This window comes from Streptomyces sp. NBC_00647 (assembly GCF_045207245.1).
GTDB lineage: Bacteria > Actinomycetota > Actinomycetes > Streptomycetales > Streptomycetaceae > Streptomyces.
In genome coordinates this window covers 1,312,853-1,370,523 of record NZ_CP109040.1, presented here as the reverse complement: position 1 = coordinate 1,370,523, position 57,671 = coordinate 1,312,853, and the positions used below count along the sequence as shown (strand labels likewise).

At 70.5% G+C, this 57,671-nt stretch carries 44 protein-coding genes and 2 pseudogenes (2 of these 46 running past the window's edge); 29 read left to right on the top strand and 17 right to left on the bottom strand.

The genetic code is table 11. The features are described from left to right. From OG788_RS06065 to OG788_RS06055, 3 genes are all read left to right on the top strand, one after another. On the top strand, positions 1–2,708 hold the 3' portion of the coding sequence (locus OG788_RS06065) for a putative bifunctional diguanylate cyclase/phosphodiesterase (RefSeq protein ID WP_406369425.1). The gene continues 472 nt to the left of window position 1, outside the view; the window shows 2,708 of its 3,180 coding nt (coding positions 473–3,180); its start codon lies beyond the left edge, outside the window; the stop codon is at positions 2,706–2,708. A gap of 72 nt (positions 2,709–2,780) precedes the next feature. Then, positions 2,781–6,059, top strand: a complete 3,279-nt coding sequence (locus OG788_RS06060; RefSeq protein ID WP_406369424.1) for an amino acid adenylation domain-containing protein — start codon at positions 2,781–2,783, stop codon at positions 6,057–6,059. Beyond that, positions 6,050–6,844, top strand: coding sequence for a leucyl/phenylalanyl-tRNA--protein transferase (locus tag OG788_RS06055; protein WP_356756662.1), 795 nt, complete (start codon positions 6,050–6,052; stop codon positions 6,842–6,844). Before OG788_RS06060 ends, OG788_RS06055 begins: the two co-directional genes overlap by 10 nt. A 241-nt stretch (positions 6,845–7,085) precedes the next feature. Here OG788_RS06055 and OG788_RS06050 read toward each other — a convergent pair whose 3' ends face one another. Next, positions 7,086–7,841: a TetR/AcrR family transcriptional regulator gene (locus OG788_RS06050; protein WP_406369423.1), complete on the bottom strand. Its 756-nt coding sequence runs from the start codon at positions 7,839–7,841 to the stop codon at positions 7,086–7,088. A gap of 161 nt (positions 7,842–8,002) precedes the next feature. On the opposite strand from OG788_RS06050, the gene OG788_RS06045 reads away from it, so the two are divergent. Next, positions 8,003–9,268 (top strand): DegT/DnrJ/EryC1/StrS family aminotransferase, encoded by a 1,266-nt coding sequence (locus tag OG788_RS06045; protein WP_406369422.1) that lies wholly within the window; start codon positions 8,003–8,005, stop codon positions 9,266–9,268. A 232-nt stretch (positions 9,269–9,500) separates the two neighbouring features. After that, complete coding sequence (locus tag OG788_RS06040; RefSeq protein ID WP_406369421.1) at positions 9,501–11,309, top strand: glycoside hydrolase family 15 protein; 1,809 nt, start codon at positions 9,501–9,503, stop codon at positions 11,307–11,309. Positions 11,310–11,452: 143 nt separating this feature from the next. On the opposite strand, the gene galE is transcribed toward OG788_RS06040, so the two are convergent. Then, positions 11,453–12,508, bottom strand: a complete 1,056-nt coding sequence (galE, locus tag OG788_RS06035) for a UDP-glucose 4-epimerase GalE (protein ID WP_406369420.1) — start codon at positions 12,506–12,508, stop codon at positions 11,453–11,455. Between the two features lie 375 nt (positions 12,509–12,883). Next, entirely contained in the window at positions 12,884–13,633 is a 750-nt protein-coding gene (locus OG788_RS06030; protein ID WP_406369419.1) for an MBL fold metallo-hydrolase, read from the bottom strand. 312 nt (positions 13,634–13,945) lie between these two features. On the opposite strand from OG788_RS06030, the gene OG788_RS06025 reads away from it, so the two are divergent. Continuing rightward, complete coding sequence (locus OG788_RS06025; RefSeq protein WP_406369418.1) at positions 13,946–15,955, top strand: lectin; 2,010 nt, start codon at positions 13,946–13,948, stop codon at positions 15,953–15,955. A gap of 393 nt (positions 15,956–16,348) precedes the next feature. After that, the gene (gene fusA, locus OG788_RS06020) at positions 16,349–18,439 is read left to right on the top strand and encodes an elongation factor G (RefSeq protein ID WP_406369417.1); all 2,091 of its coding nucleotides are present in this window, start codon (positions 16,349–16,351) and stop codon (positions 18,437–18,439) included. Positions 18,440–18,548: 109 nt separating this feature from the next. On the opposite strand, the gene OG788_RS06015 is transcribed toward fusA, so the two are convergent. Together OG788_RS06015 and OG788_RS06010 are read right to left on the bottom strand one after the other, a co-directional pair. Then, entirely contained in the window at positions 18,549–18,983 is a 435-nt protein-coding gene (locus tag OG788_RS06015; protein WP_406369416.1) for a (2Fe-2S) ferredoxin domain-containing protein, read from the bottom strand. Positions 18,984–19,136: 153 nt separating this feature from the next. Next, the gene (locus tag OG788_RS06010; RefSeq protein ID WP_406369415.1) at positions 19,137–19,301 is read right to left on the bottom strand and encodes a hypothetical protein; all 165 of its coding nucleotides are present in this window, start codon (positions 19,299–19,301) and stop codon (positions 19,137–19,139) included. A gap of 48 nt (positions 19,302–19,349) precedes the next feature. Here OG788_RS06010 and OG788_RS06005 point away from each other — a divergent pair, with 48 nt between their 5' ends. Further along, positions 19,350–19,883 carry a heme-binding protein gene (locus OG788_RS06005; protein ID WP_406369414.1) on the top strand — a complete coding sequence of 178 codons (534 nt, stop codon included), beginning with the start codon at positions 19,350–19,352 and terminating at the stop codon, positions 19,881–19,883. Positions 19,884–19,886: 3 nt separating this feature from the next. Then, the gene (locus OG788_RS06000; RefSeq protein WP_406369413.1) at positions 19,887–20,909 is read left to right on the top strand and encodes a methionine synthase II (cobalamin-independent)-like protein; all 1,023 of its coding nucleotides are present in this window, start codon (positions 19,887–19,889) and stop codon (positions 20,907–20,909) included. A 187-nt stretch (positions 20,910–21,096) separates the two neighbouring features. On the opposite strand, the gene OG788_RS05995 is transcribed toward OG788_RS06000, so the two are convergent. Continuing rightward, a complete protein-coding gene (locus OG788_RS05995) occupies positions 21,097–21,384 on the bottom strand; it encodes an antibiotic biosynthesis monooxygenase (protein ID WP_351541982.1) in 288 nt (95 codons plus the stop codon). Between the two features lie 208 nt (positions 21,385–21,592). Here OG788_RS05995 and OG788_RS05990 point away from each other — a divergent pair, with 208 nt between their 5' ends. The 3 genes from OG788_RS05990 to OG788_RS05980 all read left to right on the top strand — a co-directional run bounded on the left by OG788_RS05990 (position 21,593) and on the right by OG788_RS05980 (position 25,216). After that, positions 21,593–23,041, top strand: coding sequence for an aldehyde dehydrogenase family protein (locus OG788_RS05990; protein ID WP_406369412.1), 1,449 nt, complete (start codon positions 21,593–21,595; stop codon positions 23,039–23,041). A 32-nt stretch (positions 23,042–23,073) separates the two neighbouring features. Further along, the gene (gene lhgO / locus OG788_RS05985; protein ID WP_406369411.1) at positions 23,074–24,285 is read left to right on the top strand and encodes an L-2-hydroxyglutarate oxidase; all 1,212 of its coding nucleotides are present in this window, start codon (positions 23,074–23,076) and stop codon (positions 24,283–24,285) included. A gap of 442 nt (positions 24,286–24,727) precedes the next feature. Continuing rightward, entirely contained in the window at positions 24,728–25,216 is a 489-nt protein-coding gene (locus OG788_RS05980) for an Ldh family oxidoreductase (protein WP_406376681.1), read from the top strand. Here OG788_RS05980 and OG788_RS05975 read toward each other — a convergent pair. Further along, positions 25,206–25,730, bottom strand: a complete 525-nt coding sequence (locus OG788_RS05975; protein WP_406369410.1) for an alpha/beta hydrolase fold domain-containing protein — start codon at positions 25,728–25,730, stop codon at positions 25,206–25,208. The genes OG788_RS05980 and OG788_RS05975 overlap by 11 nt on opposite strands. A 54-nt stretch (positions 25,731–25,784) precedes the next feature. Further along, entirely contained in the window at positions 25,785–26,219 is a 435-nt protein-coding gene (locus OG788_RS05970) for a cupin domain-containing protein (RefSeq protein ID WP_406369409.1), read from the bottom strand. A gap of 431 nt (positions 26,220–26,650) precedes the next feature. Between OG788_RS05970 and OG788_RS05965 the strand changes: the two genes are divergently transcribed. The 8 genes from OG788_RS05965 to OG788_RS05930 all read left to right on the top strand — a co-directional run bounded on the left by OG788_RS05965 (position 26,651) and on the right by OG788_RS05930 (position 34,625). Beyond that, a complete protein-coding gene (locus OG788_RS05965) occupies positions 26,651–27,301 on the top strand; it encodes a GntR family transcriptional regulator (RefSeq protein ID WP_351541974.1) in 651 nt (216 codons plus the stop codon). A 75-nt stretch (positions 27,302–27,376) separates the two neighbouring features. Then, complete coding sequence (locus tag OG788_RS05960; protein ID WP_406369408.1) at positions 27,377–28,165, top strand: PIG-L deacetylase family protein; 789 nt, start codon at positions 27,377–27,379, stop codon at positions 28,163–28,165. Next, complete coding sequence (locus OG788_RS05955) at positions 28,162–28,872, top strand: 4-carboxy-4-hydroxy-2-oxoadipate aldolase/oxaloacetate decarboxylase (protein ID WP_351541972.1); 711 nt, start codon at positions 28,162–28,164, stop codon at positions 28,870–28,872. Before OG788_RS05960 ends, OG788_RS05955 begins: the two co-directional genes overlap by 4 nt. Then, complete coding sequence (locus OG788_RS05950; protein WP_406369407.1) at positions 28,869–29,957, top strand: 4-oxalomesaconate tautomerase; 1,089 nt, start codon at positions 28,869–28,871, stop codon at positions 29,955–29,957. Before OG788_RS05955 ends, OG788_RS05950 begins: the two co-directional genes overlap by 4 nt. An 11-nt stretch (positions 29,958–29,968) precedes the next feature. Further along, positions 29,969–30,919 (top strand): catechol 2,3-dioxygenase, encoded by a 951-nt coding sequence (locus tag OG788_RS05945; RefSeq protein WP_266755330.1) that lies wholly within the window; start codon positions 29,969–29,971, stop codon positions 30,917–30,919. A 423-nt stretch (positions 30,920–31,342) separates the two neighbouring features. Next, complete coding sequence (locus OG788_RS05940; protein WP_406369406.1) at positions 31,343–32,671, top strand: MFS transporter; 1,329 nt, start codon at positions 31,343–31,345, stop codon at positions 32,669–32,671. Positions 32,672–32,870: 199 nt separating this feature from the next. Then, positions 32,871–33,641 carry a GNAT family N-acetyltransferase gene (locus OG788_RS05935; protein WP_406369405.1) on the top strand — a complete coding sequence of 257 codons (771 nt, stop codon included), beginning with the start codon at positions 32,871–32,873 and terminating at the stop codon, positions 33,639–33,641. A gap of 72 nt (positions 33,642–33,713) precedes the next feature. Further along, positions 33,714–34,625 (top strand): NAD-dependent epimerase/dehydratase family protein, encoded by a 912-nt coding sequence (locus tag OG788_RS05930; protein WP_406369404.1) that lies wholly within the window; start codon positions 33,714–33,716, stop codon positions 34,623–34,625. 136 nt (positions 34,626–34,761) lie between these two features. Here OG788_RS05930 and OG788_RS05925 read toward each other — a convergent pair whose 3' ends face one another. Together OG788_RS05925 and OG788_RS05920 are read right to left on the bottom strand one after the other, a co-directional pair. Further along, positions 34,762–35,643, bottom strand: coding sequence for a GNAT family N-acetyltransferase (locus OG788_RS05925; protein WP_406369403.1), 882 nt, complete (start codon positions 35,641–35,643; stop codon positions 34,762–34,764). Between the two features lie 196 nt (positions 35,644–35,839). Further along, positions 35,840–36,103 carry a GlsB/YeaQ/YmgE family stress response membrane protein gene (locus tag OG788_RS05920; protein WP_351541966.1) on the bottom strand — a complete coding sequence of 88 codons (264 nt, stop codon included), beginning with the start codon at positions 36,101–36,103 and terminating at the stop codon, positions 35,840–35,842. An 87-nt stretch (positions 36,104–36,190) separates the two neighbouring features. Here OG788_RS05920 and OG788_RS05915 point away from each other — a divergent pair. Next, a pseudogene (locus OG788_RS05915) lies at positions 36,191–36,346 on the top strand (hydrolase); the annotation flags it as partial. Here OG788_RS05915 and OG788_RS05910 read toward each other — a convergent pair. Further along, positions 36,327–38,261 carry a recombinase family protein gene (locus OG788_RS05910; protein ID WP_406369402.1) on the bottom strand — a complete coding sequence of 645 codons (1,935 nt, stop codon included), beginning with the start codon at positions 38,259–38,261 and terminating at the stop codon, positions 36,327–36,329. The pseudogene OG788_RS05915 and the gene OG788_RS05910 sit on opposite strands and share 20 nt — an antisense overlap. Positions 38,262–38,376: 115 nt before the next feature. Here OG788_RS05910 and OG788_RS05905 point away from each other — a divergent pair. After that, positions 38,377–39,116: pseudogene (locus OG788_RS05905) on the top strand (hydrolase); the annotation flags it as partial. 63 nt (positions 39,117–39,179) lie between these two features. Here the strand turns inward: OG788_RS05905 and OG788_RS05900 are convergent. Beyond that, a complete protein-coding gene (locus OG788_RS05900; protein ID WP_406369401.1) occupies positions 39,180–41,906 on the bottom strand; it encodes a glycosyl hydrolase 2 galactose-binding domain-containing protein in 2,727 nt (908 codons plus the stop codon). A gap of 190 nt (positions 41,907–42,096) precedes the next feature. Continuing rightward, entirely contained in the window at positions 42,097–43,278 is a 1,182-nt protein-coding gene (locus tag OG788_RS05895) for an ROK family protein (protein WP_406376680.1), read from the bottom strand. 209 nt (positions 43,279–43,487) lie between these two features. Here OG788_RS05895 and OG788_RS05890 point away from each other — a divergent pair, with 209 nt between their 5' ends. Next, positions 43,488–44,942 (top strand): APC family permease, encoded by a 1,455-nt coding sequence (locus OG788_RS05890; protein WP_406369400.1) that lies wholly within the window; start codon positions 43,488–43,490, stop codon positions 44,940–44,942. Between the two features lie 280 nt (positions 44,943–45,222). Here OG788_RS05890 and OG788_RS05885 read toward each other — a convergent pair whose 3' ends face one another. After that, positions 45,223–45,795 carry a GNAT family N-acetyltransferase gene (locus OG788_RS05885; RefSeq protein ID WP_406369399.1) on the bottom strand — a complete coding sequence of 191 codons (573 nt, stop codon included), beginning with the start codon at positions 45,793–45,795 and terminating at the stop codon, positions 45,223–45,225. Positions 45,796–45,949: 154 nt separating this feature from the next. Between OG788_RS05885 and OG788_RS05880 the strand changes: the two genes are divergently transcribed. The 6 genes from OG788_RS05880 (at position 45,950) to OG788_RS05855 (ending at position 54,376) form a co-directional block, all read left to right on the top strand. After that, positions 45,950–47,485: an AMP-binding protein gene (locus OG788_RS05880; RefSeq protein WP_406369398.1), complete on the top strand. Its 1,536-nt coding sequence runs from the start codon at positions 45,950–45,952 to the stop codon at positions 47,483–47,485. Positions 47,486–47,629: 144 nt separating this feature from the next. Then, positions 47,630–48,397 (top strand): ArsR/SmtB family transcription factor, encoded by a 768-nt coding sequence (locus tag OG788_RS05875; protein WP_406369397.1) that lies wholly within the window; start codon positions 47,630–47,632, stop codon positions 48,395–48,397. Between the two features lie 222 nt (positions 48,398–48,619). Beyond that, positions 48,620–50,443: a glycoside hydrolase family 15 protein gene (locus tag OG788_RS05870; protein WP_406369396.1), complete on the top strand. Its 1,824-nt coding sequence runs from the start codon at positions 48,620–48,622 to the stop codon at positions 50,441–50,443. Further along, a complete protein-coding gene (locus tag OG788_RS05865) occupies positions 50,436–51,422 on the top strand; it encodes a cyclase family protein (RefSeq protein ID WP_406369395.1) in 987 nt (328 codons plus the stop codon). Before OG788_RS05870 ends, OG788_RS05865 begins: the two co-directional genes overlap by 8 nt. A gap of 81 nt (positions 51,423–51,503) precedes the next feature. Continuing rightward, positions 51,504–53,084 (top strand): GMC oxidoreductase, encoded by a 1,581-nt coding sequence (locus tag OG788_RS05860; protein ID WP_406369394.1) that lies wholly within the window; start codon positions 51,504–51,506, stop codon positions 53,082–53,084. Positions 53,085–53,257: 173 nt separating this feature from the next. After that, on the top strand, positions 53,258–54,376 hold the full coding sequence (locus tag OG788_RS05855) for an IS630 family transposase (protein ID WP_406369393.1): 1,119 nt from the start codon (positions 53,258–53,260) through the stop codon (positions 54,374–54,376). Positions 54,377–54,450: 74 nt separating this feature from the next. On the opposite strand, the gene OG788_RS05850 is transcribed toward OG788_RS05855, so the two are convergent. The 3 genes from OG788_RS05850 to OG788_RS05840 form a co-directional block, all read right to left on the bottom strand. Beyond that, positions 54,451–55,098, bottom strand: a complete 648-nt coding sequence (locus tag OG788_RS05850; protein WP_406369392.1) for a LysE family translocator — start codon at positions 55,096–55,098, stop codon at positions 54,451–54,453. 154 nt (positions 55,099–55,252) lie between these two features. Then, positions 55,253–56,569, bottom strand: a complete 1,317-nt coding sequence (locus OG788_RS05845; RefSeq protein WP_406369391.1) for a DUF2254 domain-containing protein — start codon at positions 56,567–56,569, stop codon at positions 55,253–55,255. Beyond that, positions 56,566–57,671, bottom strand: partial view of a cation:proton antiporter gene (locus tag OG788_RS05840; protein WP_406369390.1) — the 3' portion only. Its footprint extends 652 nt past the window's final position; the window shows 1,106 of its 1,758 coding nt (coding positions 653–1,758); its start codon lies off the right edge, out of view — the gene reads right to left on this strand; the stop codon is at positions 56,566–56,568. Before OG788_RS05840 ends, OG788_RS05845 begins: the two co-directional genes overlap by 4 nt.

Below are 57,671 nucleotides of genomic sequence, written 5' to 3'. Positions count from 1 at the left end.
AGAAAGCGTTCTCCATCGCCTATCCGCTCGGCGACATCCTCGTCCTGGCCATGATGCTGCGCCTGCTCGCGGGCCGTGGAGGCAAGAGCCCCTCGCTCATGCTGCTCACCGCGGGCACCCTTGGCCTGCTCACCGCCGACGTGGCTTACGGCCTGATACAACTGCACGGAACGTGGCGTACGGGCACCGCGGTCGATCTCGGCTGGGCCGTCCTTTACGGTGCTTGGGCGGCCGCAGCACTCGATCCGACCATGCGGTCGCTGACCGAGCCGGTGGCATGGCGCCCCGAGACCGGCATGGGCCGGCTGAGCCTGCTCACCCTCGCGTCGCTGATTGCGCCCGTCATCCTCCTGGTGGAGGCAGTACGCGGCGAGAGTTCCAACGTCGGCGTCATCGGAGTGTTCTCCGCGCTGCTCTTCCTCCTCGTGCTCTACCGCCTGGCTGGCGTGGTGGCGACCCACCGGCGGGCGGTCGGCCGAGAGGAGGCGTTGCGCGTCGCTGTGTCGTCGCTGGGCGGAGCGAGCGATCTGCGGGATGCGGCCTCCGCCGTCCATCTCGCGGTGATGGAGCTGACGTCGCACGGCCCGCCGCGTTCCGCGCTGCTCACCGTGCCGGACAACGCGCTATGCGTGACCGGGGCGCACGGCGGCGTACAGGGGCCTCTGCCCTCGAAGGGGACGGCAGCCGTACGGGAATTGGCCGCGTCCGGCGAGAACCGCCTGGTGGCCCTCGACGGTGTAGGGCCCGATCTCGCCGCCCACCTCGCGGGCCCGGACGAGGAGTCGACCCGCACCGGCCACGCGCTGGTCTGCCGGCTCATCTCGCAGGATCACCCCGCCGGCGATCCGCTGATCGGGATGCTGATCGTGGCCGGGGACGAGCAGGACCTGCTCATGCTCCGCGAAACGCTGGCGACTCTCGCCGCGCAGACGGCACTTACCGTGACGCGGATTGCCCTCGCCGAGGAGGTCAACCGGCGCAACAGTGAGATGTACTTCCGTACGCTGGTGCAGAACGCCTCCGACGTCATCCTGATACTCGACGACGAGGACCGGGTCCGTTACGCCAGCCCCTCCGCCGACCAGATGCTCGGCGTTCAGGACTTGGAGGGCACCCACCTCATCGATCTGGTGCGGCCGCAGGACAGCCGTGGGGTGGTCGAGACGCTCGGCCGGATAAGGAGCCACGAGTACCAGACCAGGCGCGAGCACTGGCGCATGGTCCGCGCCGACCGGTCGTCCATCGAGGTCGAGGTGAGGTGGAGCGACCTGCGTCAGGAGGCGACCGTCGGTGGGCTGGTACTCACCCTGCGGGACGTGACCGAACAGCGCAAACTCGAACGTGAGCTCACCCACCAGGCGTTCCATGACTCGCTCACCGGCCTGGCCAACCGCGTGCTCTTCCAGGAGCGGGTCAACCACGCCCTGGTGCAGGCTCAGCGCGACGGCACGGTGGTTGGCGTGCTCTTCCTCGATGTGGACGACTTCAAGGTCGTCAACGACATACACGGCCACGGTGTGGGCGACGAACTCTTGGTCGCGCTGTCACTCCGGCTACAGACCACGGTGCGTGCCTCCGACACCGCCGCGCGCATCGGCGGCGACGAGTTCGCACTCCTGGTGGAGGGCTCCGCCACGCCGGAGGGCGTGGAGCGGTTCACCGAACACGTGATGACCGTGTTCGCCGAGCCGTTCCGGCTGAGTGTGGGACCGGTGAGCACGTACGCCAGCATCGGCGTCGCGACGACGGAGGACAGCGTCGACTCGGTCGAACTGCTGACACATGCCGATCTCGCGCTGTACGCGGCGAAGACGGCGGGTAAGCGCCAGTGGCGTCGCTACCACCCGGATCTGCAGAGCGGCATGGAGGAGCGTGCCAAGTTGCAGGAGGGTCTGGACAGTTCGTCGATCGAGACTTCGTTCTTGGTGCTTTACCAGCCCATCGTGGAGCTGGCCAGCGGTCAGATCAACGGTTTCGAGGCGCTCGTTCGCTGGCCCCACTCCTCGCGCGGCATGGTGTTGCCGGAGCGCTTCATCACGCTGGCCGAGGAGAGCGGGCAGATCGTCCCGCTCGGCGCCTGGGTACTTGATCAGGCTGCGGCCGAGGCTGTCCGGTGGGAGGACTCCGTGCGACGCGACCCAACGCTCGACCGCAACGCACCTTACGTCAGCGTGAATGTGTCACCGCGTCAGTTCCGGGACGAGGAGTTCTACAACGTGATCCGGCGAGCCCTGGATCTCTCCGGCATCGAACCGTCATCTCTCGTATTGGAACTGACCGAGAGCGTACTGATGTACAACGACGAACGCATACTGGGTGAGATGAGTTCGCTCACCGACCTCGGGATCCGTTTCGCGATCGACGATTTCGGAACGGGTTATTCGTCGCTGAGCTATCTGCGTGAGTTCCCGATCTCGATACTCAAGATCGACAAGTCGTTCGTCGACGAACTCGGCCGCTCGTCCGAACAGTACGCCCTGGTCGAGGGCATCAACCATCTCGCGGACACACTCGGCCTCACGGTGATCGCCGAAGGGGTGGAGAACGTGAGGCAGCAGGAGTTGCTGATCTCCATGGGCTGCCGGTTCGGCCAGGGATACCTCTTCGCCGAGCCGGTCGGAGCCGAGGAGACGGAACACCTCGTCCTCGCGCCGCCGTTCGGCCGCCTGGCCGGAATGCCTGTGGCGCCCTCGGAAGGGAAGCGGTGATGGTGGCGGCCCTCTCCCGCGAAGGGCGCAGGTCATGCTCCGCAGGGCGCCGCGCGAGGCAGGAGTCCCAAGGTGACGGAACGTGATCATCCGTCGGCAGGATCGGCTGCGCCGTGCGTCGTGCTGAGCAACGACGAGGAGCAGTACGCGATCTGGCCCGCCGATCGCCCCATTCCGGCCGGGTGGCGCCAGATTGGCGGACCTGCGTCCATGAAGCGGTGCCGGAGCAAGGTCGACCGCCTGTGGGCCGACATGCGGCCCGCAAGTACCCGTGCCGAGGGCGGGCCTCCGGGATCCAGGCCGAGCACCGTGCCCGAGCTGGTCCGGGAGCGGGCGCGGCGTGAGCCTTCCGCTCTCGCGGTGATCTCGGACGAGGGTCGGCTCAGCTACGCCGAGCTGACCGGCCAGGCCGACCGGCTCGCCCACGAGTTGCGGGAGTCGGGCGTCGACACCGAGTCCGTTGTCACCGTGTGCCTCGACCGTGTGCCCGAGCTGATCGTCGCGCTGCTGGCGGTGCTGAGCTCCGGCGGCGCGTTGCTGCCCCTGGACCCGGCGACGCCGCGTCAACGGATGGTCGCACTGATCGGGGAGTCCGGTTCACGCCTCATCGTCTCGAGCCGCGAGCACGCCCCGATGTTCGCCGGGTACGAGGTACGGATCGTCGACGCCGGGGATCCGGCCGCGCAGGCCCCGCTGGAGGGATCGCGGCCGGTCCCCGGCCCCCGGCCCGACGATCTCGCCTACATGATCTACACCTCCGGATCCACTGGACCTCCTAAGGGCGTGTTGATCACCCACCGGTCGCTGGCCCACTCCCTCACCGCGGCGGCCCGGGCATACGAACTGACGCCCGACGACCGGGTGCTGCACGCCGGGGCGCTCGGCTTCGACACCTCACTGGAGCAGGTCTTCGCCACGCTGATCAGCGGCGCGACGCTCGTGCTCTCCGGAATCGGGACATGGGCGCCCACTGACCTGCTGCACCGCCTCCCGGAGTACAGGATCACCGTCGCCGACCTGCCCCCCGCCTACTGGCAGCGGATCGTGACCGTCGCGGATCGCGGCGAGAGCTTTGCGTCGCTGAGGCTCGGCATCGTCGGCGGCGAGATCGTCACCGCGAAGGACTGCCGCGCCGTTCTGCGCCGGATCCCCGGCGCGCGGCTCATCAACGCCTACGGACTCACCGAGACCACCATCACCTCCACGTTCTGCGACCTGAACCAGAAAATACTTGCCGCGCCGGACACCGCCGTCGCCCCGATCGGCAGGCCCATGAAGGGGAATCACGTCCACGTGCTCGACGCCGAACTGCGCCCGGTGCCGCCGGGCGAGCGCGGCGAGATCTACGTCGGCGGTCCGGGGCTGGCGCGTGGTATCTGGCGGCAACCCGCCCTGACCGCACAGCAGTTCCTGCCCGACCCGTACGGCTCCGCGCCGGGGGACCGGATGTATCGCACCGGGGATCTGGGCCGTCGGCGCTCGGACGGCAACCTGGAAGTCCTGGGCAGGGTCGACGACCAGATGAAGATCCGCGGGTTTCGGGTCGACCCGGCCGAGATCGAGGCCGCGCTCGTTTCCCAGCCGGAGATCGGCCAGGCGATGGTTGTCGCTCGGGCGCGCGACAACAGCGACCCGCACCTCATCGCGTACTACACGCCGGCCGAGCCGCCGACCGGCGGCGAGGCGGCACTGCGCACCCGGCTGCGGTCGGCACTCGACGAGGTCCTGCCGGGCTACATGATCCCGGCAGCCTTCCACGCGGTGGAGCGGCTGCCCGTCACGCCCGGCGGAAAGATCGACCGCAGGGCCGTGCCGGAACAACCTGTGACCGCGCCGGCATCGGCCGGTGCCGAAGACCGTCCGGTGCCGCAGGGGATGGCCCAGTTGTGGAGTCAGATTCTGGAGGTGGACTCCATCCGTCCGCACGACGACTTCTTCGAACTGGGCGGCAACTCGTTGCTGGCCATGGAGATGCTCGCCCGGACCCGCGTCATCTTCGGCATCGGCATCACGCAGATCCGCGACCTGACCCGTTCACTGCTACGGCATCCGACACTCGCCGCGTTCGCCGAGGCCGTGCGCCGGGCACGCGCCGGCACACTGGCCCACCAGGACGGCGGAGGCGTCGACTTCGCGGCCGAGACCGATCGGCGCGTTCCGGCAGTAGGCCGTGACGGGCCGGCTCCGGACCCGCGGCACCCCGGCGACGTCCTGCTCACCGGGGCGACGGGGTTCTGCGGCGCACACATGATCGACGAGCTGCTGCGCAGGACGACGGGACGGATCCTTTGCCTGGTCAGGGCCTCCGACGAGCAGCACGGCATGGAGCGGATCCGCGCGAGCCGCCAGCGGTACGTCCTCGGTGATCTGTCCAGCGCCCGCGTCCAGCCGGTCGTCGGCGACCTGGGCAAGCCCGGACTGGGTCTGCCCCCAAGCCGGTTCGAGGAGCTGGGATCGACCATCGACGCCGTCTACCACTTCGGCGGCCAGGTCAACTTCATCTACCCGTACCGCGACTTGCGCGCGGCCAACGTCGACGGAACATACGAGATCATCCGCCTTGCCGCCGGCAGGGCCGTCCCTGTCCACTTCGCCTCCAGCATGGCGGTTCTCGCCGGATTCGGCCCGGCTGGGGTGCGCGAGGTGACAGAGAACACGACTCTGCGCTTCCCCGAGTATCTGTCGGTGGGATATGTGGAGACCAAATGGGTCGCCGAGGTGCTGCTGAAGAAGGCGTCCGGCGCGGGCCTGCCGGTCGCCGTCTACCGCCTGATGGACATCACGGGCAGCAGCGGAACCGGCGTGATGAACACCGGCAGCGAGATGGCCGCCCTCATCGACTTCATCGCGCGGACCGGGCTGTGTCCCGACGTCCAGTTGCCGCTGGACCTCCTGCCGGCCGACCATCTCGCCCGCGCCATCGGACACATCTCCACCCACCATCCCGCTGGCGGAGAGGTCTACCACCTCACCAACCCCCTTCCCACGATGCTGGATTCGCTCGGCGAGCGCCTGCGCCGGCGGGGTCACCCGGTCCAGGAGATCCCGTACGCCGAGTGGATCGCCGCTCTGGTGAAGTACGCGGCCGGGCACCCCACCGACCCGATCACCCCGTTCGTCCCGCTCTTCGTCGACCGGTGTGCCCGTGCCGACATGACGGTGAGCGAGATGTACTTCCACGACGTCTTCCCGGAGTTCACCCGCGGCAATGCGGAACGGGCGCTGATGGACGCCGGGATCGACATTCCGCCGGTGGACGCGGAGATGATGGACCGTCACATCGAATTCCTCCAACAGGCCGACTACGTCCGGCCGGTGAAGAGCCCAGGGCAGGGAGCGGCATGGTGGTGAGACGATGCCCTGGCTGGGAGGAGCTGGACGTGCTGGAAGCGGCGCCCGACGGTCCGGTGGCCCTCTGCGCCGACCTCGGTCCCGCCAACCTCCTGGCGGCGTACGGCGCCGGGGTCTATCCGTTCCCGGCATCCGACGAGTACACCCGCGCTCTCAACGAGGTGGTCCTCGCCGATCAGATCCAGGAGGGCCGCATCCGGCTCGTCGGGGAGGAGTCGGCCGATCCCTACGCCGTCACCTGGTGGTCCCCCGACCCCAGGCCGGTGCTGCCGGTCTCGGCCACGCACCTCAGCCGGAGCCTCGCTCGGCGGCTGCGCAACCGGCTGCCGTGGTCGACCAGCCTGGACCGGCGGTTCGAGCAGGTCGTCCGTGAATGTCGCGCCGGCCGCACCCCCCTGTGGCTCACCGAAGAGCTGATCGCAAGCATGGTCCGCCTGCACGATCTGGGTCATGCCCACAGCGTTGAGGTGTGGGAGGAGGGCGATCTGGTCGGCGGCGTCTTCGGCCTCCAGGTCGGATCGGTGTTCAGCATGGACTCGATGTTCTTCCACCGTCCCGGTGCCTCGAAGGTCGCGGTGACCGACCTCGCGGCGCGCTTCGCACAGGCCGGCGGCGTGCTGCTCGACGCGGAGTGGGACAGCCCGCACGTCCGCGACCTGGGCGGCATTCTCGTACCGCGAGAGCAATTCCTGCGACACCTGCGCCGCACCGCGGGCGACAGCCTCCGGATGCCCACCGCCACCTTGCCCGCCCGCCGCCTGGCTCAGCCGAAGGGATCGCGCTGACCGCGTTCGTCGCGCTGCACCGGTCCTGGTTCCATGATCGTCAGGGCCTTCCTGGGGCCCGCTGCCCGGCCAAGTCGGTTCTCACCGGGATGGCCTGACCGATCCTCAGGTGGAGCGCGCCGTCGCCGGCCTCCGGGACGGCTGCCCTGAGGATTCATACCAAGATCCAGCGGCCGTGCAGGGTCCGTACAGCGGCCGCGCCGGAGTCCGGCCGCACCTCCTGATCTGCGCTGCTGGAGTACTAGGGCTGTGTGAAGCGGTCCAGCAGGGCGTCCAGACCGGCGGCCAGGCCCTCCGGCCCGCCCCGGTCGGCGAGGGTCGCGGCGATCTCGCGGAGCCTGGGCAGTTCCTGGGGCGGCATCCGGTGCAGCCCCAGACGGAAGGCGGGGTCCGCCTCCTCGGGGTTGTCCACCATGGCGCGCAGCTCCACGGACAGATAGCCGAGAACCCAGCCGGTGAAAGCGCGGAAGACGGCCGCGGAACGGTCCCGGTCCAGTCCCGCGCCCTCGAGCAGGGCGAGCACCCGCTCGTGCTCCTTGAGCACGGCGAGCGGCCGCCGGGCCAGGGGGACCGCGAGCATGCGGGTGGACAGCAGCGGCACGACCTGGGGATGGGCGAGGCCGACCTCGTACGTCGCACGCGCGATCCGATGGAGATCCGCGCGCCACGCGTCCGGCGCGGACTCCGTGGACCCGGCATCGGGTGCGTGGCCGGCGGAAAGGTGCTCCTCCAGTTCGAGGTAGAGGGCCTCGACCAGTCCGTCCAGCAGGGCGTCCTTGCCCTCCGCGTACCGGTACAGCGCCATGGCCTCGACGCCGAGCCGGGCGCCGAGCCTGCGCATGCTCAGCGCGGAGAGGCCCTCCTGGTCCACCAGGTCGAGGGCGGCGGCGAGCACGCGCTCCCGGCTCAGCCGGCCGTAGTGGCCCCGGTCGCTGGCGCGCCGCGCCGGGGTCGCGGTCGTCTCACTGTCCTTGCCTCGCGCCGGTTCCTTGGCCATGTCCTGCCTCCAGACGGCCGCCCGCTCCACCCATCCTGCTCGTGTTGACTCTATGCACCTACGGGGGCAAGGTGTACATATATGGCGTAAATTTACGTCTTTCGGGCGAGTGCGACGTCGACATTCTTTCCCCAAACGGAGTCGGTACCGGGGAGCACGACATGACAGTCGATCGGATGCGGCCTCGCGAACAGCCGGGGGAGCACGCCCGGCCTGCCCTGAGCGGCGTGTCGCACCAGCGTGCCGGTCCGCGGAATCGCGCGGGGGAACAGGACGTTCCCTTCGCCGTCACCCGTATCAGCCCGGAGGCCCGGAGCGCCGCGACGCGTGTGCTCGCCTCGGGCTGGGTGACCACCGGCTACGAGACCCAGCTCTTCGAGCAGGAGTTCGCGGCGCACGTCGACGCGGAGCACGCGGTCGCCGTCAGCTCCTGCACGGCCGCGCTCGAACTGTCCCTGCGCGCCCTCGGACTGCCGCCCGGCGGGAAGGTGCTGCTCCCGACCATGACGTTCTGCGGCGCGGCGCACGCCGTCCTGCACGCGGGACTCCAGCCCGTGCTGGTGGACGTCGATCCGCGCACCGCGATGCCCGACCCGGACACCGTCGCCCGCGCGTCGAGAGCCTGCGCATGCCCCGACGCCATGATGGTCCTGCACTACGCGGGTGCCCCGGCCCCGGTGGCCGAACTGGCCGAGGCCGCGCAGCTCCCGCTGACACACGTGATCGAGGACGCCGCCCATGCCCTGGGCACATCGGTGGGTGAGCGTTCCGTGGGAAGTCTGTCGCGCGGGACCTGCTTCAGCTTCCACGCCACCACGAACCTCCCCATCGGTGACGGCGGCATGGTCACCACCGACGACCCGTCGTTCGCCGAGCGGATCCGGCGCGCGAGGCTCCACGGGATGTCCGCCGACGCCGCGCGCCGGAACAGGCCGGGCGACAGCTGGCGGTACACCGTCGAGGCAGCGGGCCTGAAGGCCAACATGACGGATGTCCAGGCCGCCGTGGGACGCGCCCAGCTCCGCCACCTCGACGCCTGGCAGCGGCGCCGCCACGCCCTCGCGGAGCACTACGCGCAGTCGCTGGAGGTCGTCCCGGGCATCGAGCCCCTGGAGGCCGCGACCCCCGGGCAACACGCCTGCCATCTGTACGTGGTGCGGGTGTCGGAGGAGTACGGGACGAGCAGGGACGAGCTGATCGAACTGCTCGCCGAGCGGGGCATCGGCACCTCCGTCCACTTCATCCCGCTGCACCGCATGCCGTACTTCAGGAGCACCGCGACGATTCCGCCCGGCGGTCTGCCGGGCGCCGACGCGCTCTTTCACCAACTGCTGTCCCTCCCCCTGCACCTCGACCTCACCGACAGGGCGGTCGACCGTGTCTGCGAGGAACTGGCCCGGCAGGGAGCCGGGAGTCCGGCGGCATGACGGGGGGCGGGCCGGTCACCAGAGCCGACGCCAAGCCGGGGCGGGAACCTGTCTCCCGGCTCACGGTTCACCAGGTCGTCGACGACGGGCGTGAAGCGCCGGCCCGCATGGGCCGGCGCTTCACCGACCGGCTGATTCTGCCGGGGAGTTCGTATCTGGTCGGAATGTGCATTACGTCCCGGTGGTCGTATGCTGGAGAAGCGGCAATGTGCACGACGGCGTAGCTTCGATCATGAACACACCCATCGAGGACTACGCGCTCATCAGCGATCTGGAAACGGCTGCCATGGTTGGCAGGGACGGGTCCATCGATTGGCTGTGCCTGCCCCGATTCGACTCGCCGGCCTGTCTGGCCGCGATGCTGGGCACGGAGGACAACGGCTTCTGGCGGATCGCGCCGGTCTCCCGTTTGGCACGAGCCCCCTGCGCGAGCCGTGCGTACCGCCCGGACACGCTCGTCCTGGAGTCCCGATGGGAGACCCCCACGGGCGCCGTTCGGGTCACCGACTTCATGCCTCCGCGCAGCCAACTGCCCTGCATCGTGCGCGTGGTGGAAGGTCTGTGGGGTGCCGTGTCCATGCGCAGCGAACTGCGGCTGCGCTTTCACCAGGGCAGGGTCGTGCCGTGGATCCAGGCCGGCGAGGACTGCACGGTCGCCGTCGCCGGGCCGGACGCCGTCTGGCTGAACACCGAAGGCCTGGGGCGGGAGCTCGACGGCGGGGATTCCATCGTCCACGACCTCACCGTCCGGGCCGGGCGGAAGATGACTCTGACGCTCGTGTGGGCGCCCTCGTACGTGCCCGAGCCGCCCGCGCCGCTGTCCATTCCGGCGGAGACCGTCCTCAAGGAAACGAGCGACTTCTGGCTGGGCTGGACCGGCCAATGCCGCTACGAGGGGCCGTGGCGTGACGCCGTGGTGCGGTCCCTGATCACTCTGAAGGCGCTCACCTACGCGCCCACCGGAGGCATCGTCGCGGCCCCGACCACCTCCCTGCCCGGCTGCATCGGCGGCGAACGCAACTGGGACTACCGCTTCTGCTGGTTGCGCGACTCCACCCTGACGCTGTCCTGTCTGCTGCACAGCGGCTACCTGGACGAGGCGACCGCGTGGCTGGGCTGGCTGGTACGGGCCATCGCGGGGGAGCCCGCCGATCTCCAGACCGTGTACGGCGTCGGCGGACAGCGACTGCTCCCGGAGACGGAGGCGCCGTGGCTGCCCGGCTACGAGGGGTCGCGGCCGGTTCGCTTCGGGAACTCCGGGGTGAGCCAGTTCCAGCTCGATGTGTACGGCGAGGTTCTCGACACGCTTCTTCTGTCGCTGCGAGCGGGGATCCCCATGCCGGGCCATGTGTGGAGTCTGGTGGAAGCCATGATGGGCCACCTCCGCGAACACTGGCGCGAGCCCGACCAGGGTCTGTGGCAAGTGCGCGGTCCGGCACGCCAGTTCGTGCATTCGAAGGTCATGACGTGGGTGGCGGCGGACCGCGCCCTGCGGATGGGGGAACTGCTCGGCAGGAACGGGTCCTCGGACGTGTGGCGGGCCATGCGGGACGAGGTGCACCAACAGGTGTGCCGTGACGGGTGGGACGCGGGGCGGCGGTCCTTCGTCCAGTCCTACGGTTCGTCCGCGCTGGACGCGTCGGCGCTGCTGATTCCCCGGCTGGGTTTCCTGCCGGCCGGTGACGACAGGGTGCGCGGTACGGTGCAGGCGATGCGGGAGCTGACCCATGGCGGGTTCGTGCGGCGGTACGCGCACAACGGCCAGGGCGTGCACCGCGTGGACGGTCTGCACGGCAGTGAGGGCGCGTTCGTGGCGTGTTCGCTCTGGTACGCCGACGCGCTCGCCGCGACCGGACACAGGGCGGAGGCCCGGGAAGCCTTCGAGCGAGTGCTGGCGATCCGCAACGACGTCGGTCTGCTGTCCGAGCAGTGGGATCCCGAAACGGGCCGCCAACTGGGCAACGCACCGCAGGCGTTCAGCCATATCGCGCTGGTGGAGACCGCGTTCCTGCTGTCGGAGCCGCAGCCGGGTCGCTCATGACACCGAGGCCACCGGCCAGGCAGTTCTTCCGCACCCCCGCGCACTGCGGGCCCTCAGATCATGCGCCCGGCACTCCTCATGCGCCGGCACGCCGCATGCGTATGCGGCGTGCTGGTGATGCGGCGCCCGTCATGCGGCGCCCGTCATCCCTTGCCGTTCGGGCGCCGCGCGGAGCCGGAGTAACCGTGGGGGTTGAGCTGCTGGAACCGCCAGGCGTCCCGGCACATGTCGGCGAGGTCCCGGGAAGGGCGCCAACCCCAGGCACGTGCCACGGCGGAGGCGTCCGCCACGAGTTCGGCGACATCGCCCGGGCGGCGCGGGACGATCCCGTAGGGAATGGTCCTGCCGGACTCCCTGGAGAAGGCGGCGATCACATCGAGGACCGAACTCCCCTTGCCCATACCGAGGTTGTACACACGCATGCCCCGCTCGTCCGCGAGGTGGTCGAGGGCGACGCGGTGGGCCTCGACGGTGTCCATGACGTGCAGATAGTCGCGGATCGCCGTCCCGTCCGCTGTCGGGTAGTCGTCGCCGAAGACGCGGAGGCGTTCCATGCGCCCGACGGCCACCTGGGCCACGTTCGGCAGCAGGTTCTCCGGTGAGTCGCCGGGGTCCTCGCCGAGCAGTCCGCTGGGGTGGGCGCCGGCCGGGTTGAAGTACCGCAGACACAGCACGGTGTACTCGGGGCGGCGCCGGCAGACGTCGGCGAGGATCTGCTCGCAGGCGAGTTTGGAGGCCGCGTACGGATTGGTGGGCTGGGCCGGGGTGGACTCGTCGAGCGGTCCGTGGCCGGCGTCGCCGTAGACGGAGCAGGAGGAGGAGAAGACGAGCTGGTGCACCCCGTGCTCGTGCATCGTGTTCAGCAGCGCGGTCGTTCCGCCCACGTTGACGTCGTAGTACTCGATGGGCATCCGTGTCGACGTGCCGACGGCCTTGTGCGCGGCAAAGTGCACGACGGCGTCCACTGAGTGTCGGTCGAAGACGGCCGACAGGGCACGTCGATCACGGATGTCCAGCTCATAGACGGTGCCGAGAAAGCGGCCCGCGATGCGTTCCACGCGGGCGAACACCTGTGGACTGCTGTTGGAGTAGTCGTCGACCACGATCAACTCGTAGCCGTGGTCGAGGAATTCGACACAGGCATGACTGCCGATGAATCCTGCGCCGCCCGTGACGAGAATGGTTGAGGGGGCACTCATGGGCCCGGCTCCTTCGTGTGCGCGCGGGCGGCGGTCGGGAGGCGAGCGCCGCATGGGCACGGCAGACCTGGTGCCGGAGCCCGGGGGTGGGCCGGACGGTCTGTACGTCCGGGACCCCGGCCGAAGGGGACCCGGCCTCCGGAGGTTCCGCGCGACTCGGCTTGCTGTGCGTCATGGTGACGACGCTCCTGGGTGAGATACGGGAACGGACAGCGTATGTTTACGAGGTATATGTACACCTTGCGCCTGTATGTCCCACGCGTCAAGCGGCACCGCTGTCCCGCCCGCGGGCCGGGTCCGCGGGCGTGACCCAACCGGGTCCGCGGGCGGGACCCGGTTGCGGGCCCGGCCCGCGGGCGGTGCGGCCGAACGTCGTCAGCCGGCCAGCTCCCGGGCGCGCTGAGCCGCCTCGCGCACCGGGGCGCGGTGCACGGGTCCGTGCCCGGGCAGCAGTACATCGGCGGCCAGGGCCTCGATGCGATCGAGCGAGGCGAGTGCCCCGCCGCGCTCGGTGTCGAACATCGCGGGCAGCAACTGCGGACCCCGTATCCGTGACGTGGGGTGGCCGCTCACCAGAGCGTCGCCGGAGATGAGCACTCCGGCGTCCGGCAGGTGGTAGACGCAGTGGCCCGGCGTGTGGCCGGGGGTGTGCACCGGGACCGGCCGGCCGGGCAGGTCGAGCGGCCCCTCGTGCGGGAAGGCCTCGGGCTTCGTCATGCGCACGTCCGCCGTGCCGCCGGAGCGGATGGCGTGCACCGCCCAGGGCAGCACGCCGGGACGCCAGGACTGTCGCATCACCTGCCCGACGCTCACCTGGTGCAGGAACTCGCGGCGCGCGTGCGGCACTTCGGCCGCGTGCAGCTGGACCGGCGTGCCGTAGGTGCTGTTCAGGAACTCGGCGGAGCCGAGGTGGTCGTTGTGCGCGTGCGTGATGAGCACGGCGCTCACGGCCTCGGGCGCGTGCCCGAGGGCCCTCAGTGACGCCAGGAGCTCTTGGCGGTCGCCGGGATAGCCCGTGTCGATCAGGGTGACGGAGTCGCCCTCGGTCAGCACCACCCAGTTCGTGTTGCTGCCGTGCACCAGATGAACTCCGGTGGCTGCCTCGACGATCGCTTCCTCGCGCATGTCCATCCCGATGGTGAAGACCTGCTGGTGGCCCCAGGGGGCTCTGACAGGGCGAAGGTATCGCGAGGGCGCGCCGGTCGGCGTACGGCCGTCGCTCCGCGTCCCGTTCACTCTCCCCCTTCCGCTCCCCTCGGCGTCACGAGCGGGCCGCGCCTCACGCACCCGGCGTCCCTGGGTCGGTCGAGGGCGGTCCGAGAGTGAACGGCCTTTTGTGGCAGGGGACTTGACGTGGCCCGGCCGAGACGCTGCCATATGGCGAGTCGCGTTGACTTTTGTTCGAGTCTGCGAACGAATCCCCCAAGGGAGAGCCGCATGTCCCCGATTTCGAACACGCCGTTTCTCGTGCACCTCCTCAGACGCGCGGGCGTCCACTGCGCCGTCCTGCTGCTCGCCGTCGCCGGACTGACCGGACTCGGCCGCTCGGCCGCGCCGCTCGGGGCCGAGCCCGCCGCGGTCGCCACCAGCCAGATCGGGGTCACCCCGGCGCCGATGGGCTGGGCGTCCTGGAACAGCTTCGCCAGCGCCATCGACTACGGCACCATCAAGGCCCAGGCGGACGCCCTCGTCTCCTCCGGCATGGCCGCCGCCGGATACACGTACGTCAACATCGACGAGGGCTGGTGGCAGGGCGCCCGCGACAGCGGCGGCAACATCAGCGTCGACACCACCCAGTGGCCGGGCGGCATGAAGGCCATCGCCGACTACATCCACGGCAAGGGACTCAAGGCCGGGATCTACACCGACGCGGGGAAGAACGGCTGCGGCTACTACTACCCGACCCCCTCCACCACGCCGCCCGCCCCCGGCACCGGGCTGGAGGGACACAACCAGCAGGACCTCCAGACCTTCCAGAACTGGGGCTTCGACTTCGTCAAGGTCGACTGGTGCGGCGGGGACGCCGAGGGCCTCGACCAGGAGACGACGTACAAGGCGATCCGCGACGCGAACGCCGCCGCCACCGCGGTCACCGGACGCCCGCTCGTCCTGTCGCTGTGCGAATGGGGCACGGGCAATCCGTGGAACTGGGCCGCCGGCACCGGTGACCTGTGGCGCACCAGCACCGACATCGTCTACTGGCCCGACAACCCCTCGATGTCGAGCGTCCTCGCGAACTTCGACAAGTCACTGCACCCCGGCGCCCAGCACACCGGGTTCTACAACGACCCCGACATGATGACCGTCGGCATGACGGGACTGAGCACCGCCCAGAACCGCACCCACATGGGACTGTGGGCCATCTCCGGCGCGCCCCTGCTCGCGGGCAACAACCTGGCCACCATGAGCGCGTCGACCACGTCGGTCCTCACCGACTCCGAGGTCATCGCCATAGACCAGGACCCGCGCGGTCTCCAGGGCGTCAAGGTCGCCGAGGACACGACGGGCCTTCAGGTCTACAGCAAGGTCCTCTCCGGCGCCGGCAAGCGCGCGGTCCTGCTGCTGAACCGGACGTCCGCCGCGGCGAACATCACCGCCCGCTGGGCGGACATGGGCCTGACCACGGCCTCCGCCGCGGTCCGCAATGTGTGGTCGGCCACCAACGCCGGTTCCTACGCGACGAGTTACACCACCGGTGTGCCCGCGGGAGAGGCCGTCCTGCTCACCGTCGCCGGCACCGAGGGCTCCGGGACGACGTACGAGGACACCACCTCCGCCACCACACCGACCTTCACCGGCGTCAGCACGGCCGCCGCCGGCACGAAACTGGTCGACATCAGCTACGCCAACGGCGGCTCCACGGCGCGCAGGGCGACCTTCCGGGTCAACGACCAGTACACACAGACCCTCGCCTTCCCGCCCACCGGGTCGTCGAGCACGTACCGCACCGTCTCCGTCCTCGCCTCCCTGGCCAAGGGCTCCAACACCCTGACCTTCGCGGCGACTTCGGGCACAGCGCCCGATGTCGACGCCGTCGCGGTCCGCGCCCTCCCCGGAACCGACGGGACCGCGATCGTCGGCACCGGCTCCGGACGCTGCCTCGACTTCTTCAAAAGCGCCATCACCAACAACACCCAGGCCGAACTCTGGGACTGCGGCGGAGGACAGAACCAGACGTTCACCGCCACCTCGCGCGGCGAACTCGTCGTCTACGGCAACAAGTGCCTGGACGCCTACAACAGCGGGACCGCCAACGGCACCCGGGTCGTCCTGTGGGACTGCAACGGCGGCACCAACCAGAAGTGGACCGTCAACGCTGCCGGCACCATCACCAACAGAGTCTCCGGTCTGTGCCTCGACGCGTCGGGCAACGGCGCGGCGAACGGCACACCGATCGTCCTGTGGTCGTGCAACGGCGGAACGAACCAGCGGTGGAGCCGCAACTGACGGGCCGATCGGCGGCCTGAGCGGACCTCGGAAAACCCGGTGCGCGGCCCGCGCCCGGTTCCCTACACTCGCCACGGAATCACACGCCGCCCGTTCGGCGCCGCGTGTGTCGTGACGAACGAGGGGAGCCGGGCCGTGCGTTACCGCATCGCTGTCGTCGTTCCCCGGTCACAGTACGAGGTGATCCTCGTGTCTTTGCGGGCCCGGTACCGGCTGCGCGGCCGGAACCGGATGCCCGCGACGACCCTCTGACCTCCCGCCCCGCACGGTGGCGACCGGCACGCCCGGTCGCCGAACACCCTGCCTGCCGGAGGTCCTCCACCGCCTGATCACAGGCGTGTCGTCCGGGAATCGCGCCGACCCGTTTCCGGATCGTCCGAAAGGCCCTGGGCCGTGCGTACCGACCTGCACCTCCACCTCACCGACTCCCTCGCCGCCGTCCGCAACCTGGGCATCCTCGCCCATGTCGACGCCGGGAAGACCACCGTCACCGAACGGATCCTCTATCTCACCGGGACCACCCACAAACGGGGCGAGGTCCATGACGGCACCACCGTCACCGACTTCGACTCCCAGGAGCGCGACCGTGGCATCACCATCTTCGCGGCGGCCGTCAGCTGTGCCTGGGACGGCCACCGGATCAACCTGATCGACACCCCGGGCCACGTCGACTTCTCCGACGAGGTGGAACGCTCGCTCCGTGTTCTCGACGGCGCCGTCGCGGTGTTCGACGCCGTGGCGGGCGTCGAGCCGCAGAGCGAGTCGGTGTGGCGGCGGGCCGACCGGCACGGCGTTCCGCGGATCGCCTTCGTGAACAAGATGGACCGTGCCGGTGCCGACCTCGACAGCGCGGTCGCGTCGATCCGGGAACGGCTGCATCCGGCGCCGCTGGTCGTCCAGTTGCCGATCGGAACGGAGGACGCCTTCACAGGGGTGGTCGACCTGCTCCGGATGCGCGCGTCGGTGTGGGCCGACGGCGCCGAGTCGGCCGAGGAGGGCCCGGTGCCGCAGGCGTTGCTGGAGGAGGCCCGACGGCGACGCCGGCTGCTGGAGGAAGCGGTGGCGGAACTCCACCCGGTGGCCCTGGAGGAGTTCTGCGCCCGCTCCACCGTCTCCGCGGCGACCCTCTCGGCCGCACTGCGCGACCTGACCCGTACTGGTGAGGGAGTGGTGGTGCTGTGCGGTTCGGCCTACCGCAACCGTGGCATCGAACCGCTGCTGGAGGCCGTGGTGGCCTATCTGCCCTCGCCGCTCGACGTGCCGGCCGTGCGCGGCACGCACCGCGGCGCGGAACAGGAAAGGGCGGCGGACCCGGCGGCGCCGTTCGCCGGGCTGGTGTTCAAGGTGAACGCCACTGCCACCGGACGGATGACGTATGTGCGGGTCTACGCGGGCACGGTGGAGAAGGGACAGGCGGTGGTGGACGTGGGCACGGGACGCACCGAGCGGATCGCGCGGATCCTGCGGGTCCGCGCCGACCGCCACGCGGAGCTGGAGCGCGCGGTGGCCGGTGACATCGTCGCCGTGATCGGGCCGAAGTCCGCCCGGGCCGGGGCGACCCTGTGCGCCCCTGCGGCGCCGTTGCTCCTCGAACCGCCGGCGGTCGCCGATCCGGTGGTGTCCGTGGCGGTCGAGGCACGCAGGAGCACCGAGACCGACCGCTTGGTGTCGGCGCTGACGCGTCTGGCGGAGGAGGACCCCTCGCTGGTCGTCCGCACCGACCCCGAGACCGGGCAGACGCTGCTGTCGGGCATGGGAGAACTGCATCTGGAGGTGGCGGTGGAGAAGATCCGGCGCGCCCACGGACTCGACGTCGCCGTCGGGCGGCCGAGGGTGGCCTATCGCGAGACGGTGGCCCGCGGGGTGTCGGGCCTGGTGTACCGGCATGTCAAACAGGACGGCGGTGCCGGGCAGTTCGCCCATGTGGTCCTCGACGTGGAGCCGCTGGGGTCCGCCCCGGGCGGCGCCGACGGGAGTCCGGCGGGCTTCGTGTTCCGTTCGACCGTCGTCGGCGGCCGGGTACCGCAGGAGTACGTCCGTGCCGTGGAGGCCGGCTGCCGGGACGCGCTCGCCGAGGGTCCCCTCGGCGGTCATCCGGTGACCGGGGTGAGCGTCACCCTCACCGACGGTGCGACCCACGCCAAGGACTCCTCGGAGATGGCGTTCCGCACGGCCGGCCGGTTCGGGCTGCGTGAGGCGCTGCGCGCCAGTGCCATGCTCCTGCTGGAACCGGTGGTCGAGGTCACCGTCACCGTGCCCGAGGACGCGGTGGGCGGGGTGCTCGGCGACCTCGCGGCCCGGCGCGGCCGGGTCTCGGGCTCGCTCACCCGGGTGGGTACGACGGTGATCACCGCCACCGTGCCGCTGGCCGAACTCTTCGGCTACGCGACCCGGTTGCGCAGCCGGACGCAGGGACGGGGTGTCTTCACCACCCGGCCCACCGGCCTCGCACCGGCGCCCTCGCAAGGGGCACCGACCCGGTAGCCGCGTGCGGACCCGCTCCTGAAGACGGCCCCGCCCTCATGGGCGGGGCCGTCGTCATTCTCGCCCGCGGCGGGGGCCTCGCCGAGGGGGGAAGCCGCCGTCCGTGACCTCAACGCCGCCGGCGGGCCCGGGCCTCGCGGGGCGGACGGACGAACTGGAGCTCCAGCGCGACCGGTGGCGCGGCGACGCCCGGCCCCCCGGCGGCGGCCCACGCCAGCAGCTCGTCCGTGCAGTCGTCATCCATGGCGAAACCGATCCAGGTCGGCCGGCCGCCGCCGCGCCTGCCCTCGCCCGACGGCTGCACCACGATCACGTTCGCCTGGTCGCAGGGCCCGAGGCAATCCGTCGTCCGTACGGCGAAGCGTCCCCCGGACGCCTCGGCGCCGGCCCGCAACCGCTCCAGCTGCCAGGCGTGATCGCTGTCCGGGAACTTCCGGGGATCGCCGCAACAGCAGCCTCGGCAGACGACGAGGGTGCACGGCCGCGAACGGGCGGCACCGATCGCCGCCGTACGGACACGGTCGCGCGGGGCGTCGACGGGCACTGGACGAGACCTTTCACGAGGGGATCGAGCGGTCCCGCACGCGATTCCTCCCGGGCGGGGTGACCGGCGCACGGGGACGCGATGCCCCGGACGCCGATGATCACCGTACGAGACGCGCCCCGCGCGCCGGCCGCCGCCCCGTGCGTGGAACGCTCAGCCCATCTGGTCCTCGTCCGAGAGGTGTTCGACCGTCCTGCCGGTCCCCGTGAACGTCCGGGTCACATGGCCCGAGGAGTACACCCACAGGATGCGCAGCGGGCCGTCGCCGATGTTCCTGAAGAGATGGGGGACGGGGGAGGGGACGTAGGTGGTGTACAACCACGCCGTCGCGCACCTGCGCCGCACTCTCGGACAGAAGGAAGCAGCATGAGCAGCCTCACCCTCGACGCCGCCGAAGAGATCGTCGGCGCCGCTCTGAAGCGCGCCCAGGCGCTCGGGAAGGCGGTGAGCGTCGCCGTGGTGGACGCGGGCGGGTTCGTCATCAGCGTCCGCCGTTCCGACGGCGCGCGTCCCCTCACCCCGGACATCGCCCGCGCCAAGGCGTACACCGCGGCCGTGATGCAGCGCCCCGGCAAGATGCTGAAGAAGTGGCAGGAGAGCCAGCCGGTCTTCTTCTCCCAGCTCTCCCAACTGCCCGGCGCGGCCCTGCCCATCATGGCCGCCGAGGGAAGTGTCACGATCAAGAAGGACGGCGAGATCATCGGCGGACTGGGCATCGCGGGCGGCACCGCGGACGAGGACCAGCAGGTCGCCGACGACGTCCTCGCGTCCCTCGGCTACGAACTGGAGTTCGCCGCCTGGGGCGTCGCCGGCACCGCGGCCGACGACGCCGGAAGGCCCGAGAACTCCGAGCAGCCCGAGCGCTCCGAGCAGCCCGAGCAGACCGAGAAGGGTGCCTGAACCATGGCGGACACGTTCAACTACCGCATCGACCACCACGGCAGCCTGGTCCGCCCCGTCACCCTCACCGCCCCGGGCGACGACCCAGGTTCGCTGGACGAAGCGGTCGCCGAGGCGGTGGCCCTCCAGCGGAAGGTGCGCTCGACGGTCGTCACCGACGGCGACTTCCCCCGCGAGGACTTCCGAGGAGCCGTCCTCGGCACCGTCTCCGGCTTCCGCCGGACAGAGGACACGGGGCCCGACGGACTGTCCCGCTGGGTGGCCGAGTCCATGCCCAAGGCCAACGGCCCGCTGCTGGCCGACCGGGTGGCCCGGCTCGCCGAGCTGACGGTGATCGCCCCCAAGGCGTCCCTGCCCTCTCCGGCCTACCTCGCCGCGACCACCTTCGACCCCGGCCTCGCGGCCTCCGGCGGTCCGGCCTCGGCCCGTGAACTCGGCGAGGCCCTGGCGGAGATCATCCAGGCGGAGATCGCCCTGCTCGTCTCCCGTGGCGTCCGCCTGATCCAGTTGAACAACCCCCTGCTCCTCGGTCACCTCGCCTCCGACCCGGCCGCCCCCGGCGCGCTGTCCTTCGAGGACGCGCTCGCCGTGGAGGCCATGGCGGTACGCCTGGAGGAACGGCCCGAGGGTGTACGGATCGGTGTCAGCCCCGGCTGGGAGGCACCGGCCGCGGTGGACAGGGCCAGGGCCGAGCGGCTGTACGGCGAGGTCCCCGCGGACCGCTGGATCCTCCCGTACGACCGGGGGACGGCGGGCGAGACCGACCTGCTCAGGGCCTTGCCCGAGGACCGGGACGCGTGCCTCGGGGTCGTGGACGCGACCACGCCCGAGCTGGAGGAGATCGACATGGTGCTGGCGCGCATCGACGCTGCTGCCGAGATCAAGGACATCGAGGACATGGCCCTCGCGCCGTCCCGCGGCTTCGCCGACGTGGCGGCCCGGCCGCTGCTCGGCGCGGAGGACCAGCGCCGCAAGCTGGTCCTGGTGGAGACACTCGCCCGCTACTGCTGGGGCAACGAGTTCTGACCGTCGGCCGACGCCGGCCGGGAGACGCGGACCGCCTCCCGGCCGACGGCTCGGAGTACGTCGGACGGCGCGTCGGGCCTTCTGCCGGCCGACGGCTCGGAGCAGGTCCGTGAGCGCGCCGAGCCGCCCGCCTGCCGACGGCTCGGCGCACGCCGGGGAGGCGCCTCCCGGTCTTCCGGCCGACCGCTCAGAGGACCTCGGCGAACGTCACCGTGCGTTCCGTCAGCAGGGGCAGCACACACCCCACGATGAACTCCGTGAAGTGGTCCGCCGCCCTGTGCGCCTCGAAACCCGCGCGATCCGTGTACCGCTCGTAGAGCACGAACGAGCCCGTCCGGTCCGCCTCCGCGTGGACCTCGTAGGCGAGGTTCGCGGGCTCGGTGGGCGTCAGTTCGCGCATCTTCAGCAGCGCGGCGCGCACGGTGGCCTCGTCGGCGGGTGCGCACCGGTAGTGGGCGACGACTGCGAAAGCCATGTCTTTCCTCCGGATGGGGTTGTGCTGTCGGGCCCGCCGATTCCAGCACGAATCCCCTGATGGGCGGCCCGCGCGGAGCGAAAGCAATGTCTGCCGCCGCGGGGGTGGACGGCCCCGCCTCCCCTCGTGTGTTGTCGTTGCGGCCCTAGGGCCGTCCCATCCGGTTGACCGCGGCCCCGCACCGCGGCGGACGAGAGAAGTGATCTTGATGCGTACCCTGGAAACCCTCTCCGGTGGGGAGTGGGTGGCGACCGGCGAGTGGATCGAGGTCCACGACCCCGCGGATCTGCGTACCCCCGTGGCCCGCGTTCCCGCACTGAGCGCCGCCGACGTCACCGACGCCTACGACCACGCCGAACAGGGCTTCGCCGTCTGGAAGCGCACCAGCCCCTTCGGACGCGCCCGGATCATGACCGACGCGGCCCGGCTGCTGCGCGAGCGCGTCGCCGGGATCGCCGAGGACCTCAGCACCGAGATGGGCAAGACCCGCGCCGAGGCGACCGGCGAGACCCTCAAGGCCGCCGACTTCCTGGAGTACTACGCGGGCATCGCCCGCCAGGGCTACGGCACGCTGGTGCACGACGTACGCCCCGACACCCGCACCCACCACCAGCGCGAGCCGATCGGCGTCGTCCTCGCCATCACGCCCTGGAACGACCCGCTGATCACCCCGGCCCGCAAGCTCGCCCCGTGCCTCGCGGCGGGCAACGCGGCGATCCTCAAGCCGGCCACCGACACCCCGCAGGCCGCCCTGCACTTCGCCCGCGCCCTGCACGACGCCGGGCTGCCCGCGGGCGTCCTCAACGTGGTCACCGGACGCGGCTCGCAGATCTCCGACGCACTGCTCCGCGACCCACGCCTCTCCGCCCTCACCTTCACCGGAAGCAACGAGGTCGGCGAGAGCCTGCGGGCAGCGCTCGCCCGTACAGGCGTCCGCTTCCAGGGCGAACTGGGCGGCAAGAACGCCACCGTGGTCCTCGCCGACGCCGATCTGCACGCCGCCGCCCAGGCCGTGGCCGCCGCGGCCTTCGCCCAGGCGGGACAGCGCTGCACGGCCACCAGCCGGGTCATCGTCGAGCGCCCCGTGTACGCGGAGTTCACCGCGCTGCTGCTCGCCGAGACGGCGGCGCTGCGCGTCGGACCGGGACTCGCCGCGGACACCACGATGGGGCCGCTGGTCAGCGCCCGGCAGCGCGACAGCGTCCTCTCCGACATCGAGCGCGCCGTGAAGCAGGGCGCCACGGTCCTCGCCGGCGGCGACCGGCCCACGGACGAGGCGCTGAGCCACGGCTGCTACGTCAACCCGACCGTGCTCGGCGAGGTGACCCCGGAGCTCGACATCTGGCGCGAGGAGGTGTTCGGGCCGGTCGTCGCGCTGTGCGCGGTGGACTCCTTCGACGAGGCGGTCGAGGCGGTCAACGACTCCGTCTTCGGTCTCGCCGCCGCCGTGTTCACCCAGGACCTCGGCGCGGCCCATCGGTTCGCGGACCAGGCCGAGTGCGGGCAGATCGCGGTGAACACCACCACCTCGGGCTGGGACGTCCACCACCCCTTCGGCGGCTTCCGGGACTCCGGGTCGCCGTTCAAGGAGCAGGGCGAGGAAGGGCTGCGCTTCTATACCCGGGTCAAGACTGTCGCCATCCACTTCGGTGTCTGACACGGCACCGAACGACGAAAAGGAGGAAGCCGATGGCTGACGAGACGATCGGCATCGTCGGCGCCGGCATCGTGGGCCTGGCCACGGGCCGGGAGATCGCCCTGCGCCGCCCGGGCACACGGGTCGTCGTGCTGGAGAAGGAACAGGAGGTCGCCGTCCACCAGACCGGGCACAACTCCGGCGTGGTGCACGCCGGCATCTACTACACGCCCGGCAGCCTCAAGGCCCGGCTGTGCACCAAGGGCATGGCGATGATCCGCGCGTACTGCCAGGAGCGGCGACTGCCCTACGACGAGTGCGGCAAGCTCGTCGTCGCCGTCACGGACGACGAAGTGCCGCGCCTGGAGGCCCTGTACGCCAAGTCCCTGGAGAACAGGGTGCCCGGCCTGCGCCGGGTCGGCGCGGGCGAGATCCACGAGATAGAGCCGTACGCCGTGGGCCTGGCGGCGCTGCACTCCCCGCGCACCGCCATCACCGACTACACCGCTGTCGCCCGGTCCTTCGCCCGGGACATCGTGGAGTCCGGCGGAGAGGTACGCCTCGGCTTCCCGGTCACCCGCGTCACCCGGCTGACCGGCGGCGGCATCGAGGTGGCCTCCGCCGCCGAAACGCTGCGGGTCGACCGCCTCGTCCTCTGCGCGGGACTCCAGAGCGACAGCGTGGCCCGGCTCGCCGACGACGGGGACGAGCCGCGCATCATCCCCTTCCGCGGCGAGTACATGAAGGTCTCGCCGAGCAGGGCCCACATGGTCCGCGGCCTCATCTACCCCGTGCCCGACCCGCGTTACCCCTTCCTAGGCGTCCACTACACCCGCCGCGTGAACGGCGACGTCGAGGTCGGCCCCAACGCCGTCCTCGCCCTCTCCCGTGAGGGCTACCGCCGCTCGGACATCGACCTGCGCGAACTCGCCCGCATCGCCCGCTTCCCCGGCATGTGGCGGCTGGCCGGGCGGCACTGGCGCACCGGCATCAAGGAGATGCACGGCTCCCTGTCGGTGGACGCCTACATGAAGGCCGCCAAGGCGTACGTCCCCGCCATCCACCCAGGTGACGTGGTGCGCGTCGGAGCCGGCGTACGCGCCCAGGCACTCGGCAGGGACGGCTCGTTGGTGGACGATTTCGTCATCCGTCAAGTCGGTGCGGTCACCGCCGTACGCAACGCGCCCTCGCCCGCGGCGACTTCCTCGATGGCGATCGCGGAACACATCGCGGACACCGTCTTCGGCGACATCCGCGCAACCTGAACATGCCCTGCGTGCAGGGGACTTTCGCGCAAGAACTGCTTGCACTCCCAGCCCTCGGCAAAGGCCTTCCGCCGACCTAGCGTTCCATCCGCACCACCTCACCACCCCCTTCGCAGAGAAACGGCAGATGACATGTTCGTTGTCGACACCCAGATCCACATCTGGAAGGAAGAGACCCCGGACCGCCCCTGGGTCCCGGGCGCACGGGAGCGCATCCGCCTCAACGGACACCGGGAGGACCCCTTCTCCTACGAGGAGGCCCTCGAGCTGATGGACGAGGCCGGCGTCAACCGGGCGCTGATTCTGCCCCCGTCGTGGGAGGGCAACCGCATCGACTACGCCCTCGAAGCCTGCGAGGCCCACCCGGACCGTTTCGGCATCATGGCCCGCGTTCCCCAGGACAACGCCGTCGAAGGCACCGCGATGCTGAAGGACTTCCAAGATCCGGCAGGCCCGGGCGAGCGGAACCCCGCTGCCCGAGGGCGCCGCCGCCACCGAGGACGGCACCCCCACCACCGACCCGGACCAGGCCGTGATGCCACTGCCGCTGGGCGGCGCCAAGGGGTCCGGCATGTCGCTCGCCTTCGAGCTGCTGACCAGCGTGCTCGTCGGAGCGCCCATCTTCGCCGCCTTCCACTCCGACGATCCCGCGGGACGCAAGCACCGCCAGAACGCCCTGCTGATCGCCATCGACCCGGCGGCCTTCGGCGACCCGGCAGCGTTCACCGCGGCGGTCGACGCCACACTCACCACCCTCAAGGCGCTGACCCCGGCGGACGGTGCGCAGGGGGTGTTCTATCCGGGCGAGCGCAGCGCCTCGGTGGCGGAGCGGCGCGCGGGGGAGGGGGTGCCCGTGGCGGCCAAGGTGTGGCGCGAACTCATGGAGAACGCGGACAGGTTGGGCATCTCACCGCCCCAGGTCAGCGCCTAGTCCCCGGCGCGAGCTCCACGAAGGGGCATGGAGGACCGGACGGCCGGGGTTCCCGCGACAACGAGACCCCCGGCCTCCCGTCCGGGGCGCCACCTGCCCGTGACGCAGCCCGGTCCCGTGGTGTCCCGCCGTCCGCGACACCACCCCGCCGACGGAGCCCTCGCGAGCCGGAGTCGGCGACCGGGTCCCGAGGCCAGTCGGCCTCGCCCGCCCCGGTGCCGACGGTCTGCCGCACATCCCGTGCGATGACGGCACAGATCTCCCGGGCCCGGTCGGCGTCCGTGCCGTCGTATCCGTGGTCCGCCTTCGGCACGTCGACGTGGTCCACCAGCGCGCCCGCCTTCCGCAGCCGTCCCGCGTAGCGTTCGCCCTCCGGTCCGAGGAGGTCGAACTCCGCGGTGACGAGGAGGGCGGGCGCGCTGCCGTTCAGGTCCCCGGTGTCGGACGGACGGGCCGGCGACACCCGCGGGTCGGAACGATCGCGCGGCGGGGACCCGGCGGCGAGGGAGGCCACCGCCGGACGGGCGAGGAGAGACGTACGGGTCCGTCCGTCGGGCGCCCTCGGACGCTACTGGAAGGGGCAGCCGGGGTTGGGGGCGTCCTCGGAGAGGGGCGAGCCGTGCGGCAGTACATAGAGGACGTCCAGGACCAGCGGCTTCGAGCCGAGGTTGCGTCCGATGTGGACGTTCGTGGGGCCGGGAGACTCGGTGAGGGAGTCGCCGGCCCGGTAGCGGCCGTCGCGCGCGCACCTCGAGTCGAAGTGGCTGAGGGTGCCCTGCTTGACGTATGCGTACAGCGGGCCGTCGTGGTAGTGCCAGCCGGTCGCCTGGCCGGGCGGGACGGTGATCTTCCGGAGGATGTAGTCGGTGCCGCCGACGGTGCTCTGCGCGATGACCCTGCCACGGACCCCGGGGCCCGGGGGAGTCGCGTGAGCGGGAAGGGCGACGAGGGACAGACACAGGGCCGCGGCCCCTGCCGACCCGGTGCGGAGCGAGGCGCGCATTCGGTAAGTCCCTTCGCTCGAAGGTGAGTTGACGTTCCGTTCTGGAGTGTGGCGCAGCCGCGCCCGGGAGTCCCGGGCTTCGGTGGGATCGGTGCACGCAGAGGAGTGGGCCGCCGCCGGACCGTCGGCCGAGGCGGTCGCAGTTCATGGTGAGGCCGCCACCCACGCCCCACAACCCGGTGGCCGCGGGGGTGTCGTTCGGGCACCGCAACCCGGCGGCCGGGCGTGTCACCCGAGCGCCGCACGGTGGTGTCCGGGAGTTTCCTCCAGGGACCGCACCGCGGCGGCAGTGAAGGAAGCGGCGCCCGACCGGCGGTCCCGGGTGTGCCTGTCGGAGCCCGAAGCGTGTCGGCAACATACCGAACAAAATTGTTGACAATCTTGTTGGTCTAGATTTACGTTCGACAGGCACTCACTCAGGGAGGGCAGCAATGCAGAAGGAAGCCCGTCCAGGCACCGGCGAGCAGGCCAAGCAGCACGCGTTGGTGCAGCTGCGGCAGGCGATTCTGCGCGGAGAGATGGCACCGGCCCAGCGGCTGGTGGAGAACGAACTCGCCGAGCAGTTCGGTGTCACCCGGGCCAGCGCCCGCGCGGCGCTGATCGAGCTGGAATCGGAGGGACTGGTCGAGCGGATCCGCAACCGCGGGTCGCGCGTCCGGGTGGTGACCGTGGAGGAAGCGGTCGCCATCACCGAGTGCCGTATGGCACTCGAAAGCCTCTGCGCCGCCAAGGCGGCCGCCCTGGCCACCGACGACCAGCTCGCCGAACTGGCGGACCTGGGCGCGGCCATGTCGAAAGCGGTCGCCGACGGCGAACCGGTGACCTACTCCGAGCTGAACCACGAAGTACACGCCCGGATCAGGGAGTTCTCCGGCCAGCAGACGGCCGTGGGACTCCTGGAGCGGCTCAACGCCCAACTGGTGCGCCACCGGTTCCAGTTGGCGTTGCGACCCGGTCGTGCGCAGCAGTCCCTGAGTGAACACCTGGCCATGATCGAAGCGATCAGGGCCAGGGACCCGCAGGCGGCCGAAGCGGCCGTCCGCGCTCACCTCGGCAGTGTGATCGAAGCGCTGCGCGACTGACGTGTCGCGCGGCGACGCGCGGTACGACGGACAGCCGAGGCGGGCGCGCACCTGTCCACCAAGGAGATTGCTGCAATGACGCACGGCAACGCGCCCGCCGCCCCCGAACCCTCGGACCCGCCCGAGCGAGAGGGGCGCTCAGCACGGTCGACCCTGGTCGTCACCGCGCACGCCGGAGACTTCGTGTGGCGGGCCGGGGGAGCCATCGCCCTGGCCGCCTCCCGGGGCGAGAAGGTCACCATCGCCTGTCTGACCTTCGGCGAGCGCGGTGAGTCCGCCAAGGCCTGGCGCGAGGGAAAGAAGCTCGACGAGATCAAGGCGATACGCCGCGAGGAGGCCGAGAAGGCCGCCGCCACGCTCGGCGCCGAGGTCCGCTTCTTCGACGCGGGCGACTACCCGCTGACCGCCACGGCCGAGCTCAACGACCGGCTGGTGACGGTCTATCGCGAGACCCAGCCGGACGTCGTGCTCACGCACCCGACCGAGGACCCGTACAACGGCGACCACCCGGCCGCCAACCGCATGGCGCTCGAGGCCCGTGTCCTCGCCCAGGCCATCGGCTATCCCGGCGAGGGCGAGATCATCGGCGCCCCGCCCGTCTTCTACTTCGAACCCCACCAGCCCGAGATGAGCGGCTTCAGGCCCGAGGTGCTCCTCGACATCACCGAGGTGTGGGAGACCAAGCGCAAGGCGATGGAGTGCCTCGGCGCCCAGCAGCATCTGTGGGACTACTACACCGACCTCGCCGTGCGCCGCGGGGTGCAGCTCAAGCGCAACGCCGGTCCCAATCTGGGCCTGGCCCACAAGACCATGGCCGAGGCGTTCATGCGTCCCTACCCGCAGATCGCGAAGGAGCTGGCATGAGCGGCGTGATCGTCACCGGCCCGCCCAAGGCGGACGCGAAGGACGTCGAGGCGATCGCCGGATACGGCACCGCGACCGTGCACGAGGCGATGGGCCGCACCGGCCTGCTCGGTACGCGTCTGCGCCCCATCCAGCAGGGCACCCGTGTCGCGGGCACCGCGGTCACGGTCCTGTCCTGGCCCGGCGACAACCTCATGATCCACGCCGCCGTCGAGCAGTGCGGCGAGGGCGACATCCTGGTGGTCACCACCACCTCGCCGTCCACCGACGGCATGTTCGGGGAGCTGTTCGCCACCGCGCTGCACCGGCGCGGCGTGCGCGGTCTGGTCATCGACGCCGGTATCCGGGACACCGCCGAACTGCGCGAGATGGGCTTTCCCGCCTGGTCCGCCGCGGTCAGCCCGCAGGGCACCGTGAAGGCGACCGGCGGTTCCGTCAACGTACCGGTGGTCCTCGGCGGCCAGATCGTCCGGCCCGGCGACGTGATCCTCGCCGACGACGACGGCGTGGTGTGTGTGCCGCGCGAGGACGCCCGCCGGGTCGCCGAGGCGTCCGAGGCCCGCGAGCGGAAGGAGGCGCTGGCCCGCGCCGCCTTCCTCGAAGGCGAACTCGGCCTGGACCGCTACGGATTGCGCGAGACCCTCGTACGCCTGGGCGTGACGTACACGTCGTACGACGAGTACGTACGGGACGGAGCCGCGCCGTGAGCGGGCCCGACGAGGTGCGCTGCATGCTCCTGCGCGGCGGTACCTCCAAGGGTGCCTACTTCCTGGCCGAGGACCTGCCCGCCGACGCCGCCGAACGCGACGACCTCCTGCTGCGCGTGATGGGCAGCCCCGACCCGCGTCAGATCGACGGCCTGGGCGGCGCCCACCCGCTGACCAGCAAGGTGGCCGTGATCTCGGTCTCCGCGGACCCCGCGGCCGACGTCGACTACCTGTTCCTCCAAGTCGCCGTCGACCGGGCGGAAGTGTCGGACCGTCAGAACTGCGGCAACATCCTCGCCGGGGTCGGGCCGTTCGCCGTCGAACGCGGACTGGTCGAGCCCGGGGAGGGGCGCACCTCGGTACGCGTCCGCATGGTCAACTCCGGGGACCTCGCGGTCGCGTGCTTCCCCACCGAGGGCGGGCGCGTGGTCTACACGGGCTCCGCCGGGATCTCCGGGGTGCCCGGGACCGCCGCTCCGGTGGTGATCGAGTTCCCGCGGGGGAGCAGCCCGCTGCTGCCCACCGGCCACGCCTGGGACATCGTCGCCGACACCCCGGTGACCTGCGTGGACAACGGCATGCCGACCGTGCTGATCGCCGCGTCCTCGCTGGGTGTCACCGGGTACGAGGCCCCCAAGGACCTGGAGGAGGATCTGACGCTGGCCGACCGGCTCCGCGAGATCCGCCTGGAGGCGGGCAAGCGGATGGGTCTCGGGGACGTCGAGAACGCCACCGTGCCCAAGCTGACCCTGCTCGCGCCGCCACGGGACGGCGGTGCCGTCATGACCCGCACCTTCATCCCGGTGCGCTGCCACACCTCCATCGGCGTCCTGGGCGCCGCCGGCGTCGCCGCCGGGCTGCGCGTGGAGGGCGGTGTCGGGCACACCGTGGCCCGCCCGCCCGAACACGGGGACCGGCTGCGCATCGAACACCCCACCGGATTCCTCGACATCGAAGCCGGTGTCGAGTACGGCCCCGGGGGCGCCGCGCCCGTGGCCCGGCGCACAGCCGTCGTCCGCACCGCACGCAAGATCTTCGACGGCACGGTCTTCCCCCGGCCGGCCGGAGCCGCACTTCAACCCTGAGGAGGCCCCCCATGGCCCCGCCGCTCGGCGACATCGCCCACCTCGGGCACGTCGAACTGCTCACCCCCGACCTGGACGCCAGCGTCCGGTTCTTCACGGACTACCTCGGCCTGACCGAGAACGGCCGTTCCGGGGACTCCGTCTATCTGCGGACCTGGGACGACTACGAGCACCACAGCCTGACCCTCACCGCCCATACGACCTCGGGCATCCGCCGCACCGCCCTGCGCGCCTCCAGCGAGGAGGCCCTCCAGCGCCGGGTCAAGGAGATCGAGAGCGCCGGCCGCGAGGGCCGCTGGGTGAACGACGAGCCGGGTCTCGGCCCGGTCTACGTCACCACCGACCCCGACGGTCACGAACTCGCCCTGTACTGGGAGAGCGAGTGGTATCAGGCGCCGGACCATCTCAAGCCCGGTCTGAAGAACCAGCCGCAGGCCAAGCCCGGCCACGGGGTCGGCGTACGACGCCTGGACCACGTGAACTTCCTCGCCTCCGACGTCGCCTCCAACGGAGACTTCGTCCGTGACGCGCTCGGGGCCCGCCCGACCGAGCAGATCCAGCTCGACAGCGGCAGGATCGCCGCCCAGTGGCTGACCTTCAGCAGCAAGTCGTACGACATCGTGTACACGGAGGACTGGACGGGTTCGAGCGGGCGCCTGCACCACATCGCGTTCGCCACGGACACCCGCGAGGACATCCTGCGCGCCGCCGACCTCGCCATCGACACCGGTGTGTTCATCGAGACCGGCCCGCACAAGCACGCCATCCAGCAGACGTTCTTCCTGTACGTCTACGAACCCGGCGGCAACCGCATCGAGCTGTGCAACCCGCTCACCCGACTCGTCCTCGCCCCCGACTGGCCCCTGGTCACGTGGACCGAGAACGAGCGGAAGAAGGGCCAGGCCTGGGGTCTCAAGACCATCGAGTCCTTCCACACCCATGGCACGCCGCCGATCGGCTGACCGGCCCCCTCGGCGGCCGACCGTCGGCTGATCAACGCCCGCGGCCGCCGTGTGCCGGCAGGCCCAGGCCTGTGCCGGGTCCCGTCGGCTCGCCCCCCCCGTGACGGCTCCCCATCGGCCGGAGCGCGGGTCACCGCTGCCCGTCGGCCGATCGGCCGAGCGGCGAGTTCCAGCCGGCACGCGGATGCGGGCGGCACCGGACCGGGTGCCGCCCGCACCCCTTTTCACCTGCTTCTCAGGCTCCTGTGGGACCGTCCCGGAGGGTGGCCGGATTGTTTCGTGGATTGTTGACAAAAGCGTTGACACTCTGCGAGTTCACTCCTTAGCGTCTGTCGCACCATCGGGTCAGCCGCACGAGCCGCGTCGACCCGCATCCCCGATCCCCTTCCAGGGCCCACGCCTCCTGGACGAGAGGAAACAACGATGTCCTCCTCCCTCGCCCTGCCCGCTCGCGGCGGCGGCAGACTGGCCGCGACAGTCGTCGGCCTCTGCTGGCTGGTCGTCCTCTTCGACGGCCTCGACATGTTCATCTACGGCTCCGTGCTGCCGCACATGCTGGAGACGAAGGCACTCGGCATCGACCCCGGCAAGGCCGGCGACGTCGGCTCCTACGCCACCTTCGGCATGCTGATCGGCGCCCTGTCCTCCGGCACCGTCAGTGACTGGGTCGGCCGCAAGAAGACGATCGTCTGGTCGACCGCCGTGTTCTCGCTCGCCTCGGCGGTCTGCGCCTCCGCCTCGAGCCTGGGCGTCTTCAGCCTCGGCCGCTTCCTGGCGGGCCTCGGCCTCGGCGGCCTGCTGCCGAGCGCGATCACCATGGTCACCGAGTACGCCCCGCGGGGCCGTCGAGCCCTGATCGTGGGCTCGCTGATGACCGCCCACCAGGCCGGCGGCATCGTCGCCGGATTCGTGGCGCTCGGGACGGGCGACTGGCGTGTCTCCTTCTGGATCTGTGTGCTGCCGCTGTTCATCGGGGTGCCGCTGGCGGCCAGGTTCCTGCCGGAGTCGATGGCCTTCCTGCAGGCCAAGGGCCGTACCGAGGAGGCCCGGGTGCTCGCCGACCGCTACGGCGTCGACCTCGCCGCCCGCGCCGAGAAGCGCCAGGCCGCGGCCGACCGCTTCAGCGCCCTCACCGACCTGTTCCGCGGTGGCCGGTGGGCCCAGACCCTGCTCTTCTGGATCGCGTCCTTCGGCGGTCTCCTGCTCGTCTACGGCGTATCGCAGTGGCTGCCCTCGCTGATGAAGGCCAACGGCTACAACCTCGGGTCCTCGATCGGCTTCGTCATCGTCATCAACCTCGGCGGCATCGTCGGCATGCTGGTCGGCGGCCGCCTCACCGACAAGTTCGGCGGCTCGCTCATCTCCGCCATCTGGTTCGGCGCCACCGCCGTCGGGATCTACTCCCTCAGCTTCAAGATGCCGCTGCCCCTCACCTACACCGTCGTCTTCCTGACCGGCATGTTCCTCTTCAGCGCCCAGGCGATGATCTACGCCACCGTGGCGCACCGCTCCGAGGACGACAACCGCGCCACCGCGGTCGGCTGGACCTCGGGCATGGGCCGCTTCGGCGCCGTCTTCGGTCCCTGGCTCGGCGGCCAGCTGCTCGCCACCGGCTCGACCACCGCGGGCTTCACCGCCTTCGCCCTCGCGGGCGTCTTCTCCCTGGTGTTCGTCAGCCTGACCGGCCTGCGCCGCGTCCAGGTGGCGCCCCCGAGCCCCGTGCAGCACCAGGAGCTGACCGCCACCGGCTGATCGGGGCGACATGGAACCGGCGCCCGGGCGGGGCCTGATGAAGGGTCCGCCCGGGCGCTCTCGTGTCCGGGGCCGCGGCGGCCGGGCGGGGGCACCCGTCACGGCGGGCGCCGCCGCCCGGCCCCCGGTGACCGCCCCGACCGCCGAAGGGCCACTTATTCCCGTTGCCCCGTTCGTCCAGGGGTGCTGGAGTGAGCCCATGGATCACGTTGCGGTACTCGCCCTGTTCGACCGGGACATGCGGGAAGGCGCGCGGCCCGACGCGCCGGGCGCCCGGGTGGAGCGTGTCGACAAGGTGGTGCGCCAGGTCGGGGCCGACAAGGGCTGGAACGGCGTGCTCTGGTCCGACCTGGACGAGACGAACGCCGACGCGGCCATCGCCGGGCAGGTGCGGTTCTTCTCCGGGCTCGGGGGAGGCTTCGAGTGGAAGCTGTACGGCCACGACCGGCCGGAGGACCTGGGGCAGCGGCTGCGGGCGGCGGGCTTCACCGCCCAGCCCGAGGAGACACTGATGATCGCCGAGCTGGGTGATCTGACCCTCGACGCCGAACCTCCCGAGGGCGTACGGCTGCTGCCGGTCACCGACCGCGCGGGCGTCGACCTCGTGGCCGACGTCCACGAGCAGGCCTTCGGCGGGGACAGCACCCGTCTGCGCCACCAACTGCTCGCCCAGCTCACGGGCGACACGGTCGTCGCCGTCGTGGCCCTCGCCGGCGACGTCCCCGTCAGCGCGGCCCGCATGGAACTCCTGCCGGGCGCCCGGTTCGCCGGACTGTGGGGCGGCGGCACCGTCGAGGCCTGGCGCGGCCGCGGCATCTACCGCGCCCTCGTCGCCCACCGCGCCCGTGTCGCCGCCGACCGCGGCTACCGCTACGTCCAGGTCGACGCCTCCAGCCAGAGCCGCCCCGTCCTCGCCCGGCTGGGCTTCCATCCCCTCACCACGACGACACCGTACTTCTACGAGGAGTGACGCCCGTCCCCGTCCGAGCGCAGCGGCCGGGGACGATGTCACATCCGCGCACACGCCATCCGTCGCATCGGCATGACGACGAACCAGAGCATTCTCCTGGCCGGCGCGAGCGGTGTTCTCGGCCGGCACATCACCCGGGCCCTGACAGAAGCGGGCCACCGGGTCACGGGTCTCGGCCGGAGCCCCGCCAACGACATCCAGGCCGATCTGATGGACCGCGACGCGCTGCTGCGGGCCGTCGACGGACAGCACTACGACACGGTCGTCCTGGCCGCGACCGCCCTGCGCAAGCCGCCCCTGCGCCACCGCGACATGCACGCGACCGACGCCCTGCGCACCGACGGCACCGCCCACCTCGTCGAGGCCGCGCGGGCCACCGGCGCACGCCGGCTGGTCGCCGAGTCGATGGTCTTCGGGTACGGATTCGGTGACCACGGGGACCATGTCGTCACCGAGGCCGACACCTTCGGGCCGCAAGGAGCCACGCCGCAACTGGAACGGCACATCGCGGCCATGCGCACCAAGGAGCGGCTCACCTTCGAGGCCACCGGCCTGGAGGGAGTCGCGCTCCGCTTCGGGCTCTTCTACGGCGCGGGCGGCACCGACGCCCTGCTGCCCATGCTGCGCAGGCGGCAGCTCCCCGTCGCCGACGACCACGGGCGGGTCCTGCCCTGGGTGGACCTCGCCGACGCGGCGCGCGCGGTGGCCGCCGCCGTGGAGCACGGCCGTCCCGGGGAGGCGTACAACGTGGCCGACCGGACCCCGCTGGGCTTCGCGGCCCATGTCCGGGCCGTGGCCCAGGAGTTCGGCCTGCCGAAGCCGATGACCGTACCGCTGTGGATGATGAGGCCCATGGCGTACGCGCACGTGATGATGCGGACGACGCTGCGGGTCTCCTCGGCGAAGGCGGAACGGGAGCTGGGCTGGACACCCGCGCACCCGTCCGCCTACGACGGTCTCGCCGCGTTGAAGGCGGCCGCCTGACTCCGGCGGCCTCCGGCAGGCCGCCCGATCCCGACCGGGGCCTCCGGCGGACGCCGTCGGGACCGCGAAGTCCGGGCACCCCGCCGCGACCGGGCTCGGACTCCACGCCCCCGGCACGCGTCCTGGCGAACGTGCCTCAGAGATCCATCCGGTACTCCACCTCACGGTGGGTGGGCCGGTAGCCGAGGGTGTCGTTGATGGCGATCATCGGCGCGTTGCTCTCGGCCGTGTCCGTCAACAGGCCTTCGAGCGCCGGGTACCGCAGTCGGGCCAGGCGGATCGACTCGGCCTTCATCCACAGCCCGAGGCCGTGGCCGCGGTGCTCGGGCAGGACTCCCGTTCCGTAGTGCTGGGCGTCGCCCCGGCCGTCGCCCGGCACGACGAGTTCCGAGAAGCCGGCGATCGAGCCGTCCGAGCGGTCCACCACGGCCACGGTGTGGAGCGCGTCGCCCCGCTTGAGAACGACCTCGGCCACCGCCACGACCCGCTCCACGTCCCAGACGTCGATCCCGTGATCGCTGTCTTCCATCGGCATGTCGTCCATGGCCCGCCGGGAATCGGCGTAGGTCTGCGCGAGCTCGGTCGGCACGACTCCGTCCCAGTGCGTCAACGCGTAACCCTGGTGCGGTCGTTCGGTGATCCGGGTGACGGCAGAGAGGTCGAGTTCGGTCAGCGCGAGCCGCGCGTACGTCAGGGACAGCGCCCGGCGGAACCCGCGCGCCGCGAGGAACCCGTCGCCGGGAGTGCCCACCGTGGCCCGGGACACCAGCGACCGTCGCCCCTCGCTTCGCGCGGCGGCCGCGGTGGCGTCCAGGAGGGCGCCGCCCACTCCCTTGCGCCGTTCGGCGGGATGTACGGCGATCTCCAGCTCGGCGAGGTGATCCAGACCCTCCCTGGTGAACAGCCGGAGGAACGCCGAGCCCACCGGGACCCCTTCGGTGTCCGAGGCCAGCCAGGCCAGACGCCGGCTCGACGTGGTGGATTCGGGATCGGTCAACGGTGTGATGCGTGGCGGCAAGGTCTCTCCGTGGCGTCGGACGTACGGGTGCGAAGCCCGCAGAACGTAGCCGCACGGGAGCCTCCTCCGCAACGCAATTCACCGGCCCCCGAGCCGCACGGAAAGGGGAACCGAACCTGCTCCGCAACGCGATTCACCGGTCCCGAGCCGCGGGGGAGCCCCGAGGCGAAGGCGGCTGCCGGTCGGCCTCGGTCGCTCAGCGGCGCGCCCTCGACCGGTCCAGTGCGGCGACGCCCAGTGCGGCGAGGCCGATCTGGATGAGCCACTCGATCCAGTCGACGCCCTTGGTGTCGGCGACGCCGAACGCGGCGGCGACCCCCGACCCGATGAACGCGGCCACGATGCCGACCGCGATCGTCCACAGGATGCCGATGCGCTGGCGGCCCGGCACCACGAGCCGGCCCAGCACACCGATGATGATGCCGATGAGGATGGCACTGATGATGCCCGAGATCTCCATCTCCGCCCCTCTTGGTCGGTCCCCCGCTGCTATGTATCTGCCCCCTCCGGGCGGAGCCAGTCCGCTCCCGCGCGGGCACTCGTGACGGGCGTGGCCCTGCAGAAGACGGGCAACTACAGCCTCAAGACGCTGCCTTCGGGTTCCAGCCTCACCTATGGCGGTACGGCCGCGACCGATCTGTCGAACCTCGACGAGCTGGTGCTGCCCGAACCCAACACGTTGTTCACCACGGCCGAGAAGACCCTTCAATCGGATCCAGGTTGGTGAACAGATCCTGCGTGATCTTGCCGCGCACCTTGAGCTGCGGAATCACGGGCGCCTGATAGACCGGCGCACCCTCGCTCCGTGCCAGCAGCACGGGCATCATCAGTTCCCAGGCGCCGGAGTTGAACCAGAGCCCCTGAGCCCGCTTCAGGCTCGACTTCGAGACCCCGAAGGCGCCGTCCAGCTCCTCCCAGGTGGTTCCAGAGCGGAGCCGGTGGAGCATCGCCCGCAGGGCCTCACGGAGGTCGTAGCGGCCCTTGAGTAGGTCCGGGTCGACGTCCAGAAGGACGTCCTGGACCTGCCCCCACGCAGTGTCGTCCGGGTCGTCCGGCACGGGCGTAGCGCTCTCCGCATGCCAGGCCGTGACCGAACAGCGCCTCCCGCTGCGGCGGGCGAACCGGTGCTCTTCAGGAGTCACTTCGATGCCGAACATGTCGAACACCTCGGCCTGCTTGTCGAGATCCAGTGTGTGCATGCGGCCTTTGGCCTTCTTGATCAGCTCCACCATGTCCTTGGCCCGCACCTGGGCCGAGTCGTACTCGGCCAGCCAGGCCTCCGTCTCGGTGAGAGAGGCACGCAGTGCCTCCAGCTCCATGTTCAGCTCGTCCGTGGCTTCCTTGACAGCCTCTTCATCGAGACCGAGAAGGGCCGCGTGCTTGAACGCGTTCTTCAGTGCCCTCTGGCGCTCGTCCGCCTGCCTGCGCAGCGACTCGGCCCGCTCGATGTACGCGACCTGACTGCCGGGGAGACCCGCGGCCCACTCCTCGGCCAGCTGGCGCAGCCGCTCGGGCTGCTCCAGGAAGGCGCTCAGCTCGCCCCAGACTGCCGTTTCCACGGCCTGGGCCTCCAGGTAGCTGTCACCGCACGGCGTGGCGTCTGCGACGCCCTGGCAGCGGTACATGCGCGTCCCGTCGGGACGTCCGGCGCCGACGTACGTCTTCCCGCACGAGCCGTTGATGTGGTGGCTCAACGGGTACTTGTCGCTGGCCCGCTTCTCGCGGCCCCGGTCCTCCAGAGCCTTGGCCAGAGATCCGGCGCGATCCTCGGAGAGGATCCGCGGTACCGGCAGAGCGACGGTCGGCCCGTACAGGGGCTGTCCGTCACCGTCCAGCTTGGTCTTCGTGCTGCCGTCCGTCTTGCGGAAGTAGACCTTGCCCTCCAGGAGATGGCTGCTGCTCAGCAGCCGGTCCACGCTGGCACAGTCCCACTCCTTTCCCGAACGGCGCCTGTCGCCGGCTTCGCTGAGCCGGCGGCCCGTCTCCTCCTTGGAATGGCCGTCGTCCAGGAAGAGGGCCACGGCCCGGTTGACGACCTGGACTTCGTCCTCGTGGAGGACCACCACGGCGTCCTTGCCCTTGCCCTGGAGGGCCAGACCGTACGGCGTGACCCCCGAGGGCCAGCCGCCCTCGGTCAGCTTGCGGTCCCTTCCGCCCAGCGTGCGCTCCAGGATCAGCGTGTGCTCCAGCTCCGCCATGAAGGCGAGCAGGCTCATCATGATCCCGAACGTATCGTCGTCGGAGTCCAGCCGCCCGTCCGCGGTGAGCACGCGGACACCCAGGTCCTGGGTGTCGTACACCCAGCGGTGGATGTCCTTCATCGTGCGCCCGATGCGGTCGAGCTTGCCGAAGATGACGGAGTCGAAGGCGCCTGACCTGATCTGACGGTTCATGTCGTCCAGGTCCGGCCGGCTGGCCAGCTTCCCGGAAACGGCGCCATCGGTGAAGACCGTGACGTCGTAACCGCTCTTGAAGATGCCGTCCAGCTTGGTGCGGCAGAGGGATTCCTGGACCTCCAGGCCGTACCCCTCCAACTGCTGGGCGGTGGAGACCCGGAGGTACACCGCGACCCTCGGGCGGCTCTTGCGGCGGGGAGCGGGCAGGGTAGCTTTGCGCATGTCAGTCCTCTCGCGACTGGCCACGTGATCCCGGGAGGGCCTCAGAAACGCTCCCGGGATCACTGGTGTGGTGGCAGCTTAGGCGGCGTCCTCACCGAAGAGGACTTCCAGCAGCGAGGGCCTGCTCTACCGACCGGCTACTCCGGAAACACCGGCGCGTTCTTCGCGACGAGCACCTTCGGCAGCGGCAAGGTCGCCTTCTGGGGTGACAGTTCACCGATCGACGACGGCACCGGCCAGTCCGGCAACACGCTGTACGACGGCTGGAACGACACCGGCGCCACCAATGCCGCGCTCGCCCTCAACGCCACCGACTGGCTCGCGGGTACGAGCAGCGGCGGTGGTGGCGGTGGTGGCGGTGGTGGCGGTGGTGGCGGCACGTGCACGGCTGCCCAGTTGCTCGCCAACCCCGGCTTCGAGTCCGGCAGCACGTCCTGGACTGCCACCAGCGGTGTGATCACCAACAGCTCGAGCGAGGCGGCCCGTACCGGCTCGTACAAGGCGTGGCTCAACGGCTACGGCTCCGCCAACACCGACACGCTCTCCCAGGCTGTGACCATCCCCTCGGGCTGCTCGGCCACCCTGAGCTTCTACCTGCACGTGGACACGGCCGAGACGACCACGAGCACGGCCTACGACACCCTCAAGGCCCAGGTCGTCAACAGCGGCGGCACCGTGCTGTCGACCCTCGCCACGTACTCGAACCTGAACGCCGCCTCCGGGTACACGCAGCGCACGTTCAGCCTCGGCACCACCTACGCCGGGCAGACGGTCACGATCAAGTTCACCGGCGTCGAGGGCTCCACCCTCCAGACGTCGTTCGTCCTCGACGACGCCGCGCTCAACGTGAGCTGAGCACGAGCTGAGCACGAACCGGACGAGGGGCGGACCCGGGCCGGGCCCGCCCCTCGCGCCGTTCTACCGGGACCGGACCGTCCGCTCCGGGGTGTTCCACCCGGAGATCCGCACCCGGGGTGTGGCCCCGTGCAGATCGGCCGTCCGGTAGGTCGCCGTCACTGTCACCGACTCACCCGGCCACAGGCTGACCTGGTTGTCGGACCACCGCACCGGCAGCACCGGCCGGCCCTCGGCGTCGACGAGATGCGCGTCGGTCAGCAGCGAGGGTGTCCTCCCGGTCCCGTCGTTCCGCAGGGTGACCTTCGTCGTGGACGTCCCGCCGGAACCGGAGGAGGTCGACACCGAGGCCGAGACCGGCACCCGCGCCATGGAGCCGAGCCCCCTGAGGTCCGCGTAGCTCGTCGTCGGCGTGTAGTACCAGTCGGTGTTCGCCCAGTCGAGGGTGTCAGGCCGGGTCGACAGCCAGTAGACGTTCCGGCTGACCTCCTTGCCCCCGGCGTCGCTCAGGACCAGCCGTGCCAGATACGTCGTGGGGAGACCGCTCACCGAGGAAGGCACCGTGAGCGCGGTGGTGCGCGCCCCGTCGCCGCCCACGTTCACGCCGGTCGCCGTCCTGTCGTACTTCTGTGTGCCGTCGGTGCCGAAGAGCGTGACGCGTGCGGTGAGGCCGGACGCGCCCGCGTGCCGGTTGTTCACCACGACGACGGACCGGTTGTCGTACGAGTACTGGACGTGCAGGGGTTCGTTGGCCTTCTTCGCCCCGAAGTAGGCTCCACCCTGGTCGAGATGACGGTCCATCAACTGCCAGTGCAACGAGGTCCATCCACTGTTGAGCATCCAGTACACGACTCCGGTCGACGGCTCGGAGGCGTCGGTGGCGTTGCGCCCGTACGCCTCGAACTGGGCCCGCACGTTCTCGTACTGGGCGAGCTGCGCCTTGCGCACGTAGTCGGTGAGGCCGGTCGGTGCGCCGTAGCGGCCGGTCAGGGCGGCGTCGTAGATCTTGAGGGTGCCGAAGACCGGGGACGGCGAGCGGTGGTACTGCCTGACGTCCGGGTCCTTCCAGAGCGTGTCCAGCTCGGCGGGCGACATCATGCGGCGCAGGGTGTCGAGGGTGGGGATGTCGGGACCGGCACCGGTCTCGGAGTTGAATCCGGTGGCGCCGCCCTCGCGCTTGGCGTACCAGTAGCCCGGCGGGATCCAGTCGTAGGGTCCGGTCATCTTCATGCCCGAACTGCCGGACACGGGGGAGGACTTGTCGGATGCGGCGGCGGCCACCGGGGTCGGCCAGTCGGCCGCCTTCAGCGCGTCGAGGTAGTTCTTCTCGATCGTCGCGTCCGGGGCGAAGTCGCTGCCGATGAGGAAGGAGATGACGCTCGGGTGGTCGCGCAGCCGGGCGGCCTCCGCGGCCATCGACGCCTTGGCGACCGGATAGTCGGAAGCCGTCCACTTGTCACCGGTCTCGCTGCCGTTGACCTGCCCCTCCCACTTGTCGCAGCACTCCCAGCCGGGCAGGGTCAGAACGCCGTGGCGGTCGGCGAGGTCGAAGAACTCGTCCGGTTCGATGTGTCCTTCGAGGCGGACGGTGTTGAGGCCCAGGTCGAGGACGTACTTCAACCGGTCCTCGACATACCCGCGGTCCCAGCGCAGGAACTCGTCGGGGGACCAGCCGGCGCCCTTGACGAGCAGCCTGCGGCCGTTGATGCGGTACTGCCGGGCGCCGTCGGAGTTCAGGGGCGCCTTCACCTCGCGGATGCCGAAGTCCTCGTGCGCGGTGTCGGAGGGGGTGCCGGCGACGGATGCGGTCAGATCGAGGGCGTAGAGCGGCTGCCCGCCCATGCCCGCCGGCCACCACACCTTCGGTGACGTCAGGCGCAGTCCGGGGACGTCGGACGGTGAGAACGTGACCGCCCTCGTCTCGTGAGCCGCGAGCGGGACGGTCTTCGAGAAGGACACGGGGCCGATGCTTCCGGACACCGTGGCGGTGACGGCCGAGCCGGTCTCGTTGCGGGCCCGCGCCTTGACGGTGAGATCCGCGGAGCGGAGCGAGGGGACGTCGAGGGCGGTCACCACATGCGTGTCGCGCAGCGCGACCGGGCCGCCGCGGCGGACGAGGACGTCACGGACGATGCCCATGTTCTGGTCGGGTGGCGGCTGGAGCCAGTCGATCCAGCCCATGGTCAGGTTCTTGTTCGGGTCGTTGGGCCGGATACGGAAGGCGACCGTGTTCGTGCCCGCGCGCACCAGCGAGGTGATGTCCAGTTCGTGGTGCGTGTAGGCGCCGGTCACCTGGGCGGCGTCGGCGACCTGACGGCCGTTGACGTAGACGTCCGCCGCCGAGATCACCCCGCTGAAGTCCAGCCGGCTGCGCAGGGAGGTGTCGGCGACCGTGAAGTCCGAGCGGTACCACCAGGGCACGGCGAAGTCGGCCTTCGGGATCTTCGCCAGGTTGGTGGAGTAGAAGGGATCCGCGTACTTCCCGTTCGCGAGCAGCGCCGCGAGGACCGTGGAGCGGGAGCCGGCCGGGTACCAGTCGCTGGCCGGATAGCCGGGGCTGGAGACTTCGGCCGCCGGGTCGGAGACCGCTGCGGTGGACTGGATCGCGTACCCCGACAGTGCCGTGGTGCTGCCCGGCGCGGAGGCCACCGGCGTGACACGGACGTGCGGTCCGGCGGCCGTTCGGGGGTCGGGCCCGTCGGCCCACGCGCTCGCGGAGAGGGTGCACAGCAGGCCTAGGGCGACGGCGGCCGTGGCGAGACGCCGCCGGGAGGCAGGGCGGTGGAACACGGTGGTCTCCTTGGGAGGTGGGGGAGCATCCGCGCTTCGACACTGCAAGTTAGGAAACTTTACTAACTGGATCCACAAGCTAGGCCGCTGAGTTAGTCATGTCAATCACCAGCGGGGCGGGCCACCCCTGTCCGGCTCACGGGACGCGCCGTGCCCGAGCCGCGCCGGACGTCGAGCGTGCCGTCCCGGGTCAGGAGGCCGACCGGCGCTCGAACACCACATCGCGTGCCGTCCCCAGAGCCGTCGCCACCGCGCCGAGCAGCACCGCGTCCTCGCCCAGACGGCCGGGTGCGATCCGCGGGCGCAGGGGCGTGAGAGCTCGCAGGGTCTCGCGGACGGGCCGCAGCAGCAGATCGACGCTGTGGCCGACTCCGCCGCCCAGGACCACCAGATCGGGATCGAGCACCGCCGCCGCGGCCGCCACCGTGTGCGCGATCCGCTCGCCCTCCAGCCGGACCGCCTCGACCGCGGGCCCGTGTCCCTCCCGCGCCGCGTCGAAGACGGCCTTCGCGGTCAGCTGCCCGGTCATACCGAAGTGCCGGGCGGCTTCGACGACGGCCTCGCCGGACACCGCGTCCTCCAGCGTGTCGGGCTTCTGCCGGCCGGGCCACGGCAGGAAACCGATCTCGCCGGCCCCGCCGTGCGCGCCCGTGAACAGCCGTCCCTCGCTGACGACACCCATGCCGAGACCGGTGCCGATCATGATGTAGGCGAAGAGCCGGCTGCCGGCGCCGACCCCGTACGTGTACTCGCCGAGCGCCGCGAGGTTCGCGTCGTTGTGCACCTCCAGCGGGATGCCCAGCTCGTCGCGCATCCGGTCGAACAGACCCGCCCGCCCCCATCCGGGCAGGTGCATCGCGTACCGCACCCGGCGCCGCTCCTCGTCGTAGACACCCGGCGTGCCCACCACCGCGTGGGCCACCTCGTGCGCTCCGACACCGGAGTTGGCGACGACCTGGTGGGCGGTGGAGACCACGAGGTCCGCCATGGCCCCGGACGTGCGGGCGCGGTTGCGCACATCGGCGCGCGCCACCACCGCGCCGTCGAGGTCGGCCACCGCGACGCGCAGCCAGCTGCGGCCGATGTCGATGCCGAGCGCGTACCCGGCCGCGGGGTCGGGGGCGTACAGGACCGCGACCCGGCCGCGCTCGGGCGCGTGCGTCCCGACCTCGTGGACGAGTCCCGCCTCCTCCAGCGCGGCGAGCGCGCTGGAGACCGTCGGCTTGGACAGGCCCGTCTCGCGGGCGAGCTGGGCCCGTGAGGCGGCGCCACCGGTGCGCAGCCGGTCGAGGAGCAGACGCTCGTTGGTGCTGCGCAGCCGCCGGCGGTTCCAGGGCTGTTCGGGCTGCTCTGCGGGGTCGCTGGCGGGCATCGCACCATTCTCACTCATTCATGACGCCCCCTTGACGCATCTAGTAAGGCTCCTTAACTTTATCGCCCAGTCAGCCTCGCCGGGCGAACCGAGGGGAGCCCCGCGCCCGCCGGTCACCCGCCGCCCCTGCTCCGCCCTGATCCGTCGGCCGCCATCGAGGGCGGCCGTCCCCTCGTACCTCTCCCCGCGCCCTGTTCTGAGGAGGCCCCATGTCCGGTAGTCCGCCACCCACCGGCGGATTCGTCCGCCGCGTCGGCCTGTTCCAGGCCACCGCCATCAACATGAGCCAGATGTGCGGCATCGGGCCGTTCGTGACGATCCCGCTGATGGTCGCCGCGTTCGGCGGTCCGCAGGCGGTCATCGGCTTCGTCGCGGGGGCCCTGCTGGCCCTCGCCGACGGGCTCGTCTGGGCCGAGATGGGCGCGGCCATGCCCGGATCCGGCGGCAGTTACGTCTATCTGCGCCAGGCCTTCCAGTACCGCACCGGACGCCTGATGCCGTTCCTGTTCGTGTGGACGGCGATGCTCTTCATCCCGCTGATCATGTCCACCGGCGTGGTCGGCTTCGTCCAGTACCTGGGCTATCTGGCCCCCGACATGGGGGAGACCACAGGGGACCTCGTCGGACTCGGCATCGTCGCCCTGGTCGTCCTCCTGCTGTGGCGCGGGATCGAGCACATCGCGCGGATCACCGCCGTCATGTGGGCCGTGATGATCACCTCGGTCCTCCTGGTGATCGTCGCCGCGGCCACCGACTTCAGCGCCCACCTCGCCTTCACCTACCCGTCCGGCGCCTTCGAGCTGTCCGGCAGCCACTTCTGGGTCGGCTTCGCCGCGGGCCTGACCATCGGCATCTACGACTACCTCGGCTACAACACCACCGCGTACATGGGTGCCGAGATCAAGGACCCCGGCCGCACCCTGCCCCGTTCCGTCATCTACTCGATCCTCGGCATCATGGCGATCTACCTGCTGCTCCAGATCGGCACGCTCGGCGTCATCGACTGGCACCGGATGACGGACCCCGGCGACATCGCCTCCACCTCGGTGGCCTCCGCGGTCCTGGAGGAGACCTGGGGCAAGGGCGCCGCCGACACGGTCACCGTGCTCATCCTGATCACCGCGTTCGCCTCGGTCTTCACCGGGCTGCTGGGCGGGTCACGCGTGCCCTACGACGCCGCACGCGAACGCGTCTTCTTCCGTCCCTACGCCACACTGCACCCGAAGCATCGCTTCCCGACGCTGGGTCTCGCCACCATGGGTGTCATCACGGCGATCGGCTTCCTGATCGGCCGTCACACCGACCTTGCCACGCTCATCCAACTGCTGACCACGGTCATGGTGATCGTCCAGGCGCTGGCCCAGATCGTGGCCCTGTCGGTGCTGCGAAAGCGGCAGCCGGGGCTGCGCCGCCCGTACCGGATGTGGTTCTACCCCCTGCCGAGCTTCCTCGCGCTGGCCGGCTGGCTCACCATCTACGGATACGCGGACAAGAACTCCCCGGGCCGTCACCCCATCGAGTGGTCTCTGGCCTGGCTCGCTCTCGGCCTGGTCGCCTTCTTCGTCTGGGCACGTCTGGAGAAGGTGTGGCCGTTCGGCCCGAAGGAGGTCACCGAGGAGTATCTGACGGAGCCGGCTCCCGAGGCGGAGCGGGCCGGGGCGTGAGAGTGCGGGAGCTCCTGGACACCTGACGCCGGGGGCGCCCGCCCAGGGTCCCGCCGGGGGCGCCCGCCCAGGGTCCCGCCGGGGGCGCCCGCCGGGACCCGACTCCGGGGCGCGCGTGCTTCCCCGGACCCGCACGGCCCCCGCCCTGCCGCCGCGCCGCACTGCCCCCGCCCCGCCCAGGCGCAGCCCCTGCCCCACCGTCGGCCTCGGCCGACAGGCACGTGGCGGCGGGGGCCGCGCGCACCGTTCCGGCCACCGCCGGACCCGCCGGAGCATGGCCTCACCCGCGGAGCGGGCCGTCGTCCTCGAGATGGCTCCAGGTCCGCAGGACGACAACCCGGCCTTTCGCCGTACGGACGACGGGCTCGTCGGCGGCGAGTACGAAGCCCGCCGCCTTGGCGACCCCCTCGCTCGCGGTGTTCCCGTCCTCGATGCACAACACGATGCGCCGCCCGCCGACATGACGGCGCGCGAAGTCCACGACGAGCCGGACCGCCCGGGTCGCGAGCCCCCGGCCCCGGTACGCGGCCCCCACGCCGTAGGCGAGCTCGACGTCCCGCTCGTCGGCCGAGCCGTGGAACAGCAAGATCTCGCCCTCGGGCCGCTCACCGTCCGTGGTGATGGCCAGTTGCACGGCCCGCCCCTCGGTGCTCTTCTGCTCGGCCGCCGCGAGGTAGGCGAGCGCCGCCTCGGTGTCGAAGGGTGAGGCGACCGGAGTCCACCGGTCGATCTCGGGATCGTCGTAGAGCGCGACGAGATCCGCGACGTCGTCGTCGGACCACTCGCGCAGTTGCAGCCCCAGCCCGTCGATGCGCAGCGGCCCGGGAAAGTCGAACGTCGGTCGGCTGTCCATCGGACGATCCTGACGCGTGGAGCGGGTCGGGGCCAAGGGTGCCTCGCGGGACGGGGAGGCGGACACGCGGTCGAGGCCACTTGGGGCTTGTCCGGATGCGCGGGGGCGTGGCCAGGATAGAACTTGGACATCGTCCGATCGTCGGGAGGCCGTGATGTTCGTCCCCTTCGGGGCCCGTGATTTCCTGGACCGCGCCGTCACCGTGTACGGAGACCGCGTCGGCGTGGTCGACGAACCGGACCAGCCGGCCGAGCCCTGGGAGGGGCTGACGTACCGGCGCGTCGGGGAGCTCGCCAGAGCCCAGGCCGCCGGGCTCGACGCGCTGGGTGTCCCGCACGGCGCGCGCGTCGCCGTCGTCTCGCCCAACAGCGCCAGGCTGCTCACCTCGTTCTTCGGCGTCAGCGGGCACGGCCGGGTCCTCGTACCGGTCAACTTCCGTCTCACGGCCGACGAGGTGGGTTACATCGTCGACCACTCGGGCGCGAGCGTCCTGCTCGTCGACCCCGAACTGACGGACCGCTTCGCCGGGATCAGCTGCGAGCACCGGTTCACGCTCGGCGCCGCCGCCGACGCCGAGCTGTACCGCTTCGGCGCGGAACCCCGTCCCTGGCAGGCGGACGAGAACGCCACCGCCACGATCAACTACACCAGCGGAACGACGGCCCGCCCCAAGGGCGTCCAGATCACCCACCGCAACATCTGGGTCAACGCCGCGACCTTCGCCCTGCACGCGGGTGTCACCGACCGCGATGTGTATCTGCACACCCTGCCCATGTTCCACGCCAACGGCTGGGGAATGCCGTTCGCCATGGCGGGCCTGGGCGTTCGGCAGATCGCGCTGCGCAAGGTCGACGGGGCGGAGATCCTGCGCCGGGTGGCCGAGCACGGCGTGACCGTGATGTGCGCGGCGCCCGCCGTCGTGAACGCCGTGCTGGCCGCCGCCGAGTCGTGGGAGGGCGAGATCCCCGGCCGGGACCGGGTGCGCATCATCGTCGCCGGAGCGCCGCCGCCCACCAGGACCGTCGCACGCGTCGAGTCCCTGCTGGGCTGGGAGTTCATCCAGATCTACGGCCTCACCGAGACCTCGCCCCTGCTCACCGTCAACCGCACACGGTCCGAATGGGACGGCCTCGACCCGCAGGCCCGGGCCGAGAAACTGGTGCGCGCCGGTGCCCCCGCACTGGGCGTGACCCTGCGGACCTCCGGCGACGGCGAGATCCTCGCGCGCTCCAACGTCGTCCTCGAGGGGTACTGGGAGCAGCCGGCGGAGACCGAACGGGCGCTGGCCGACGGCTGGTTCCACACCGGCGACGGTGGATCGATCGGCGAGGACGGCTATCTGACGATCAGCGACCGCAAGAAGGACGTGATCATCACGGGCGGTGAGAACGTGTCCTCGATCGAGGTGGAGGACGCGCTCTTCAGCCATCCCGAGGTCGCCGAGGTCGCGGTGATCGGCGTTCCGCACGAGAAGTGGGGCGAGACCGTCAAGGCCCTGGTGGTCCTCGCGCCGGACGCGAAGACGACGGAGCAGGAGCTGATCCAGTACTGCAAGGAGCGCCTCGCCGGGTACAAGGCGCCGACCTCGGTCGAGTTCCGGAGCGGGCTTGCGCGGACGGCCACCGGCAAGCTCCAGAAGTACAAGCTGCGCGAGCCGTACTGGGAGGGCCACGACCGGGGCGTCAACTGACGTTCCGCTCGTCACCGTCACCTCCGCTCGTCACCGTCACCTCCGCCCGTCACCGTCACCGGCCGTCGTGCGAGTTCCCCGGCGTTTGACATGCAGGCAATTGCCTGCGTAACTTTGAGTGTGCGATCAGAGAGTGACTCCGGAATGGACCAGGTCTTCAAGGCGCTCGCCGACGGGACCCGGCGGCGACTCCTCGACCGGCTCCACGGGCACGGCGGCCAGACGCTCGGCGAGCTGTGCGAACACATCGAGATGACCCGCCAGTCGGTGACGCAGCACCTGGCCGTCCTGGAGGCCGCCAACCTCGTCAGCACCGTGCGGCGGGGGCGCGAGAAGCTGCACTACCTGAATCCGGTGCCGCTCCACGAGATCCAGGAGCGGTGGATCGACAAGTTCGAGCGCCCGCGGCTGCGCGCGCTCAGCGCCGTGAAGGAACGAGCCGAGGAAGCCATGACCGACAAGCCGAACTTCGTCTACGTCACCTACATCCGGAGCACGCCCGAGAAGGTCTGGGACGCGCTCACCGACGCCGATCTCACGGCCGCCTACTGGGGCCACAGCAATGTCTCGGACTGGCGCGCCGGGTCCCGCTGGGAGCACCGGCGTACGGACGGCTCCGGCATCGCCGACGTGATCGGGACCGTCGTGGAGAGTGAGCGGCCGACCCGCCTGGTGACCACCTGGGCCGCTCCTGAGGACGAGGGTGACGCGGACCGGTGCTCCCGCGTCACCTTCGACATCCAGCCGCACGCCGACATCGTCCGGCTCACGGTGACGCACGAGGACCTGCCCGACGAGGGCGCGCTGCGCGACGCCGCCTCCGGCTGGGCCGCGGTGCTGTCCAACCTGAAGTCCCTGCTGGAGACCGGCAGTCCGCTGCCGCAGGAGCCGTGGCTGATGCCGAGTCGCTGAAGCGGGCGCGGGCACCCTGAGCGAGCTGTTGGTTCAAGGGAACGACTCCCTCGCCGCTCTTGGCAGCCGGGAGGCTTCTCCGGGCACTCGACTCGGGAAACCGAGTGCATCCGGGACCTGTTCCGGGCCACGCTCCGATTGGGCCGTCCGAGGCTCCGAGAGGCGCCGACATATCGCTTGCCAGATAGTGGATCGCGTCGAAACCTCCTGGATTGGACGCTCATGGACCGCTATCCCCCCATCGCCAACCACGGTCTGGTGGGCGACCTGCAGACCGCCGCCCTGGTGTCCTCCCAGGGCGTGGTGAACTGGTTCTGCTCGCCGAGGTTCGACTCGCCCAGTGTCTTCGCCTCGCTGCTCGATCACGAAGGCGGCGGCTACTTCCGGCTGGCACCGGAGCACGCGGACGTGTCGTGCAAACAGCTCTACTACCCGGACACCGGCGTGCTGGTCACGCGGTTCATGTCACCGGAGGGCGTCGGCGAGGTCATCGACTGGATGCCGGCGAACACCAGCCGCGTCCCCAGTGACCGCCACAGCCTGATGCGGGTCATTCGGGTGGTGCGCGGCACCGTGCGGTTCGTTCTGGAGTGCAGGCCGCGGTTCGACTACGGCCGGGCCGACCACGAGCTCGATCTGCGGCCCCAGGAGGCAGTGTTCCGGGGCCCCGGGATCGCGGGCCACCTGCAGGCGTCCTTCCCGCTGGTGCGGGACGGGCAGGACGTGAAGGGCTCGGTCAGTCTCGGAGTCGGCGAGTCGGCCGTCGCCGTGTTCACGACGTGCGCCGTCGACGGTGAGGCGCCGCCTCCGCTCTCGGTCGAGGGCGTGACGGACGCGTTGTGGCGTGAGGTGGACTTCTGGCAGGCGTGGTTGCACACCTCCCGCTACCGGGGGCGCTGGGCCGAGATGGTGAACCGCTCCGCCATCACGCTCAAGCTCCTGACCTACCACCCGACCGGTGCGCCGGTCGCCGCCGCCACCATGGGCCTGCCGGAGCAGGTCGGCGGTGAGCGAAATTGGGACTACCGGTACTCGTGGGTGCGGGACGGGTCGCTCTCGGTGCGGGCCCTGCTCGACCTCGGGTTCGCCGAGGAGGCGTCGGCGTTCACCAAGTGGCTGGGGGAGCGGATGCGCGACCGGGCGGACCTGCCCGGTGAGCGCCTGCAGATCATGTACCGGGTCGACGGGGACCCCCACCTCACCGAGGAGATCCTCGACCACTGGGAGGGCTACCGCGGCTCGTATCCGGTACGCGCCGGGAACGCCGCCGCCGACCAGCTGCAGCTCGACATCTACGGCGAGGCCATCTACGGGATGGCCGAAGGCATGGACGTCAGCGAGGAGCTGGGCTACCACGGCTGGAAGGGGCTCGCCCGGACGCTGGACTGGCTGTCCGACAACTGGGACCGTCCGGATGAGGGAGTCTGGGAGACGCGCGGGGGCCGCAACGATTTCACGTTCAGCCGGGTGATGTGCTGGGTCGCCTTCGACCGGGGCCTGCGTCTGGCGACCGAACTCAGCCGGCCCGCCGACATCCCGCGCTGGCGCAACGCCCGTGACAGCATCCTCGAACAGGTGATGGACAAGGGCTGGAGTCAGTCCGAGCAGGCTCTGGTACAGCACTACGGCGGGGACGTTCTGGACGCCTCTCTCCTGCTGATCCCGCGCGTGGGATTCCTTTCCGCGAAGAGCCCCGGGTGGCTCTCCACCCTGGACGCCATGGAGCGCAAGCTCGTCTCGGACAGCCTCGTGTACCGGTACGACCCGGCCGCCTCACCGGACGGCCTGCGCGGTTCGGAGGGCACCTTCAGCCTCTGCACCTACCTCTACGTCGATGCCATGGCCCGGGCCGGGCGGATCCGTCCGGCGCGTTACACCTTCGAGAAAATGCACACCTACGCCAACCATGTCGGTCTGTTCGCCGAGGAGATCGGCCCGAGCGGCGAGCAACTCGGCAACTTCCCGCAGGCGTTCACCCACCTGTCGCTCATCATGGCGGCATCGACGCTGGACGAGGCCATTGACCGGGCGCGGCAGCGTGACTGAACCAGGACACGGGCAGCCAGGGCCGGGCGGGCCACAGCCCGACCAGTGCCCACAGAGCCGGGCCGCCTTCGATGCCCTGTATGCCCGCCTGCGGCAGCAGGCGGAGGCCGCCGGATCCTCGCTCTCCGAAGGCGGCCTCGGGGCGTTGGCCGGCATCACACCGGCGAAGATCCTTGCCGCGGCGGGCGAGGTGCGGCTGGGCCTGACGGTGTCGCTGTCGTCTCCGATCGAGACCGACGTGGCTCTCGACAACCCGCACCCGGCCGACCACGGGCTCACCAGCAGCCCAGAGTCCGAGTCCGCCGCCACAGGGCTGCATTTCGCCACGGACCACTTCTCCATGAACGTGCACGGCGACGCGGACAGCCACCTCGACGCTCTGTGCCACGTCGTCTACAACGGCACGATCTCCGGCGGCATCCCCGCGAGCACCGTGACTGCCGAGGGCGCCGGCGCCCTTTCCGTCAAGCTCGTACGGAACGGCATTGTCGGCCGTGGCGTCCTGCTCGACATCCCGCGGCTGCGCGGCGTTCCGTGGCTCGAGCCGGGCGACCACGTCACCCTCGACGATCTCCGGGCCGCCGAGTACTCCCAGGGCGTACGGGTCGGCACCGGGGACATCCTCCTCGTGCGGGTCGGTCACCGCCGCAGGCGTGAGGAGGCAGGGCCGTGGGACGCCTCGCGCAGCCGGGCCGGCCTGCATCCGGACGCGATGGAGTTCCTGGCCGAGCGCCGGGTCGCCGTACTGGGCAGCGACGGCAACAACGACACGGCCCCCAGTCTCACCGAGGGCGTCGACTTCCCTGTGCACGTGCTGGGCATCCACGCTCTTGGGCTGCACTTCATGGACTACCTGCAGTTCGAGGACCTGGTGCCGCTCTGTGAGGAGGGGGACCGCTGGTCGTTCCTCTGTGTGGTCGCGCCCCTGCGGCTCCCCGCGGCAACCGGTTCCCCCGTCAACCCCATCGCCATCCTCTGACCCGGGAGCCGGCCGGCCCTGGGTGCCGACCGGCCCCGGCCCGCCCACACCCGTCCCCCCCCCATGATCCGAGGCGTACCCATGGCAGGAACCGAGCACTACGACGTCATTGTCATCGGCACCGGAGCAGGCGGCGGCACGCTCGCCCACCGCCTCGCTCCTACCGGTAAACGTGTCCTCATCCTCGAACGCGGCGGATACCTGCCTCGCGAGCGGGACAACTGGGAGTCGACCGCGGTCTTCGTCAAGGGCAAATACCGGGCCCCGGAATTCTGGTACGACAAGCACGGCGAGAAGTTCCCGCCCGAGGTCAACTACTACGTCGGCGGGAACACCAAGTTCTACGGTGCCGCGCTGTTCCGCCTGCGCCCAGAGGACTTCGGTGAGTTGCAGCACCACGGTGGCATCTCCCCGGCGTGGCCCATCCGTTACGAGGATCTGGAGCCCTACTACACCCAGGCCGAGCACCTGTACCTGGTGCACGGACACCACGGCGAGGATCCGAGCGAGGGGCCGGTCAGCGACCAGTACGCGTACCCGCCGGTGCAGCACGAGCCGCGGATCCAGCAGCTCAGCGACGACCTGGAGAAGCAGGGTCTGCACCCCTTCCACCTGCCTATCGGCGTCAACCTCACCCAGGACGCCCAAGGAAACGCGGCCCATGGAAGCGTGTGCATCCGCTGCAACCGGGTCGACGGATTCCCGTGCCTGGTGGAGGGCAAGGCCGACGCCCAGGTCATCTGTGTCGACCCGGCTCTGGAGCACGACAACGTCACGATGATCACCGGGGCCGACGTTCGCAAGCTGGAGACCGGCCCGAACGGCCGCAGCGTCGACAAGGTGATCGCCGAACTCGCCGACGGGACGACCGTGGCGTACTCGGCAGACGTCGTTGTGGTGGCCTGTGGTGCCGTCAACTCCGCTGCCCTGCTGTTGCGTTCGGCGAACGATCACCATCCGGACGGCCTGGCCAACGGCTCGGGGGTGGTGGGCCGCCACTACATGCGGCACAACAACCTCGCGCTGATGGCGGTGTCGAAGGAGCCCAACGACACCCAGTTCCAGAAGACCCTTGCCCTGAACGACTGGTACCTGGGCGCGGACGACTGGGACTTCCCGCTGGGCGGCATCCAGATGCTCGGCAAGTCGGACACCGACCAGATCCGGGGCGAGGCGCCGCGGTGGGCGGGCATGGCCTCGCCGGACCTTCCCTTCGCGGTGCTGGCCCACCATGCCGTGGATTTCTGGCTGTGCGGCGAGGATCTGCCTCACGCCGACAACCGCGTCACCCTCGACAACGACGGTGACATCCACCTCAGCCTGGACGAGAAGAACAACACCGAAGGGCTGAAGCGTCTTCAGCACAAGCTCCAGAAGATGCTCGGCCACCTGGGCATGCACCCCCACCACCTGCTGCCGCACAGCCTCTATCTGCACAAGGGCATGCCGATCGGCGCCACCGCCCACCAGGCCGGCACCGTGCGCTTCGGCACCGACCCGCGGACCTCGGCCCTCGACGTCGACTGCAAGGCCCACGACCTGGACAACCTCTACGTCGTCGACACCAGCTTCTTCCCGAGCATCGGCGCGGTGAACCCCTCGCTGACAGCCATCGCCAACGCCATGCGGGTCGGCGACCGCATCGCGGAACGCCTGCGCTGAACCCAGCGCGCACCGCTGCCGCGCCGTCGAAGTCGGCGCGGCAGCGGTGCGCGAGCCCGCAGAGGACGCTCGGGCCCCGGAGATGGGCTAGTGCTCTGACCGGGAAGGTTGGCCGGGTTGATGGTTGCCGCGGTTGGATGTCTGGACGGGTCCGTCCGACTGCTGGGGGTGTGGTGGCTGAGCCTGTTCGTGTGCGCAGGTTGACCGATCAGGAGGGGCAGAAGCTGCAGCAGATCGTGCGCCGGGGGAGCACCAGTTCGGTGCGTTACCGGCGGGCGATGATGCTGTTGGCCTCGGCGGGCGGGAACCGGGTGCCGGTGATCGCGAAGCTGGTGCAGGCCGACGAGTACACCGTCCGGGATGTGATCCACCGCTTCAACGAGATCGGCCTGGCCTGTCTGGACCCTCGATGGGCGGGAGGCCGTCCCCGCCTGCTCAACCGTGACGACGAGGACTTCGTCATCCAGACGGCCACCACCCGCCCGACCAAGCTGGGCCAGCCCTTCACCCGTTGGTCCATCCGCAAACTCGCCGCGTACCTGCGGCAGGTCCACGGCCGCTTCATTCGGATCAGCCGCGAGGCGTTACGGTGCCTGCTCGCCCGCCGCGGCGTCACCTTCCAACGGACCAAGACGTGGAAGGAGTCGCCCGATCCGGAGCGAGAGACCAAGCTGGATCGTATTGAGGAGGTGCTGGAGCGTTTCCCGGACCGTGTGTTTGCGTTCGACGAGTTCGGGCCGCTCGGCATCCGGCCCACCGCCGGGTCGTGCTGGGCCGAGCAAGGCCGGCCCGAAAGGCATCCCGCGACCTACCACCGCACCCACGGGGTCCGCTACTTCCACGGCTGCTACTCCATCGGCGACGACACCCTCTGGGGCGTCAACCGCCGCAAGAAGGGTGCCGCGAACACCCTGGCCGCGCTGAAATCGATCCGGACTGCCCGCCCGGACGGCGCACCGATCTACGTCATCCTGGACAACCTGTCCGCCCATACAGGCACCAATGTCCGCCGCTGGGCGAAGAAGAACAAGGTCAAGCTGTGCTTCACCCCGACCTATGCGTCCTGGGCGAACCCGATCGAGGCCCACTTCGGACCACTGCGCCAGTTCACCGTCGCCAACTCCCACCACCGCAATCACACCGCGCAGACGCGCGCCCTGCACGCCTATCTGCGCTGGCGGAACAAGAACGCCCGCCATCCCGACGTGCTGGCCGCCCAGCGGCGCGAGCGCGCCCGCATCCGTAGTGAGAAGGGCATCCGCTGGGGCGGGCGACCGGCGAAAGCCGCGTGACCCTGCAAACAGCACCGGCAACACTGACGCCATGATGTACAGGCTGGCCGGCGGGATCACGGCAGCGGATGGTTCTACGGGCTTTCGATTGCGAGCCTGCTTGCAAATGCGATCATGGCAACTCCGCCGCTGGCCTTCAGTACCCGGATACGGCGTGTTTTCCCCAAGAACCAGGTCCGCATGGATCCGGCGGCACAGACCCAGATGGTTTCGATGAATGCTTGGACCACGCCTCCGGCGAGGCCGATGACCAGCATCTGGAGGACGGGGTTTCCGCGCGAGTGGTCAACGAACTGGGGTAGGACGGCCATCAGCGACACGATGCTCTTCGGGTTGGCGACACCGACCAGGAAGCCCTGCCGTACCGATCGCGTCCACGACGTCCTGCCCGGGACATCGGCTGTGGCGGAGGGCTCATTCACGGAGTTGGACCGGGCGGAGCGCAGCGCACTGACGCCCAGCCAGAACAGGTAGCACGCGCCGACGACCTTGACGACTACGAAGAGCTTGGCCGATGCCGCGACGATTGCTCCGAGGCCAGCGAGCACGAGCGCCAGGAGTACAAGACCGCCTAGGGCATTCCCCAGCACGATCCACATCGCAGATCGACGCCCCAGGGTGATGGCACGGCTGGTTTCGAGCAAGACAGATGGCCCCGGGATCGCTGACAGCACTGTCGACAGAGTCAGGAAACCGACGACCAGGCTCGGGTTCACGGGCACAGGACGGACGATAACCGAGGGTGGATTCATCGGGGAAGAGGAGTGCCCGGTCCGGGATGCGGTCCCAAACACCTCCAGCGATCAGATCAGACGTCACTGTCCATCCAGCGACGCGCCCCGCCCGCCGCCCCGGCGAACCTTTCCGGCCACAGCACTAGAGGCCGGGCTCGCCACTCGGTGGGACATCGGGGGGAGCGGCCTGGGCCTGCCGTCCTCCGATGCCCTGGGAGTCGGGCGTGCGTGCGCAGGCACGGCGGCGGGCGTCGCCGAACTCTCTCTCGATCGTGGTGTCGAGGAGGCCGAGTTCGGCGCGGAGAGAGGGCCCGCACTCGTCCGGGAGCGTTGCGAGAAGACCTTCGAGGAGGGCCCGGAGCCGTCGGCAGACCTGGAGCGAGGTCGCACCGTAGTCGCGGATCTCGGCGACGGCGAGTTCCAGGTAGTTCTCCCAGGGGCGGCCAGGCAGCACGAGACGCGGCCTGCCGCGGTCGTCGGCGAGCACGTAGTGGCTGCGGAGTCCCACTCGTCCGACGGCATGCAGGAACGTCTCGATGTGGTTCAGCACCTGGACGGCCGTGGTGGGGTCGTTGACGGCTGGTGAGAGGGCGCGGATGGCGATGTCGACCAGGATGCGCAGGGCGAAGGCCGGGTCCTGCTCGATGGTCCGCTCCACGCCGAGGGCGAGGAGGCCGGATACCCGACCCGGATCGGGCGCGGACCGACCACCGTGGATCTCGACGATGGTGCCGTGGGGCGGCACGAAGTCGCCGATAGCGGCGCCCAGTACAAGCACGCAGTCGTGCCGGGCCGCGAGCGAGACCATGCCGTGTGCGTCGACGGCCTGGATGACGCCGCCACGCTCGGACCGGATCCGGGCCACCGGACCGGCCGTCGACAGCGCGCCGTCGGGCACCGCGGTGCTCTGTACGTGCGCCGCCGCTTGGTCGAGGACCCGTTCGCCCAGGCGTCCCACGATGTCGGCGATCGCCACCGGCCGCAGGTTGTGCGTGAAGCGGTTGAGGTAGATCAGCAAGAGGAGGAGGCTCACGGAGACGGCGATACCGGCCAGGGTCACGCCGAGGTTGGGGACAGAGTCGGCCTCGATGCTCCGCAGCAGCGTGTAGGCGAACGAGAAGGTGCCCGTGAAGGTGGCGAGCACGGCCTTCTGCAACCGGTCGCGGTACCAGAGCCGCATGTAGCGCGGCGAGAGAGTGCCGGTGGCCTGCTGGATGACGAGGACGCCGATGGTGACGACGAACCCGAGCAGCGCGATCATCGAGCCGACCACTGAGCTGAGGACGCTGCTCGCTGTCGAGGCGGAGTAGTCCCAGCTCTTCGGCAGCCAGGACGCCCCGTCCACGGCGGAGGACGCCTCGGCCAGGACGACTCCGAGGACGAGCCCGAACAGCGGCACGATCCACAGACTCGCCTTGACGTACTGCCGTAGCCGGAAGCGGGTGGCCCACGAGGTCATGCGGAGCCCATCAGGACGGCGGTGTCGCCCGGCAGAGGTGTGATCGTCTGTCTTCCGGTGACCGGGGCGAGCTGGCCGTCGGCGCGGACCACGAACAGGATGTCGCGGTCCGCGGGGATCGGCTGGGAGCCGGGCTGCACGTGGAAGCGCGCGCCCCTTTCGTAGCGGGCCGCCAGGCGGTGCCGGACAAGCGCGCGACCGAAGAGGATGTCGCCGCCGGTGTAGGGGGCGACCACGCCGTGGCTGTCACGCGGTGGCCCCACCCGGTAGACGGGCCCCTGCACGTTGTCCTTGATGACGACGGAGGCGAGGGCGTTGAAGTCGTCGTCGTCGGTGAGCAGGAACACCGCGGTGACGCCCTCCAGGCGTGCTCGGGGGTTGGTCGCGGTCGCCAGCATCTCCCCGTGCGCGAGTTCGATTCCAGATGCGGTGATCCGCTCGCGTTCCTCCTCCAGCCCGGCCCACATCAGCACGTCGAGTCCGGCAGTCTCCAGCGCCTTCCCCAGGCCGATGACCCACGGAGCGCCGCCCACCAGGAGCGGCCGCGTCCGTGCGGACCGGACGACACCCAGCTTCCGGGCCACCGGCGCGGCCGTGAGGGCGTAGAGCAGGACCGTTCCCACGATCACGAGGAAGGTGATCGGCAGGATCTTGGATGCTCCGGGCAGCCCCTTCGCTACGAGGGTGGCGGAGAAGGCGGACGCGGTCGAGGCGGCGACGATGCCGCGCGGTGCCATCCACCCGATGAAGCCCCATTCGGCCACGGTCAGGTCGGAACGCCAGGCGGAGGCGTACGCGATGAGCGGCCGGACCAGGAGGACGAGTACGGCGATCAGGATCAGCGAGGGGACGAGCACGGGCACCACGGAGGCGGGGGTGACCGCGGAGGAGATGGAGATGAACAGCAGGCCGATGATCATCTGGACGAGTGTTTCGAGGAAGGGCCGGCGAGCCGGCATGTCCATCCCCCGCAGGTTGGTGATGGCGAGTCCGGTGAAGATGGCGGCGATGAGGCCGGTGTCGTCGCGGACGATGTCGCAGCCCGCGGAGACGAGGATCACCGTCGCCAACTGGGCGAGGGTGCCGAGCGTTTCACCGAGTC

Bases quoted from the DNA above. Each gene is read 5' to 3' on its own strand.
- OG788_RS06055 (WP_356756662.1), top strand. From the start codon at position 6,050: ATGGTGGTGAGACGATGCCCTGGCTGGGAGGAGCTGGACGTGCTGGAA.
- OG788_RS06050 (WP_406369423.1), bottom strand. From the start codon at position 7,841: ATGGCCAAGGAACCGGCGCGAGGCAAGGACAGTGAGACGACCGCGACC.
- OG788_RS06045 (WP_406369422.1), top strand. From the start codon at position 8,003: ATGACAGTCGATCGGATGCGGCCTCGCGAACAGCCGGGGGAGCACGCC.
- OG788_RS06040 (WP_406369421.1), top strand. From the start codon at position 9,501: ATGAACACACCCATCGAGGACTACGCGCTCATCAGCGATCTGGAAACG.
- galE (WP_406369420.1), bottom strand. From the start codon at position 12,508: ATGAGTGCCCCCTCAACCATTCTCGTCACGGGCGGCGCAGGATTCATC.
- OG788_RS06030 (WP_406369419.1), bottom strand. From the start codon at position 13,633: ATGCGCGAGGAAGCGATCGTCGAGGCAGCCACCGGAGTTCATCTGGTG.
- OG788_RS06025 (WP_406369418.1), top strand. From the start codon at position 13,946: ATGTCCCCGATTTCGAACACGCCGTTTCTCGTGCACCTCCTCAGACGC.
- OG788_RS06005 (WP_406369414.1), top strand. From the start codon at position 19,350: ATGAGCAGCCTCACCCTCGACGCCGCCGAAGAGATCGTCGGCGCCGCT.
- OG788_RS06000 (WP_406369413.1), top strand. From the start codon at position 19,887: ATGGCGGACACGTTCAACTACCGCATCGACCACCACGGCAGCCTGGTC.
- OG788_RS05995 (WP_351541982.1), bottom strand. From the start codon at position 21,384: ATGGCTTTCGCAGTCGTCGCCCACTACCGGTGCGCACCCGCCGACGAG.
- OG788_RS05990 (WP_406369412.1), top strand. From the start codon at position 21,593: ATGCGTACCCTGGAAACCCTCTCCGGTGGGGAGTGGGTGGCGACCGGC.
- lhgO (WP_406369411.1), top strand. From the start codon at position 23,074: ATGGCTGACGAGACGATCGGCATCGTCGGCGCCGGCATCGTGGGCCTG.
- OG788_RS05970 (WP_406369409.1), bottom strand. From the start codon at position 26,219: ATGCGCGCCTCGCTCCGCACCGGGTCGGCAGGGGCCGCGGCCCTGTGT.
- OG788_RS05965 (WP_351541974.1), top strand. From the start codon at position 26,651: ATGCAGAAGGAAGCCCGTCCAGGCACCGGCGAGCAGGCCAAGCAGCAC.
- OG788_RS05960 (WP_406369408.1), top strand. From the start codon at position 27,377: ATGACGCACGGCAACGCGCCCGCCGCCCCCGAACCCTCGGACCCGCCC.
- OG788_RS05955 (WP_351541972.1), top strand. From the start codon at position 28,162: ATGAGCGGCGTGATCGTCACCGGCCCGCCCAAGGCGGACGCGAAGGAC.
- OG788_RS05945 (WP_266755330.1), top strand. From the start codon at position 29,969: ATGGCCCCGCCGCTCGGCGACATCGCCCACCTCGGGCACGTCGAACTG.
- OG788_RS05940 (WP_406369406.1), top strand. From the start codon at position 31,343: ATGTCCTCCTCCCTCGCCCTGCCCGCTCGCGGCGGCGGCAGACTGGCC.
- OG788_RS05935 (WP_406369405.1), top strand. From the start codon at position 32,871: ATGGATCACGTTGCGGTACTCGCCCTGTTCGACCGGGACATGCGGGAA.
- OG788_RS05930 (WP_406369404.1), top strand. From the start codon at position 33,714: ATGACGACGAACCAGAGCATTCTCCTGGCCGGCGCGAGCGGTGTTCTC.
- OG788_RS05920 (WP_351541966.1), bottom strand. From the start codon at position 36,103: ATGGAGATCTCGGGCATCATCAGTGCCATCCTCATCGGCATCATCATC.
- OG788_RS05910 (WP_406369402.1), bottom strand. From the start codon at position 38,261: ATGCGCAAAGCTACCCTGCCCGCTCCCCGCCGCAAGAGCCGCCCGAGG.
- OG788_RS05895 (WP_406376680.1), bottom strand. From the start codon at position 43,278: ATGCCCGCCAGCGACCCCGCAGAGCAGCCCGAACAGCCCTGGAACCGC.
- OG788_RS05890 (WP_406369400.1), top strand. From the start codon at position 43,488: ATGTCCGGTAGTCCGCCACCCACCGGCGGATTCGTCCGCCGCGTCGGC.
- OG788_RS05885 (WP_406369399.1), bottom strand. From the start codon at position 45,795: ATGGACAGCCGACCGACGTTCGACTTTCCCGGGCCGCTGCGCATCGAC.
- OG788_RS05880 (WP_406369398.1), top strand. From the start codon at position 45,950: ATGTTCGTCCCCTTCGGGGCCCGTGATTTCCTGGACCGCGCCGTCACC.
- OG788_RS05875 (WP_406369397.1), top strand. From the start codon at position 47,630: ATGGACCAGGTCTTCAAGGCGCTCGCCGACGGGACCCGGCGGCGACTC.
- OG788_RS05870 (WP_406369396.1), top strand. From the start codon at position 48,620: ATGGACCGCTATCCCCCCATCGCCAACCACGGTCTGGTGGGCGACCTG.
- OG788_RS05860 (WP_406369394.1), top strand. From the start codon at position 51,504: ATGGCAGGAACCGAGCACTACGACGTCATTGTCATCGGCACCGGAGCA.
- OG788_RS05845 (WP_406369391.1), bottom strand. From the start codon at position 56,569: ATGACCTCGTGGGCCACCCGCTTCCGGCTACGGCAGTACGTCAAGGCG.